General features: G+C 60.4%; 48 protein-coding genes (2 of these 48 cut by a window edge). 27 read left to right on the top strand and 21 right to left on the bottom strand.

What is annotated here, in order from left to right; all coding sequences use genetic code 11:
* From D3878_RS03815 to D3878_RS03825, 3 genes are all read right to left on the bottom strand, one after another.
* Positions 1 to 770 carry the 5' portion of an ABC transporter ATP-binding protein gene (locus D3878_RS03815; RefSeq protein WP_420799485.1) on the bottom strand. The gene continues 67 nt to the left of window position 1, outside the view, so only the first 770 of its 837 coding nucleotides appear in the window; its start codon is at positions 768 to 770; the stop codon falls past the left edge of the window.
* Positions 771 to 988: 218 nt separating this feature from the next.
* Positions 989 to 1,861: an NAD(P)H-dependent flavin oxidoreductase gene (locus tag D3878_RS03820; RefSeq protein WP_233556222.1), complete on the bottom strand. Its 873-nt coding sequence runs from the start codon at positions 1,859 to 1,861 to the stop codon at positions 989 to 991.
* 154 nt (positions 1,862 to 2,015) lie between these two features.
* Complete coding sequence (locus D3878_RS03825; protein ID WP_119784274.1) at positions 2,016 to 3,566, bottom strand: AMP-binding protein; 1,551 nt, start codon at positions 3,564 to 3,566, stop codon at positions 2,016 to 2,018.
* A gap of 308 nt (positions 3,567 to 3,874) precedes the next feature.
* Between D3878_RS03825 and D3878_RS03830 the strand changes: the two genes are divergently transcribed.
* A complete protein-coding gene (locus tag D3878_RS03830; protein ID WP_119784275.1) occupies positions 3,875 to 5,383 on the top strand; it encodes an acetyl-CoA acetyltransferase in 1,509 nt (502 codons plus the stop codon).
* Between the two features lie 68 nt (positions 5,384 to 5,451).
* On the opposite strand, the gene D3878_RS03835 is transcribed toward D3878_RS03830, so the two are convergent.
* A complete protein-coding gene (locus D3878_RS03835) occupies positions 5,452 to 8,085 on the bottom strand; it encodes a winged helix-turn-helix domain-containing protein (RefSeq protein WP_338016799.1) in 2,634 nt (877 codons plus the stop codon).
* 467 nt (positions 8,086 to 8,552) lie between these two features.
* Between D3878_RS03835 and D3878_RS03840 the strand changes: the two genes are divergently transcribed.
* The 18 genes from D3878_RS03840 (at position 8,553) to D3878_RS03920 (ending at position 28,723) form a co-directional block, all read left to right on the top strand.
* Entirely contained in the window at positions 8,553 to 9,695 is a 1,143-nt protein-coding gene (locus D3878_RS03840) for a CaiB/BaiF CoA transferase family protein (RefSeq protein ID WP_119784276.1), read from the top strand.
* 150 nt (positions 9,696 to 9,845) lie between these two features.
* Positions 9,846 to 11,987 (top strand): acetate--CoA ligase family protein, encoded by a 2,142-nt coding sequence (locus D3878_RS03845; RefSeq protein WP_233556223.1) that lies wholly within the window; start codon positions 9,846 to 9,848, stop codon positions 11,985 to 11,987.
* Between the two features lie 65 nt (positions 11,988 to 12,052).
* A complete protein-coding gene (locus D3878_RS03850; protein WP_119787686.1) occupies positions 12,053 to 12,856 on the top strand; it encodes an enoyl-CoA hydratase-related protein in 804 nt (267 codons plus the stop codon).
* 34 nt (positions 12,857 to 12,890) lie between these two features.
* Positions 12,891 to 14,534 carry a 3-(methylthio)propionyl-CoA ligase gene (locus tag D3878_RS03855; RefSeq protein WP_119784277.1) on the top strand — a complete coding sequence of 548 codons (1,644 nt, stop codon included), beginning with the start codon at positions 12,891 to 12,893 and terminating at the stop codon, positions 14,532 to 14,534.
* Entirely contained in the window at positions 14,531 to 15,736 is a 1,206-nt protein-coding gene (locus D3878_RS03860; RefSeq protein WP_119784278.1) for an acetyl-CoA C-acetyltransferase, read from the top strand. The genes D3878_RS03855 and D3878_RS03860 overlap by 4 nt, the downstream gene beginning before the upstream one ends.
* A gap of 30 nt (positions 15,737 to 15,766) precedes the next feature.
* On the top strand, positions 15,767 to 17,947 hold the full coding sequence (locus D3878_RS03865; protein ID WP_119784279.1) for a 3-hydroxyacyl-CoA dehydrogenase NAD-binding domain-containing protein: 2,181 nt from the start codon (positions 15,767 to 15,769) through the stop codon (positions 17,945 to 17,947).
* Positions 17,940 to 19,097 carry an acyl-CoA dehydrogenase family protein gene (locus D3878_RS03870; protein WP_119784280.1) on the top strand — a complete coding sequence of 386 codons (1,158 nt, stop codon included), beginning with the start codon at positions 17,940 to 17,942 and terminating at the stop codon, positions 19,095 to 19,097. Before D3878_RS03865 ends, D3878_RS03870 begins: the two co-directional genes overlap by 8 nt.
* 48 nt (positions 19,098 to 19,145) lie before the next feature.
* Entirely contained in the window at positions 19,146 to 20,204 is a 1,059-nt protein-coding gene (locus D3878_RS03875; protein ID WP_119784281.1) for a phosphotransferase family protein, read from the top strand.
* On the top strand, positions 20,201 to 20,614 hold the full coding sequence (locus D3878_RS03880) for a DUF6285 domain-containing protein (RefSeq protein WP_119784282.1): 414 nt from the start codon (positions 20,201 to 20,203) through the stop codon (positions 20,612 to 20,614). Before D3878_RS03875 ends, D3878_RS03880 begins: the two co-directional genes overlap by 4 nt.
* Positions 20,611 to 21,333 carry a histidine phosphatase family protein gene (locus D3878_RS03885; protein WP_199688074.1) on the top strand — a complete coding sequence of 241 codons (723 nt, stop codon included), beginning with the start codon at positions 20,611 to 20,613 and terminating at the stop codon, positions 21,331 to 21,333. The genes D3878_RS03880 and D3878_RS03885 overlap by 4 nt, the downstream gene beginning before the upstream one ends.
* Before the next feature lie 31 nt (positions 21,334 to 21,364).
* The gene (locus D3878_RS03890) at positions 21,365 to 22,540 is read left to right on the top strand and encodes an acyl-CoA dehydrogenase family protein (protein WP_119784283.1); all 1,176 of its coding nucleotides are present in this window, start codon (positions 21,365 to 21,367) and stop codon (positions 22,538 to 22,540) included.
* A 24-nt stretch (positions 22,541 to 22,564) separates the two neighbouring features.
* Positions 22,565 to 23,344 (top strand): SDR family NAD(P)-dependent oxidoreductase, encoded by a 780-nt coding sequence (locus D3878_RS03895; protein WP_119784284.1) that lies wholly within the window; start codon positions 22,565 to 22,567, stop codon positions 23,342 to 23,344.
* A complete protein-coding gene (locus tag D3878_RS23670) occupies positions 23,341 to 23,508 on the top strand; it encodes a hypothetical protein (protein WP_158592166.1) in 168 nt (55 codons plus the stop codon). The genes D3878_RS03895 and D3878_RS23670 overlap by 4 nt, the downstream gene beginning before the upstream one ends.
* A gap of 319 nt (positions 23,509 to 23,827) precedes the next feature.
* Positions 23,828 to 24,418: a DUF2889 domain-containing protein gene (locus D3878_RS03900; RefSeq protein ID WP_158592167.1), complete on the top strand. Its 591-nt coding sequence runs from the start codon at positions 23,828 to 23,830 to the stop codon at positions 24,416 to 24,418.
* A gap of 140 nt (positions 24,419 to 24,558) precedes the next feature.
* Positions 24,559 to 25,287: a nitroreductase gene (locus D3878_RS03905; RefSeq protein ID WP_199688075.1), complete on the top strand. Its 729-nt coding sequence runs from the start codon at positions 24,559 to 24,561 to the stop codon at positions 25,285 to 25,287.
* A 91-nt stretch (positions 25,288 to 25,378) separates the two neighbouring features.
* Positions 25,379 to 25,729: a hypothetical protein gene (locus D3878_RS03910; protein WP_119784286.1), complete on the top strand. Its 351-nt coding sequence runs from the start codon at positions 25,379 to 25,381 to the stop codon at positions 25,727 to 25,729.
* 316 nt (positions 25,730 to 26,045) lie between these two features.
* The gene (locus D3878_RS03915; protein ID WP_158592168.1) at positions 26,046 to 27,761 is read left to right on the top strand and encodes an extracellular catalytic domain type 1 short-chain-length polyhydroxyalkanoate depolymerase; all 1,716 of its coding nucleotides are present in this window, start codon (positions 26,046 to 26,048) and stop codon (positions 27,759 to 27,761) included.
* A 269-nt stretch (positions 27,762 to 28,030) separates the two neighbouring features.
* A complete protein-coding gene (locus D3878_RS03920; protein WP_119784288.1) occupies positions 28,031 to 28,723 on the top strand; it encodes a VIT1/CCC1 transporter family protein in 693 nt (230 codons plus the stop codon).
* A gap of 12 nt (positions 28,724 to 28,735) precedes the next feature.
* On the opposite strand, the gene D3878_RS03925 is transcribed toward D3878_RS03920, so the two are convergent.
* On the bottom strand, positions 28,736 to 29,182 hold the full coding sequence (locus D3878_RS03925; protein ID WP_119784289.1) for a host attachment protein: 447 nt from the start codon (positions 29,180 to 29,182) through the stop codon (positions 28,736 to 28,738).
* A gap of 183 nt (positions 29,183 to 29,365) precedes the next feature.
* On the opposite strand from D3878_RS03925, the gene D3878_RS03930 reads away from it, so the two are divergent.
* Complete coding sequence (locus D3878_RS03930) at positions 29,366 to 29,668, top strand: encapsulin-associated ferritin-like protein (RefSeq protein WP_119784290.1); 303 nt, start codon at positions 29,366 to 29,368, stop codon at positions 29,666 to 29,668.
* Between the two features lie 7 nt (positions 29,669 to 29,675).
* Here D3878_RS03930 and D3878_RS03935 read toward each other — a convergent pair whose 3' ends face one another.
* On the bottom strand, positions 29,676 to 31,022 hold the full coding sequence (locus D3878_RS03935; RefSeq protein WP_119784291.1) for a sensor histidine kinase: 1,347 nt from the start codon (positions 31,020 to 31,022) through the stop codon (positions 29,676 to 29,678).
* A gap of 38 nt (positions 31,023 to 31,060) precedes the next feature.
* On the bottom strand, positions 31,061 to 31,819 hold the full coding sequence (ompR, locus tag D3878_RS03940; RefSeq protein ID WP_119784292.1) for an osmolarity response regulator transcription factor OmpR: 759 nt from the start codon (positions 31,817 to 31,819) through the stop codon (positions 31,061 to 31,063).
* A gap of 195 nt (positions 31,820 to 32,014) precedes the next feature.
* Between ompR and D3878_RS03945 the strand changes: the two genes are divergently transcribed.
* Positions 32,015 to 32,395 carry a hypothetical protein gene (locus D3878_RS03945; protein ID WP_119784293.1) on the top strand — a complete coding sequence of 127 codons (381 nt, stop codon included), beginning with the start codon at positions 32,015 to 32,017 and terminating at the stop codon, positions 32,393 to 32,395.
* A 123-nt stretch (positions 32,396 to 32,518) separates the two neighbouring features.
* Here the strand turns inward: D3878_RS03945 and D3878_RS03950 are convergent, their stop codons facing one another.
* Both D3878_RS03950 and alaC read right to left on the bottom strand, forming a co-directional pair.
* Positions 32,519 to 33,313: a sulfite exporter TauE/SafE family protein gene (locus D3878_RS03950; RefSeq protein ID WP_119784294.1), complete on the bottom strand. Its 795-nt coding sequence runs from the start codon at positions 33,311 to 33,313 to the stop codon at positions 32,519 to 32,521.
* A 61-nt stretch (positions 33,314 to 33,374) separates the two neighbouring features.
* Entirely contained in the window at positions 33,375 to 34,568 is a 1,194-nt protein-coding gene (gene alaC / locus D3878_RS03955; RefSeq protein WP_119784295.1) for an alanine transaminase, read from the bottom strand.
* Between the two features lie 285 nt (positions 34,569 to 34,853).
* Here alaC and D3878_RS03960 point away from each other — a divergent pair, with 285 nt between their 5' ends.
* Positions 34,854 to 36,065, top strand: coding sequence for a cyanophycinase (locus D3878_RS03960; RefSeq protein WP_119784296.1), 1,212 nt, complete (start codon positions 34,854 to 34,856; stop codon positions 36,063 to 36,065).
* Between the two features lie 37 nt (positions 36,066 to 36,102).
* Here the strand turns inward: D3878_RS03960 and arfB are convergent, their stop codons facing one another.
* From arfB to dapC, 9 genes are all read right to left on the bottom strand, one after another.
* The gene (gene arfB, locus D3878_RS03965) at positions 36,103 to 36,513 is read right to left on the bottom strand and encodes an alternative ribosome rescue aminoacyl-tRNA hydrolase ArfB (RefSeq protein WP_119784297.1); all 411 of its coding nucleotides are present in this window, start codon (positions 36,511 to 36,513) and stop codon (positions 36,103 to 36,105) included.
* Positions 36,514 to 36,522: 9 nt separating this feature from the next.
* A complete protein-coding gene (locus D3878_RS03970; RefSeq protein ID WP_119784298.1) occupies positions 36,523 to 37,359 on the bottom strand; it encodes a Rossmann-like and DUF2520 domain-containing protein in 837 nt (278 codons plus the stop codon).
* A gap of 591 nt (positions 37,360 to 37,950) precedes the next feature.
* On the bottom strand, positions 37,951 to 39,960 hold the full coding sequence (locus tag D3878_RS03980) for an ATP-binding cassette domain-containing protein (protein ID WP_119784299.1): 2,010 nt from the start codon (positions 39,958 to 39,960) through the stop codon (positions 37,951 to 37,953).
* Positions 39,957 to 40,856, bottom strand: a complete 900-nt coding sequence (gene prmB / locus D3878_RS03985) for a 50S ribosomal protein L3 N(5)-glutamine methyltransferase (RefSeq protein WP_119784300.1) — start codon at positions 40,854 to 40,856, stop codon at positions 39,957 to 39,959. Before prmB ends, D3878_RS03980 begins: the two co-directional genes overlap by 4 nt.
* A gap of 104 nt (positions 40,857 to 40,960) precedes the next feature.
* The gene (dapE, locus tag D3878_RS03990; RefSeq protein WP_119784301.1) at positions 40,961 to 42,088 is read right to left on the bottom strand and encodes a succinyl-diaminopimelate desuccinylase; all 1,128 of its coding nucleotides are present in this window, start codon (positions 42,086 to 42,088) and stop codon (positions 40,961 to 40,963) included.
* A gap of 4 nt (positions 42,089 to 42,092) precedes the next feature.
* Complete coding sequence (locus D3878_RS03995; protein WP_119784302.1) at positions 42,093 to 42,449, bottom strand: ArsC family reductase; 357 nt, start codon at positions 42,447 to 42,449, stop codon at positions 42,093 to 42,095.
* 19 nt (positions 42,450 to 42,468) lie between these two features.
* Positions 42,469 to 43,599 (bottom strand): PilT/PilU family type 4a pilus ATPase, encoded by a 1,131-nt coding sequence (locus tag D3878_RS04000; protein ID WP_119784303.1) that lies wholly within the window; start codon positions 43,597 to 43,599, stop codon positions 42,469 to 42,471.
* Positions 43,600 to 43,666: 67 nt separating this feature from the next.
* Positions 43,667 to 44,506: a 2,3,4,5-tetrahydropyridine-2,6-dicarboxylate N-succinyltransferase gene (dapD, locus tag D3878_RS04005; RefSeq protein WP_119787689.1), complete on the bottom strand. Its 840-nt coding sequence runs from the start codon at positions 44,504 to 44,506 to the stop codon at positions 43,667 to 43,669.
* A 32-nt stretch (positions 44,507 to 44,538) separates the two neighbouring features.
* Positions 44,539 to 45,750: a succinyldiaminopimelate transaminase gene (gene dapC / locus D3878_RS04010; protein ID WP_119784304.1), complete on the bottom strand. Its 1,212-nt coding sequence runs from the start codon at positions 45,748 to 45,750 to the stop codon at positions 44,539 to 44,541.
* Between the two features lie 240 nt (positions 45,751 to 45,990).
* Here dapC and smc point away from each other — a divergent pair, with 240 nt between their 5' ends.
* Positions 45,991 to 49,533, top strand: coding sequence for a chromosome segregation protein SMC (gene smc, locus D3878_RS04015; RefSeq protein ID WP_119784305.1), 3,543 nt, complete (start codon positions 45,991 to 45,993; stop codon positions 49,531 to 49,533).
* 10 nt (positions 49,534 to 49,543) lie between these two features.
* Here the strand turns inward: smc and D3878_RS23675 are convergent, their stop codons facing one another.
* Positions 49,544 to 49,756, bottom strand: coding sequence for a hypothetical protein (locus D3878_RS23675; protein WP_119784306.1), 213 nt, complete (start codon positions 49,754 to 49,756; stop codon positions 49,544 to 49,546).
* Positions 49,757 to 50,141: 385 nt separating this feature from the next.
* Between D3878_RS23675 and D3878_RS04025 the strand changes: the two genes are divergently transcribed.
* The 4 genes from D3878_RS04025 to def are packed head-to-tail and all read left to right on the top strand — an operon-like array spanning position 50,142 to position 54,714.
* Positions 50,142 to 51,230, top strand: coding sequence for a cell division protein ZipA C-terminal FtsZ-binding domain-containing protein (locus D3878_RS04025; protein ID WP_119784307.1), 1,089 nt, complete (start codon positions 50,142 to 50,144; stop codon positions 51,228 to 51,230).
* Between the two features lie 6 nt (positions 51,231 to 51,236).
* Positions 51,237 to 53,306 (top strand): NAD-dependent DNA ligase LigA, encoded by a 2,070-nt coding sequence (gene ligA / locus D3878_RS04030; protein WP_119784308.1) that lies wholly within the window; start codon positions 51,237 to 51,239, stop codon positions 53,304 to 53,306.
* Complete coding sequence (gene galU / locus D3878_RS04035) at positions 53,303 to 54,178, top strand: UTP--glucose-1-phosphate uridylyltransferase GalU (protein ID WP_119784309.1); 876 nt, start codon at positions 53,303 to 53,305, stop codon at positions 54,176 to 54,178. The genes ligA and galU overlap by 4 nt, the downstream gene beginning before the upstream one ends.
* The gene (def, locus tag D3878_RS04040) at positions 54,178 to 54,714 is read left to right on the top strand and encodes a peptide deformylase (protein ID WP_119784310.1); all 537 of its coding nucleotides are present in this window, start codon (positions 54,178 to 54,180) and stop codon (positions 54,712 to 54,714) included. Before galU ends, def begins: the two co-directional genes overlap by 1 nt.
* Before the next feature lie 59 nt (positions 54,715 to 54,773).
* Here def and D3878_RS04045 read toward each other — a convergent pair whose 3' ends face one another.
* Positions 54,774 to 55,529 carry a pseudouridine synthase gene (locus D3878_RS04045; RefSeq protein ID WP_199688076.1) on the bottom strand — a complete coding sequence of 252 codons (756 nt, stop codon included), beginning with the start codon at positions 55,527 to 55,529 and terminating at the stop codon, positions 54,774 to 54,776.
* Positions 55,530 to 55,551: 22 nt separating this feature from the next.
* Positions 55,552 to 57,671, bottom strand: partial view of a [protein-PII] uridylyltransferase gene (locus tag D3878_RS04050; RefSeq protein WP_119784312.1) — the 3' portion only. Its footprint extends 433 nt past the window's final position; the window shows 2,120 of its 2,553 coding nt (coding positions 434-2,553); its start codon lies off the right edge, out of view; its stop codon occupies positions 55,552 to 55,554.

Raw genomic sequence — 57,671 nt, forward strand, 5'->3', positions numbered from 1 at the left:
GCGGGGGCGCCGAGATAAGCGGCAATCACATCCGGGTTCGATTGAATCTGGGCCGGGGTTCCTTCAGCGATCTTGGCGCCGAAATTCAATACGACGATATGGTCGGAGATTCCCATTACCAATCCCATGTGATGTTCCACCAACAGGATGGTAATGCCGAGCTTGCTTTGAACCAGTCGAATCGTTTCCGTCAGATCCGCAAGCTCTTCGTGATTCAACCCCGCAGCCGGCTCATCCAGCAGGATCAGCTTGGGATCGGCAGCCAGCGCGCGGGCAAACTCGACCCGCTTCTGGATGCCGAAAGGCAGGTCGGAAACCGGCCGCTCGGCGACATCTCCCAGTCCCAGCAAGGCCAGGAGCTCATTTGCCCGCGCCATCAGGCGCGCTTCCTCCTGTGCCACGCGGCGTAGCCGCAGGGCGCTCGACAGGAATCCGGAACGCGACCGGCAGTGGGCGCCAATCATGATGTTCTGACGCACGGACAGGGTCCGAAACATGGCCAGATTTTGGAATGTACGGCCTATGCCGTACGAGGCAATGCGGTGTACCGGAAGATTGGAAATGGAATTTCCTTCAAAGAGGATGTCTCCGCTTTCGTACCGGTAGAGGCGGCTCAGGCAGTTAAACAAGGTCGTCTTCCCTGCGCCATTGGGGCCAATCAGGCCGCACACACCGCCACGCGGGACATCAAAACTGACAGAATTAAGCGCCGTGATGCCGCCAAAGCGCACCGTAATGTCTCGAACGCTGAGCAAGATTTCTCTGGTCACGACTTGACACTTTCTCATTAGTTGGTTTCATGGGCACCTGTTGCCTTTAAAACGTCACTGCGTCACGCTAACGTCTCGATCACATTGACTTTTAAATCTTTCCAACAGGCTGTACTTCATTTCGACTCCGTCGCTTGGCATCCGCAGCCATCCGGCATGCAAGCATCACTGAGCCAACGTGCAGAAAGGATGGCGGAGCCGCATTTGCATGTCATCGTCTAAAGCGACGATTCGTGACCGCCTTGACCGGGTTGTGCACAGTCCATGAGTTCTTGTTCCAAGCGCTCGACGATAGCCGCTGTCGGCTCGATCGCACGGACGTGTCCGACGCCCTGTCCGGCGCTCCACACGGTCTTCCAGGAGAAAACGTCGGTGCGAGCGTCGCCGGCAATGCTGCCATCGGGGCTGATGACGCGCGCTTGTTCCAGGCGACTGCGGATGAAGTTCGCCGGCATCCCGGACAAGGCATCGGTCTGCACGATGCCATCTGCGTCGGTGGCAAGCATGGCTTCCTTGTGTTCCGGCGGCGCCATGCTCTCGGTAGTACCGAGGAAGGCCGTTCCCATATAGCCCAGATCGGCACCCAGCACCTGCAAGGCGCGCAGATCACGCCCGCACGAGATGCTGCCGGCCACGGCAATCGGGCCGTCGAAAAATTCCCTGACGGCGGCAACGAAGGCGAACGGATTGAGCCACCCGGTATTTCCGCCGGCGCCGGCGGTCAACAGTATCAGGCCATCGGCGCCGGCGGCGACAGCATTGCGCGCATGCCGCAATGACGCGACGTCGGCCAGTACCAGCCCGCCATAGCCATGCACCCGCTCCACCACCTTGTCCGGCCGGCCAACGCTGGCAATGACGATCGGCGTCTGGTACGCGAGCACCTGTTCAAAATCCGCTTCCAGGCGCGTATTGCTTTTATGGAGGATCATGTTGGCGGCAAACGGCGCGCAATCTTTGCTTGCCGTCGCCATCCGGCTGAGCCATTCGCCGAGTATTTCCGGCGTGCGCGCATTCAGCGTGGGAAAGCTGCCGATCACGCCTGCGCGGCAGGCTTCAATGACGAGCTCGGGGCCCGATACCAAAAACATCGGGGCGGCCACGACAGGGAGTCGTAAACGTTGTCGCAGCTGCGCCCTCAGGCCTGCGCGCCCGCTAGAAAAATCCCACATTTTGCATTTCCAGTATTGATCATGATGAAAGAATCCAAATCAGCCGGCGTGGCCAGCTATTTGCCTGCCTGAATCATATGTTGCGTTCCTGCCCTTCCCAGTAGCGCTGCCGAATTGCCCGCTTCAGGATCTTCCCAGTCGCATTGCGCGGCAGCTCATCCCAGAATTCCACCGTCTTGGGCGCGCTCACGCTGCCCAATTTTTTCTTGCACAGCAAGATGACTTCATCCTCCGTCAAACTGGCCCCGGGCTGTAGCTGGATCACCGCTTTAACCGCTTCTCCCCACTTGTCGTGGGGGACGCCGACGACTGCGGCAGCGAGTACGGCGGGATGCGACAGCACCACTTGTTCGACTTCCGCCGAGTAGACATTCAAGCCGCCGCTGACAATCATGTCCTTCTTGCGGTCGACCAATACGACATAACCATCGTCATCCTTGATGCCGATATCGCCGGTGTGCATCCATCCGAAACGGTTCAGTTCTTCGGTCGCCTCAGGGTTATTCAAATACCCGGCAGAGTTACCCCAGCTACGCATGACCATTTCACCTGGTTCGTTGGGTCCAAGCAGACGACCGTTGTCGTCCATGATCTCAACCCGGCGCAGGAGGCTGCCGCGGCCGATCGACTGGAGCCGCAGCTCCCATACAGGACCGTCATCGGGGCGATGCTCTTCGGGCCGCAGAAAGGCGATCGGACCGTTGGCCTCGGACTGCCCGAACATATTCATCATCACGGGTCCGAACAGGCGAATGGCTTCCGCCACCTTGGCCGAGGCCATCGGCGCACCTGCGTATACAAATGCCTTGAGCGACGAATAATCGAAATTGGCGACGTCTGGATGCGCAAGCATCATGTAAATTACCGTCGGCGGCAGGAAAACGATTTCGATGCGTTCCCGTTCGATGGTGCGCATGATCTCGAGAATATCGACGCTGTCGTGCAGGATATGGGTTGCGCCGACGGCCGACAGGGCGAACAGGAATGTTCCGGCGAAATGGCTGACGGGCGCCACCACGAGATGACGAACACTTTCATACACGCGCAACGAATACAGCATGTCCAGGGTATAGACCATGCTTGTCATATGCGTCTGAATCACGCATTTGGGCCGTCCGGTCGTTCCGCTGGTTCCGACAATCGCCCATGCATCTTCCGGACGGCATGCGACTTCCGGCAAGCGCGAACCGGCAGGCGCCATCCAGGACGATAGCCCTGGAAAATGGGCGTCCTCGCCGTCAACACAAATGACCAGCCGGATGGCGGGACACTGCGGCACTACTTGCGCGACTTCGGCCGCATACCTGCTATGGAAAAACAAGGCTTTAACGCCGGCATCCTGCAGGTAGGCGCAATTCTGCTCAATGCCGTTGCGGCTGTTGACCTGCGCGAGCGGCGCTCCGGCCCTGAGCGCGCCATACACCGCCTCCACGCCGCGCCAGTCGTTCGGCATGTAAAAGCCGACTGCGTCGCCTGCATGTATCTCATCCCGATGCAGCGCTACGGCAATCCGGTGTGAAGTTTCATGGGCGTCAATATAGCGTCGCGCCACTTCTCCCTGTTGCAGGAAAACCCTGTGCGGATAGCATGTGGCTGTGCGGTCAAAAAAATCAATAAGGCGCATGGTGGTTCTCCGGGTGCATGAAAGGGTGGCAAGCAATCATGGATAAGCGCGCAAGCAGCAAGGCAAGCCCGCCTGCCCTTAAAAAAACAGCTGCCGAGGAGGGCAACAATGCGGCATTTACCGTCATATGTCTTCGTCGAAAGCGACGATTCGAGAAGCCGGAGGTTTCAACAGAAAAGCATTTTTTGGGAAAATCGCCCCTTTTTTGGTGCTCTTTACAGGAAATTCGTCGATTGCGACGAGCCATCTGGTGGATGAGTCGCCCCATAATCCTGACACTGCAAGGCTTATGTGAACAAGGAGGTAGGGTGCAAAAAAGCATTGAGGAAAGAATTCCGGTCATCGTCGGCATTGGAGAATGCATCGACCGCCCTGCACATGCTGCAGAAGGGCTGGAGCCATTGCGATTGATGGAACGCGCTGCGCGCAACGCAGAGCGGGATGCCGGAGCGGATGTGCTTGGCGCGGTCGATTCAGTCGATGTCGTGTGCGAGGTTTCATGGCCCTATCCGGCAGCCCCGGCCAGGCTGTGCGCACTGCTGGGGATGCATCCTCAGCGTGCCGTGTATGGCCCGATCGGCGGCGAAACGCCGCTGCGCTTCCTGCACGAAGCCGCCATCCGGATTGCAGAAGGATTGAGCGAAGTGGCGCTGGTAGTCGGGGCCGAAGCCGAATACTCGGTCGGCCTGGCGCGCAAGACGGGCGTGTCGCTGCCATGGGAAAGCAGGGACAATACGCCGATTATCCGCGGCAACCAGTTCATGCATCCGCAAGCCGTCTTGCACGGTATCGCAACGCCCTCCACGGCGTACCCGCTATTTGAAAACGCTGCCACGGCAGCCTGGAAACAGTCGCCGCGCACAGCCCAGGATGAAGCAGCCGCATTGTGGGAACGCTACGCGGCGGTGGCTGCCGAAAATCCATTTGCCTGGTTGCCCAAGGCAATTACGGCTGCGGAAATTCGCACCCCCGGGCCGGCCAACCGCATGATTGCGTTTCCCTATCCGAAGAGCATGGTGGCCAATCCGATGGTCAACCAGGGCGCCGCCGTTATCATCACCAGCCTGGCGCGGGCGCGCGCAGCAGGTGTTCCGGAGCACAAGCGGATCTATATTTTCGGCGGCGCGGCAGCCGATGAACCGCGCGATTATCTCGATCGCGCGCAACTGGACCGCTCGCATGCCCAGTCGGTGGTGCTGGAGACAGTGCTGCGCGATGTTGGCGGCGACGCCGGCGTTTTTTCGGCGGCTGAGCTTTACAGCTGTTTCCCGATCGTCCCCAAAATTGCATTGCGCATTCTGCAGGCGCCGGAACTGCTGCCGACGGTTACCGGCGGCTTGAGTTTTTTTGGCGCGCCGCTGAACAACTATATGACCCATGCAGTGGCGGCGATGGTGCGGCACCTGCGAAGCAGGCAGCGTGCGCTCGGATTATTGTATGGCAATGGCGGATTCATGTCCTACCACCACGCGCTTGTATTGACGTCAGACCCGGCCAGGGCCAACGAGCGGCTCAAGCGCGATTACCGGGTCCAGGCGGAAGCCGACGCGCGGCAGCTGCCGGCGCCTGCTGTCATCGCCGATTATGCGGGTACGGCAGTACTCGAAACATTCACCGTGATGTACGATCGTAACAGCGCGCCGGCATACGGGAGCGTCATTGCCCGCACGCCGCAAGACGAGCGCGTGTTGGCGCGCGTGCCTGGCGCTGACGCATTGGGCATCCGGAGATTGCTCGATGCCGAGCTTTCCCCGGTCGGCGCGGGCGGGCATGTCGCGCCCGCATCCGACGGCATGCTGCACTGGCGGTTTGGATAAAAGCATCAGATGCTGGTGCGGGCAGGCACGGGGACGGCCGCGTACGATGGACCATGCGCGCCGCGTGGCTAACGGATCACTCCCAGGCGGCGTGCGATTGCGACCGCCTCGGTTCTGCTATGGGCGTTCAGTTTGGCGTTGATGTTGCGCAGGTGGGTACGTACCGTACTGTCCGAAACGAAGAGTTTCTCCGCCAGCGCACTGTTGGAGTAACCGTCGGCCAACAGCACCATCATCCGGATTTCCTTTGCCGTCAGCGGTTCCACCAGGCCTTTCGGCGTGGCCGACATCGGCAGATCGGTTTCCGCGGCTTCAGTAATGACGGATTGGCCGAAGCCGTCAAGAAGACGCTGCAGATATTCGTCAAAGATGGGATCGCGCCGCTGCGAACTTTCTTCCTGCAGCTGCACGACATGCTGGCGCACCAGATGCGCAGCGCCGGCGCCTTCGTCAACAATCAGGCGGATAAAGCCTTCGGCGCAGGTGATTTTAAGCAGCTCGCTGATCTGCGCCAGGGCTGCGCGCTGGTCCCCGCTTTGCTTGAGCGCCAGCGCTCGCAGAAGCCGTAACTTGAGCACACGCCGGTGGCGCATGGCGCCGGATGCTTGGGCGATTTCCGCTTCCAGCAATGACAGCGCTTTATTTGCATCGCCACAGAAAATTTCCCAGCGTAATTCGCCCAACGCGAAATAATCAAGATCCTGCGCAGGCAGACGCAAGCGCCGCACCTGTTCCCATACTTCACGATTATTGGCGCGGTCCAACTCATCCCTGGCTGCTTGCCGATTGTTTTGCATGAGAAGCAAGCGCGAGCGTTCCAGCTTGGCGCTGGCGACAACCCGCGGCAATTTCCGTTGGTGTCCCAGGTATTCGAGTTCGGTCAGGGTTTGGAAAGCAAGATCAATGTCGCCATGGTAAGACGCAATACGCGACAACATGATGTAACCGATGATCATGTGATCGGCAAGACCGGCATCTTTTGCGAGCGGCACGTAGACATGCAGCAGGTGTTCCGCCTCTTCAAGGTCGTTCATTTCATACAGGGAGCCGGCGTACAGCACGCCGGCCCAGGCGTTGCCGCCGGTATGTGCATAGGATGCCGCGTGGGTGGCGCCGACTGCAATCCGAAAGCGCGCGGTTGCCTGCCGCAGCTGTCCCGCCTCAAGGTCGATAATGCCCTCGACTGATTCCGAATACATCTTGTTGAAGATACTGGCGCCATCTGCCTGGCTGCGGCGTGCCGCATCCAGCAGCTTGTGAGACTCATGATATTGTCCCATGATGGAAAAGATGTACGCCATTTCATTGGCCAGCACGCAATCCGGGAAGGGCTTCGAAACGGGCAGGCGCGAAAGCGCTTCCCGTCCAAGCTCAAAGGCCTCCTCGTTCCGATCCATCATCGCCAGCAGCATCGGCCGCAGCGCCAGCACATGGGTGAGCACATGCGGGTCGGTCGTTCTGGCGCATTCCGACCGTTCGAGCAATTCCATTGCATCCCAGGGGCCGCGGGTAAAACACAATGCCCAAATCCGCACCACCTGGAGCAGCGGCGAAAAGTCCAGCAGTGCTTCCGGGATCGCGTCAAACCAGCGTGTCAGCAGCCGCATCCTGCCTCCCTCCAGCAAACTTTCGGCATGCAGGGAAAGCAGGCTCAGCGCGCGTTCATAGTTTTCTCCCTCCAGAGCATGGTCGATCGCGAGGACCGGTCTGCCTTGTGATTCATACCATTGGGACGCGGTGGAATGCAATCGTGCCAACTCGGCCGGCAATTCACGTTTCAGCTGATTGCGCAGGAAGCCGGCGAACAGACTGTGGTAGCGGTAGGTGTCTTGTTCGCCTTCAATGCGAATCAGGAATATATTGGCAGCTTCCAGTTGCCTCAATATCGCAGCGCTATCGGTTTGCGGCAATAATGCATTGCACAGTGCCGGCTGAAGATAGTGCAGAATGCTCGTCTTTAACAGGAAGTCCCGCATATCGGCGGGTTGCCTGGCCAGCACATCTTCGGCCAGATATTCCGCGACAGCTTCATTTGATCCCGAGAAGCGGGCGATGAATTCCGAACCGCCTTCCCTTTTTTCAAGAGCGACCGAGGCAAGCCATAGGGCTGCGATCCATCCTTCGGTCTTGCGATACAGCTCGGAAAGATCCTCCTCCGGCAGCGACAGCAGCCGCCGTTGCCGCAGAAACTCCGCCGCTTCCTTCATTGAGAAGCGCAGCTGCCGGATGTCGATTTCCAGCAATTGCCCGCGGGCGCGCAGACGCCCCAGGCCCAGGTCAGGCAGTCCGCGCGAGCCGATGATCAACTGGCCCCGACGCGGCAGATTGTCCAGGATTTCCCGGACCAGTCGCAAGACCGTGGGGTCTTTCACCGCCTCGAAATCATCCAGGAAAAGTGCAAACGGCGACGCATGGCTAGCCAGTTTTTCAATGATCCCGAGCGCAATATCTCCCGGCGAATAATTGGCTGCCTGGGCTGCATCGAGATCGATCGGGAATTCCGGCGCCGTCATCTTCGTCACTGCCGCGGAAAGACAGGTGAGAAAGCGCGATGCATCATTGTCTGAGGCATCCAGCGTCAGCCAGGCCGTGTCAATGCCGCCGGCATCCAGTTGCAGGCGGGCTTGCACCATTGCCGTGGTCTTTCCGAAACCTGCCGGTGCCCTGACCAGGATGATCTTGACGGATGGGGACGTGCGCACCAAATCGCAAATTCCGGTCCGCATGACTTGGGACGGCGTGGTTGAAGGCGGACTTAGCTTCGAGGCAAGCAAGGCCCATGCAACATTGGCAGGATCTCTCATGAATTGGGCAAAGCGGTTGTGGACCAGAGAAGGATTGAAAATCTGAAAAAGGTACCACCGGATAAAAAGCTTGGCAAGCAAGAGTGTATGCCAAACCTCCATGGTTTGCTGTCCAGGAAAGCTATCCGCAGTTGCGATCAATGCATGTCGTTTTGGCTAGACATCGCTTGATTGGCGCCGTAATCGTCGGTTTCGACGATGCGCGCGCGCTACTCGCAGTTTACTGTTTGCTCAAAGTGAGTTTTTCTATTCGAATTCCCGGGCAAGGGCATCCGTGGGCGCTAGCGCCGCACGATCCATCGCAAAATGCGGATTCGATAATAAAAAATCTCGATACGAGTGCCAAATTTCGTTGGGAGAATCAAATGGCGGGTCCATTGCAGGGAATGAAAATAATCGAGATGGTGGGCCTTGGACCAGCGCCGTTCTGCGCCATGATGTTTGCCGACATGGGGGCGGAAGTGATCCGGATTGACCGTCCTCGTGCTGCCGACCCGGCCGCTGGCGATGCCAGCCGGTATGACATCCTGGCGCGTGGGCGGCGATCGTTGGCGATTGACCTTAAAACGCCGGGCGCGACCGAAGCTGTCCTGCAGCTGGTCGAGGGGGCGGATGCGCTCATCGAAGGGTTCCGGCCCGGCGTCATGGAGCGTCTCGGATTGGGGCCGAGCGTCTGTCAGGCGCGCAATTCCCGGCTCGTCTATGGGCGCATGACTGGATGGGGTCAGCATGGCCCGCTTGCGCATGCGGCCGGTCACGATATCAATTACATCTCGCTGTCTGGCGCGCTGCATGCAATTGGCCGCCCCGAAGAGGCGCCCGTCATACCGCTGAACTATATTGGCGACTTTGGCGGCGGCGCCATGATGCTGGCTTTTGGTGTGCTATGCGCCTTGCTGGCGGCGCGCAAAACGGGAGAAGGCCAGGTCGTTGATGCCGCCATGACCGATGGCTCCGCGCTGCTGTCGACAATGATGTATGGCTTCAAGGCTGCCGGCGAATGGAACAACCGGCGTGGCGAAAATCTGCTGGATGGCGGAGCGCATTTTTACAATACCTATGCATGTGCCGACGGCAAGTATATTTCGGTCGGCGCAATCGAGCCACAGTTTTATGCGCAGCTGATGCAGCAGTGCGGGGCGGATGATCCGGCATTCGATGCCCAGCGCGATATGCATGGCTGGCCGATGCTGCGCTATCGCCTGGCCGATGTTTTCAAGACCAAGACGCGGGTGGAGTGGTGTGCGTTAATGGAAGGAACCGATGCCTGCTTCGCACCGGTGCTTGACTGGGATGAGGCGCCGCATCATCCGCATAATCAGGCGCGCAACACCTTTGTCAACATCGACGGCATTGTACAGCCGGCACCGGCACCGCGCTTTAGTCGGACGCCTGCCGACATACCGCAACCGCCTGCGGCGATTGGGGCGCATAGCGAGGCAATCCTGCGGGACTGGGGAATCGCAGAGGAAATGATTCGCCAGCTCAAGGCTGATCAAGCGATCTAGTTTTGGCTTTTACGGTGCGCATGCGAATCAGTTGATGCCGGCTGCATTTGAAATCGTCGGTTTCGACGATGTAAGCCGATGAACACAAATTTATACTTTTTCCATTCGTGGAAAGAAAATATTTTTGGCCCTGGCAGTGAAAAACTGAAAATGATGATGACTAATGATCCCGCCCGGCATGCGCTTGAAACCTTTCTGAACCCGCGATCGGTTGCCCTGGTCGGTGCAACCGATCGATCTGGCTGGTCGCGTTCGACCTTCTGCAACCTGCAGGATTGGGGCTTCGGCGGGCGCGTTCACTTGGTCAACAAAAAAGGCGGCCAGGTGCATGGGCGGATCGCCACGGCTTCCTGCGTCGGCGTCGACGCTGCGATCGATGTCGCGCTGTTGATGGTGCCTGCCGCCGTCATCCCCGATGCGCTGGATGATATCGCCGAAGCCGGCATCGCCAACGCGATTATTCTTGCGTCGGGCTTTTCTGAGTCCGGTGCGCAGGGACAGGCGCGCCAGGCTGCGCTGATGGCGCATGCCAAAGCAAGAAAGATCCGTCTGCTTGGCCCCAATACGCTCGGTTTCCTCAATGTACGCAAGCGCGCCCCGGTGTGGACTTCCCGCTTGCCGGCGCCGCTATTGCCCGGTCATGTCGGCATCATTTCGCAAAGCGGCGCGATGGGCGGCTATATTGGGAAACTTGCGCATCAGCAAGGAGTCGGCTTGAGTTACCTGGTCGCAACCGGCAACGAGTGCGACGTCGACGTCGCGCTCGTGCTGGATTACCTGGTGTCCGATCCGCATACCAAAGTGGTCGCAATGTTTATCGAAACCATCAGGGACACTGCCGCATTTCTGGCGGCGGTTGAGCGCGCGCGCGATGCCGGCAAGCCGCTGGTAATTTTGAAGGTCGGCACCAGCGAACTCGCGGTGAAGGCCGCCCAGGCACACACAGGCGCATTGATCGGCGACGACAAGGTGTTCGATTCGGTATGCCGTGATCGCGGCTTGATCCGGGTACCGTCGCTCGAGGATATGGTCATCACGGCCGGCATGCTGGCCAGTACCGGGCGCATCAAGAATCAGCGGCTCGGTGTGATATCGATCTCCGGCGGCGCGGGTGAGATTGTCGCGGATCGGGCGGCGCTGGAAGAGGTCGAGATCGTTACATTCAGCGCCGAGACGTGTGCGCGTCTCGGCGAAATCCGCCCTGAATTTTCTGCTTGCCATAATCCGTTCGACATTACCGGCGCCGCCATTCTGGAGCCGGAACTGTTTGCGCACACCATACCGATTGTTGCGGCGGATCCCGGCGTGGGCATGCTCGCGGTTGTCCTCGACGTGCCGACCACGACCGACGATTACAACCCCATCGTGGTGAAGGCGCTCGAACATATTGGCAATGCGCTGCGTGCGACAGAGGTGCCTGCGCTGGTCGTCAATATGATCACCAAGCCGGTTACCCCGATGACCCGCGAGATTGCCGCAAAGGCAGAACTGCCCTTCATTATCGGCGGATTGAACCAGACCTTGTTTGCGATCGGCCGGGCATTCTGGTGGTCCAGCTGGATCGAGCGGCATGAACGTCAGGCAGCGACCGATGCCGCCGGTCCCGCTGCGGCATCGGTGCGGCCACATTCCGAGCGCGAGGCGCTGGCATATCTGGATAGCCAGGGTGTGTCGGTCATTCCATCGTTCTTGGCCGAGAGCCAGGATGCAGCGGTACGCGCGGCGGCGCAGATCAACTGTGCGGTGGCGCTCAAGATTGCCTCGCCCGACATCGCGCACAAGAGCGACGTCGGCGGCGTGCGCTTGAATGTGTCGGGCGCGGCTGCGGTTGCCGATGGCTTTCGCCGCATCATGGCCGATGTCGGAAATGCCGTGCCGGCAGCAAGGCTCGACGGTGTCCTGGTGTCGCCGATGCGCAGCGGCGGCATCGAGCTGTTTGTCGGCGTGACGCGCGATCCTCAATGGGGCCCGGTCATCGCGGTAGGCCTTGGCGGCATCTGGGTTGAGGCGCTGAAAGACAGCAGCTTGCGCCTTTTGCCCATTACCCCGGAAGTCGCGCTCGACATGCTCAAGGAATTGCGTGGGGCAAAGTTGTTGCAGGGATACCGGGGCGCCAGGCCGGCCGATCTGGTCGCGCTTGGCCGTACCATCGCCGGGATTGCCAATGCTGCACTTGCATTGGGCCCGGAATTGCTCGCCTTTGAAGTCAATCCGCTGCGGGTTGAGGGCGACTGCGTGGAAGCCCTCGATGCGCTGGCGGTATGGCGCGATACGGCGGGGCAAGAGCACTGACGTCGCATCTCAGTCATGGAATGATGCACGCAAACGAATCAGCATTCGGGGATACAGTAATGGGCATGGACGACATACAGGATTTGGTAGCGACTGACGGCCCGCTGAAAGTCGAGTTCATCGGCGCGCATATCTTGCTGGTCACGCTGAACCGGCCCGCAGCGCGCAATGCGATCAATGGCGCGATTGCATGCGCGCTTGAGCGTGTGGTCAGGGCAGTGAATGCCGATCCGGAGCTCAGGGTGGCAATCCTGACCGGGGCCGGCGATGGCGTGTTCTGTGCCGGCGCGGATCTGAAGGAAATCGCCGCCGGCCGGGTCGGCACACTGAAAACGGCGGACGGCGGTTTTGCCGGCTTTGTCAACGCCAGGCGAAACAAGCCCTGGATTGCCGCGGTCAACGGGCTGGCATTGGCGGGCGGCTGCGAACTCATGCTGGCATGCGACCTGGTGATCGCTGCGGAGAGCGCGGAATTTGCGTTGCCCGAGGTATCGCGCGGCCTGATCGCGCTGGCCGGAGGCTGCTATCGCCTGGTGCGCGCGCTGCCGCGCGCCGTGGCGCTGGAAATGATTCTCACCGGCGAACGGCTGGACGCGGGACGGGCTTATCATCATGGCCTGGTCAATCGCCTTGTGCGTGCCGATGCCGTATGCCAGGAAGCGATCCGCGTGGCCGAGAAAATATGCAGGAACGCTCCTGTTGCTGTTCAGGAAAGCCTGAATATTGCACGCCAAAGCCATGATTTGACGGATGAGCAATTGATTGCGCTGGGCGACAGTGCCCGCGCAAGGCTGATCAAGACCGAAGATTTCCGCGAAGGTCCGCGTGCCTTCATCGAGCGTCGCGAACCCCGCTGGACTGGACGTTAAGCGCCAGCCGAAAAAATATCGAAAAAGGAAAATAATGAGCCTGCTCGGAGACATGATCAATACACCGCTGCTGATTTCTTCGCTGCTACGGCAAGCTGCGAGTCATCATCGGCATACCGAAATAGTGTCGCGGCTTGATTCGGGCGAACACCGGACTACCTATCGCGATTGCGAGTCGCGTTCCAAACGGCTTGCCAAGGCACTGGCCAAGCTGGGGATGGTCAGCGGTGACCGGATCGGAACGCTGGCCTGGAATGACCATCGTCACCTTGAACTGTATTACGGCATATCCGGCAGCGGCCTGGTGTGCCATACCGTCAATCCGCGGCTGTTTGCGGATCAGGTTGCCTACATTATCAACCATGGCGGCGACCGGCTGGTATTCTTCGATGCCGGATTCCTGCCCCTGGTGGAAAGTATCGCCGGCCAATGCCCGGGTGTGCAAGCCTGGGTGTTGCTGGACCAGCCCGGCGCGCCAGCCACGCCTTTTCAAAAAAATCTGCTGCACTATGAAGCGCTTCTGGCAGAGCAGGACGATAGCTACGCCTGGCCGTCTTTCGACGAAAACAGCGCCTCCATGCTGTGCTACACCTCGGGCACCACCGGCGATCCGAAAGGCGTCCTCTACAGCCATCGGGCCACAGTGATCCATGCATATGTGTTCGCTTTGCCGGATTCGGCAAACCTTTCGGCCCGTGATGTGATCATGCCGGTGGTCCCCTTGTTTCACGCAAAGGCATGGGAATCACCGTATGCCGCACCCTTGGTCGGCGCAAAGCTGGTGCTGCCAGGATCGAAGCTGGACGGTGCATCCCTGTATGAATTGATGGAAAAGGAAGGCGTCACGATTTCGGTCGGGGTGCCGACCGTGTGGCTGAGTCTGCTGAATCACGTCAAGGATAACGGCTTGCGGTTTTCCAGCCTGAAGCGATTGCTGGTCGGCGGATCCTCGACGCCGCCTGCGATCGTCGCCGCCTATGCCGAACTTGGAGTTGAACTGCTGCAGGGATGGGGCATGACCGAGACCGCAGCGATCACGACTTGCACTAGCCCGCTCGCGTTGCATAAATCGCTGTCGCCGGAGGAAGTACGGCATCGGGTAAACGATAACCAGGGACGGATCGTCGCCGGCGCTGAAATGCGCATTGTCGATGACGAAAACCGGGAATTGCCATGGGATGGGGTCGCCAGCGGACATCTGCAGGTACGTGGACCATGGATCGCCGAGCGTTACTACCGCCATGCCGAGTCGGCACTGGTGGACGGCTGGCTTCCTACCGGTGATATCGCGCATATCGACGCCGACGGCTACATGAAAATTACCGATCGCAGCAAGGATGTCGTGAAGTCGGGCGGCGAATGGATTTCATCGATTGACATTGAAAACGTCGCAGCCGCCCACCCCGCGGTCCAGCTGGTTGCCTGCATTGGCGCCGCGCATCCAAAGTGGGACGAAAGGCCGCTTCTGGTCATCCTGAAGAAGCCGGGCATGGTTCTGAGCCGCGCGGAGATTCTCAAGTTTTTTGAAGGAAAGGTCGCCAAGTGGTGGGTGCCGGACGATGTCATTTTTGTCGATGAAATGCCAATGACGGCAACCGGCAAGCTATACAAACTGAAGCTGCGCGACCAATACAAGGATTATCTGCTCGAACCAGCAGAAGCAAAGGAAACGAAATGAACGATGCATTTATTTATGATCATGTGCGCAGTCCCCGTGGCAAAGGCCGCGCCACCGGCGCATTGCATGAAGTAACGCCAGTCCGGCTGGCGAGCCAGGTATTGTCGGCACTGCGGCAGCGCAACCAGTTCGACCCTGATTCAATCAGTGATGTGGGGCTCGGTGTCGTGATGCCTTTGGGCGAACAGGGCGCAGACCTCGCGCGCACAGCGGTCCTGCAAGCAGGCTATGGCGATGGCGTACCTGGCTTTCAGCTCAACCGCTTTTGCACTTCCGGACTGGACACCGTCAACATGGCTGCTGCAGCAATCATGTCCGGACAAGCTTCTGCCGGTATCGGCGGCGGCGTGGAATCCATGTCGCGCGTTGCCATCGGGTCGGATGGCGGCGCCTGCTATACCGACCCGCAAGTGACGCAACGCTTCGCGTATATTCCGAACGGCACCTGTGCCGACCTGATGGCGGCCCTGGGAGGATTTGGCCGCCAAGATATTGATGCCTATTCGGTGGAAAGCCAGCGCCGCGCAGCGCATGCCCGTGATCATGGCTATTTTGCCAAGTCGCTGACGCCGGTGCGCGACGTGCTCGGTCAGGTTTTGCTTGATCACGACGAAGCGATTCGCGCCGACACCTCGATGGAGGATCTCGCCAAGCTCAATCCAGCCTTTGCCGCGATTGGCGAAACCGGATTCGACGCCGTGGTCCTGCAACGCTATCCCCAGCTGGCATCCATCCCCCACATGCACACCAGTGGCAGTTCAAGCGGCATCGTCGATGGCGCGTGCGCCATGCTGATTGGCGATCGCGCGTTCGGTACCCGAAACGGACTCAAGCCGAGGGCGCGCATTCGCGGCTTCATGTCGATTGCCAGCGAACCGAATATGGGCCTTGGTGGTCCGATGCCGGTCACGAAGAAACTGCTTGAACGTCTGGGCATGTCGATTGCCGATATTGACCTGTTTGAAGTCAATGAAGCATTCGCTGTGGTGCCCATGACCTATATGCGGGAATTCAATATTCCACACGAACGCATCAATGTGAATGGCGGCGCCATTGCCCTTGGTCACCCGCTCGGCGCGACCGGCGCCATTCTGCTCGGCACGGTGCTGGACGAACTGGAGCGGCGCAATCTCAATACCGGTCTGGTCACCTTGTGTGCAGCGATCGGGCAAGCGACCGCGACCGTAATTGAGCGCGTCTGAAAATCATCCTTTGAACAATAAAGTCTATTCATGCGTACATTAAGCCTTGAAATCGGGACAGATGGCATTGCCCTCATCACGATCGACCTTCCTGACCGTCCCTTCAATGTATTTACCCCGGAGTTCATTGAAGATCTGGCCGCTGCCGTCGAGACGGTCATTGCCAGCGATGCGATAAAGGGCGCGGTGATTACCTCCGGCAAAACCAACTTTCTTGCCGGCGCCGATCTGAAGGAAATTGCCCAGGCTTGCGAATTGACGCAAACGACAGCGCAGGCGCCAGACCGCTTCAAAGCCGAACGCGCAACGATGCGACGCATGGAAACGGGCGGCAAGCCGTTTGCCGCAGCGATCAACGGCCTGGCGCTTGGCGGCGGCCTGGAGCTCTGTCTGGCCTGTCATTACCGGGTCATCAGTGACGATCCGAGGACGGTGGTAGGGCTGCCCGAGGTGACGGTCGGCCTGCTCCCCGGCGGCGGCGGCACACAGCGCCTGCCGCGCATGCTGGGCATTGAAAAGGCCTTGCCGCTGCTGTTGAACGGTACTTCGATCATGCCTGCGCAGGCAAAGGACCTGGGCATTGTGGATGCAAGCGTCCCGGCCGCCGATTTGATCGCGACCGCGCGCCGCTGGGTTCTGGAGAATCCGGCCGCGCAACAGCCATGGGATCGGAAAGGCTATCGTTTGCCGGGCGGTGCAGGGGCACTTGCGGCGCATGCCAACGGCAGTTTCTCGGTTGGCATGGCGGCAATTCGCAGCCGCACGCAAGGCAACTATCCAGCGCCGCTGGCAATCCTGTCGGCGGTGTACGAAGGCACCCAATTGCCGATCGACCGCGGATTGCAAGTCGAAGGAAAGTATTTTGAGACCTTGATTCGCAATCCGGTGGCGCGCAATCTGATCCGTACCATGTTCATCAACAAGCGAATGTGCGACAAGCTCGGCGGCCGCCCGCGGGATATACCGAAGAGCGCGGTGCGCAAACTCGGCGTGATCGGTGCCGGCATGATGGGAGCGGGAATCGCCTATGCCGCAGCAGGCGTCGGCATCGATGTGGTGCTGCTTGATGCGACACAGGAGAAAGCGGAAAAAGGAAGGGATTATTCTTCCGCGATTGTTGCCAAGGAAATCGAGAAAAACCGATTCACGCGCGAACAGGGCGCTTCCCTGTTGGGGCGCATTTGCGCGACCACCGACTATGCGCTGCTCGCAGACTGCGACCTGGTGATCGAAGCCGTGTTCGAGAATCGCGCCATCAAGGCCGAAGTCATCGGCAACATCGACATGGTATTAAAGGCAAGCGCTGTCATTGCTTCCAATACTTCCACCTTGCCCATTACCGGCCTGGCGCAAAACGCGCGTCGCGCCGGCCAATTCATCGGCCTGCATTTCTTTTCCCCGGTTGAGCGCATGCCGCTGGTGGAAATCATTGTCGGCAAGGAGACTTCGCCGGAAACCCTGGCCAGATCGATGGACTTTGTCGGTCAACTGCGCAAGACACCGATCGTTGTCCAGGACAGCCCCGGTTTCTATACCAGCCGCGTTTTTTGCACGTATGTCGATGAAGGCATGGCGATGCTGGAGGAGGGCGTCAATCCGGCCCTGATTGAAAATGCTGCGCGCATGTGCGGCATGGCGACCGGACCGCTGGCGGTACTGGACGAAGTCTCGCTCGACCTGCAAAAGAAAGTGATTGATCAGGCCATCGCAGATGGCCTGCCGAACAAATTCCTGCGCGTGCATGCGCAGAATGTTGTGCTGAAAATGAATGAAATCGGCCGCCTGGGACGCAAAAGCGGTGGCGGCTTCTATGACTTTCCGGTCGGCGAAAAAAAGCATTTATGGCCTGGCTTGCATCAAATCTACCCGATCAAGACCGAGCAACCCAGTCTGGATGAAGTCCGCAATCGCCTGATGTACATCCAGGCGCTGGAAACCGCGCGCTGTATCGAGGAAGGCTTGATCACGCTGCCGATGCACGCCGACCTGGGGTCGATTCTTGGACTGGGATTTCCGACCTGGAGCGGCGGCGCGCTGTCGTTTATCGAAACGGTCGGCTTGCAGAAGTTCGTCGAGGAATGCCGTCACCTGGCCGCCCGCATCGGGCCGCGCTTCGCTCCTTCAGAATGGCTGGCGGAACGGGCAAGAGGCGGGCAGAGCTTCTATCCAGCGGCCTCGGGCACCAATCTGGCAGGGATGAACAATGCATAGACTGATCTTTGATCCTGAACACGAAGCCTTTCGTGACTCGGTGCGCCGCTTCATGCAGGCAGAAGTGGCGCCCAATGTAGACCGGTGGCGGGAGCAGGGCTGCTGTGATCGCGACATCTTTCGCAAAGCCGGCGAAATCGGATTGCTGCTGATGTGGGCGGATGAGCGGTACGGAGGTGCGGGCGAACAGGATTTTCGTTACGAACAGATCGTGTACGAGGAAAACATCCGCCATGGCGATATCGGGCTTTTTTTGACGCTGCACTCGCGGATTGTTGCACCCTACCTCGAACGCTTGGGAAGCGATGAACAAAAGCGGCGTTTGCTGGCACCGGCTGCGCGCGGAGAAAAAATACTTGCCATTGCGATGACCGAACCTGGCAGCGGTTCGGATCTGGCAGGCTTGAAATCCCATGCCCAGAAATTCGACGACCACTGGCTGCTGAACGGATCCAAGACTTATGTTTCGAACGGTATCAATGCCGACATTGTCATCGTCGCCGCGCGTACCGTACCGGACTCCAGACATGGCATCGGCCTGTTCATCGTCGAGCGCGGGATGGCGGGCTTCGAACGTGGACGCAAGCTCGCCAAGATGGGCCTGGACGCGCAAGACACGGCCGAATTGTTTTTCAAGGACGTCAAGGTACCGAAGTCAAATGTGCTCGGCGACCCGGTCAAGGGATTTGCCTATCTTGCCGACGGCCTGGTCGAAGAGCGGCTGCTGGCCGCCTGCCAGTCGCTGGCGCATGCGCAGCTGGCATTTGAGCTTACCCTCGAATTCGTCAAGGAAAGACGCGCCTTCGGCAAGCCGATTGGCGCCCTGCAAAACACGCGCTTCAAGATGGCAAGGATGCGCGCGCAGCTCGATGCGCAGCAGATATGGGTTGACGCGCTGGTGATGCAGCATAATGCCGGGCAGGTGAGCGCCGAAGCCGCAGCGGCGGCGAAGCTGCTGACTTCCGAGCTGGAAGGTGCCGTCATGGATGACTGTGTGCAGTTGCATGGTGGCGCCGGCTACATGGAAGAATACCGTATCAGCCGGATGTATCGCGATGCGCGCGTTTCACGCATTTATGCTGGTACTTCCGAAATCATGCTGGAGATAATCGGGCGCTCCCTTGGCCTCGACGAGAGAAGTCAGCGCTAACGGCAATCGCATCCCATTTAAAAATTATTCAACAAGAGAGACAGCACCATGGATTTCAAAAACGCCGGCGCCGCCGGCATGGAGCTGGACAGCCCGTCAATCCAGGAACGATTGACGCGCTACCTGCTTGCCCAGACTGAAGCCGACCATTTGGCGATCACGGGAATGGCGCGCCTGTCAGGCGGCGCCATCCAGGAAAACTGGGCGCTCGATATCACGGTCAAGGGCGGGGCTTACCAGGGCCAGCAATCCTGGGTGCTGCGCACCGATGCGCCATCGGCCGTGGCGGTAAGCCTCACCCGGCCGCAGGAATTCGCCGTGCTGAGCGTTGCGCACAGCGCCGGCGTCACCGTGCCGCGGCCGCTGTGGCTGTGCCGCGAGCCGGACGTGATCGGGCGCGACTTCTTTGTCATGCAACGCATCGCCGGCATCGCCGCCGGCCACCGGCTGGTGCGCGAAGCCGAACTGGTGCCCACTCGCGCCTTGCTGGGCGAGGATTTGGGCGCCAATCTCGCGCAGCTGCATACGGTCAGGCCGCCGCAGCCTTTGCTGGATTTTCTGCCATCGCCGCATGACAACCATGCCCTGGCGACCATTGCCGGATACCGCCGCCACCTCGACGAGCTCGACGCCGCCCGGCCGACGCTGGAAGTGGGCTTGCGCTGGTGCGAATTGCATGCGCCGGCCAGCGTCCCGGCCTGTCTGATTCACCGGGACTACCGCACCGGAAACTACATGGTCGATCACGGCAGGCTGAGCGGCGTGCTCGACTGGGAATTTGCCGGCTGGGGCGAACCACTGGAAGACATCGGCTGGTTTATGGCCAGGTGCTGGCGCTTCAATGCCAACGAGCGCGAAGCCGGCGGCGTCGCCCATGTCGAGGACTTTTTACGCGGCTACCAGCGCATCTCGGGCCGCAGCTTTACGCCGGACGAACTGCGCTACTGGCAGGTGATGGCGCATCTGCGCTGGGCAGTGATTGCGCTGCAACAGGCGCAGCGTCATCTCTCCGGCAAGCAGCCGTCGCTGGAACTGGCCTTGACCGGCCGCCTGGTGGCTGATCTCGAACATGAAATCCTTAACCTGACTGCAGGGGGAGTGCGATGAGTGACCGACCGAATGGGCAGGACTTGCTGCTGACTGCGCGCGAAGAGTTGATGAAACGCCTGTTGCCTGCATTGCCGGCCGAATTGCGCTACTCGGCGCTGATGGTTGCCAATGCCATGGCGATCGCCGCGCGCGAGCTCGATGCCGGACAGTCCGGTGATTTGCGCGAGTTGGCCGGACTGCAACAGCTGTTGCCGGGAGAAGCAACAGCCGAGGCGCCAGTGGACGGCGAACTGTTGCAGCACGCCCTGACGGGTTACCGGAAAGAACTGTGCGCGCAAATCCGCGTCGGCAATTTCGACGCCGGCAAGCCGTCGCATCAGGAGCTGCTGCGGCACCTGGCGGAAAACGTAAGTCACAAGCTGACGCTCTCCAATCCCCGTCTGCTGTCATCCAGGAGCGCAAAATGAAGAAGGAAACGATGCTTGCGGCGACAAGGCGGCGCCGGCTGTACCTGGTACGGCACGGCCACGTCAGCTATTTCGACGCCAACGGCCGCCCGTTGCCCCCGCTGCATGTCGAATTGTCGTCGCAGGGTCTCAGTCAGGTGCGAAGCCTGGCGGCGGCAATGGACGAAATTCGCATCGACCGCATCATCTGCTCCGATCTCGCGCGGGCAAGGCAGACGGCGCAGATCCTGGCCGAACGGATCGGTCCGCAGCTGGCGCCGGAAGCGCGACCGGCATGGCGTGAAATTCGCGCCGGCAGGTTGCGAGAAGTGCCGGCAGAGCGGCTGGAAGCCGAACTCGCATATGCCTACGACCGCGCCGCACAAGACGATGCCGGTTTTGTCGGTGGCGAGAATTTCGCCGATTTCGCGCGGCGCATCCTGGATGCGCTGCAGGAGCTGCTCGCCGATCCGGGCTGGGACAGCGCGCTGGTGGTCAGCCACGACGCCGTCAATCGCGTGCTGCTTTGCTGGGCTGCCGGAACGGACCTCGGCGCCATGTCGGCGTTCGAGCAGGACACGGCATGCCTGAACATCGTCGATGTCGACTGGGACGGCGACCAGGCGCTGCGGCGCCTGATCCGTGCAGTCAATTTCACGGCCTACGATGCCGTGAAAACCACAGCCGACCTGACCGTGATGGAGCGGATATTTCGGGACTACCGGTCCGACGTCAAATAAAACCGAATTATTCTACAAGAGAGGAAATTCTATGGATTTCAGCATCCCCGCAGAACTGCAGGCGCTACAGGCGCGCACCCGCGCTTTCATCGCCGACGAGCTTATTCCGCTGGAGCGCGATGCGCGCTGCACGCCGCATGGGCCCAATGAGGATCTGCGCCGTGAACTTATCAACAAAGCACGCGCCGCTGGCCTGCTGTCGAGCCATGTGTCCGCCGAGTTCGGCGGCTTGGGCCTGAATCACTTCGCCAAGGCGATCGTTTTCGAGGAAGCCGGCTACTCGCCGCTGGGCCCGGTCGCGCTCAATATCGCCGCGCCTGATGAAGGCAACATGCACCTGCTGGAACAGGTTGCGTCGCCAGCCCAGAAAGAACGCTGGCTGCGCCCGCTGGCCGCGGGAAAAATTCGTTCCTGCTTTTGCATGACCGAACCGGCGCCCGGCGCCGGCGCCGATCCCGGCATGCTGATGACCAGCGCCGTCAAGGATGGCGAGGACTACCTGATCAGCGGGGAAAAATGGTTCATTACCGGCGCCGAAGGGGCCAGCTTTGCCATCATCATGGCCAAGCTGGAGAATGGCGACGCCACCATGTTTCTGGCTGACATGGATAGCCCCGGCATCACCATCGAACGTGCAATGGACTCGTTGGACACTTGCTTTCCCGGCGGACATGGCGTGGTGTCATTTGATAATTTGCGCGTGCCGGCCGAGCACATCCTCGGCGAACTTGGCCAAGGCTTCCGCTATGCGCAAGTGCGCCTGTCCCCGGCGCGGCTGACCCACTGCATGCGCTGGCTGGGCGCCGCGCGGCGGGCGCACGATGTGGCGACCGACTATGCGCGCAAGCGGCAAGCCTTCGGCAAGCCGATCGGTGCGCATGAAGGGGTTGGTTTCATGTTGGCCGACAATGAAATGGATTTGCACGCCACCCGCCTTTCTGTCTGGCATTGCGCCTGGGTGCTCGACCAGGGCGCACTTGGCAAGCATGAATCCAGCGTGGCCAAGGTCTTGTCTTCGGAAGCGATCTGGCGCGTGGTCGATCGCAGCGTGCAAATCCTCGGCGGCCAGGGCGTCACGCACGAAACCGTCGTTGCCCGCATCTTTGCTGACGTGCGCGCTTTCCGTATCTACGACGGCCCGTCCGAAGTGCACCGCTGGAGCATCGCGCGCCACATTTTGCGTGGGAACCAGCACAATGCGCATTGACCTTAACTTTGGAGAGCGAGTCCGATGAGCAGCAATAACTCCCCCTTATTCCGGCTTGAAGGCCGCCGCGCGCTCGTCACTGGCGCATCCAGCGGCCTGGGTCGCCACTTCGCGCTGACGCTGGCCAAGGCCGGCGCCGAGCTGGTGGTGGCGGCACGCCGGGCGGAAAAGCTGGCCGAACTGGTCGAGGAAATTCAGCAAACGGGCGCCACGACGCAGGCAATCAGCCTTGATGTGACCGATTCCGCGAGCGTGGCGGCGGCATTCGATGCGATCGCGGCAGGCGGCAAGGCAGTTGATATCATTGTCAACAATGCCGGCGTTACGGTCAGCAAGCCATTGCTGGAACAGAGCGAGGCTGACTGGGATCATGTCGTGGGAACCAATCTGCGCGGCAGCTGGCTGGTCAGCCAGGAAGGCGCGCGTCGTATGATCGCCGCCAAAAGCGGCGGCAGCATCGTGAACATTGCGTCGATACTGGGCGAACGCGTGGCCAATCATGTCGGGCCGTACTGTGTTTCCAAGGCCGGCTTGATTCAGGCAACCAAGTCTGCCGCGCTCGAACTGGCACGCTACGGCATCCGGGTCAATGCCATCCTGCCCGGGTATATCGTCACCGACCTCAACCGCGACTTCCTGGCCGGCGAAGCAGGCGAACGCCTGCGCATGCGGGTTCCTACCCGGCGTTTCGGCCACCCGGAGCATCTGGACGGACCGCTGCTATTGCTGGCGTCGGAAGCCGGCATCCATATCACCGGCGCCGCACTGGCGGTGGACGGCGGCCACTTGATCAGTTCATTGTGATGAACGCAGAAATCAACACCGGGGTACGATATGCCTTGAGCGGATTAAACGCCGGCGCGGCGCAGGCCAAGGCGGTCGGCATCGAGACCATGGAACGCCTGTCCGGCGGCACCGTCAATCGCAAGCAGGGGAGGATCCGGAGCGTTTTGAACGGGCCTTGTTGACCAATTTATTTCCCGCATTCCCTGATGCCAGTAACAGAAATGAACTGCGACAAGTGTTGACCGACTTGAATCGGCGGCTATGCTGGCAGATTCGCGCGGGGCATGCTGACTCGGATAGCACTCAGAGCACGGCAGTGTTTGCACATTTGCGTACCGTGCAAGCTTGAAAGTCATGGAAAGTAATCGGCGCTACCTTGGTGGGGGGTAAGTGCTCTAACAAAGAAAATGTCGCCGCAAGTCCAGCGATATCGTCACTTCAGTAATGTTTTGTAGTTTCGACTGCGCGCATTCTTTTTTGATGTTTTTCTGTACAATAAACTTGTCGAACCAAACTGAAAAGGAGTTTGTCACCTTGCATCTACCAGACCCTGTCATCGAGCGAGAACTCCTGCATACACGATCCATCATATTTAAAGGATATCGCAGAAAAGATAATCTTTGGGATATCGAAGGACATTTAACGGATGTACGGGCAAATGATGTCAATTTTCCTGGAGGTCATCGTCGCGGCGGCGATCCCATTCATGACATGTGGATGCGGCTCACAGTCGATGCCGCATGCGTGATCAGGGAGGTGCAAACATCGATGGATGCGGTCCCGTATGAAGGCACATGTGGCAATATCCAGTCGCGTTATGCATGCATCGTCGGCATGCGTGTTGGCAGCGGCTTCCGGGGGCAGATCCGTCAACTTCTGGGAGGCATAAATGGCTGCACGCACATGACCGAGTTATTGCTTTCCATGGGAACTGCAATCATCCAGACACTGGAAGGCGAAATTCCATTTTTGCAAGATGAAAAGCCTTTCGCTCTCGACGGTTGCCATGCACTTGATACCTCAGGCCGCCTTGTTGCGGAGTTCCATCCGCGCTGGTACCGGCCTGGATCCGCCACTTCCCCTGCCGAATAAAGCACGCTAGAAAGAATACCTCTACTCAAGAGCAAGGCGCTGTACAGGTTCATCAATGCATAGCGGTTGAATCTGATCTATCGATATTCTCTAGCAGAAACTCAATGGCAGTTTTATGATCGAGGATCATATGCGTTTTGATGACATTTTCTGAAGAGGTGAAAATGCGAAATGAAGTAAAAGAAGCTGTGGATTCCGTGGCTTTGTCGCGAAGCTCGATTCGTGCGTTTATTGATAAACCAGTTCCTGAAAATGAAATACTCGAGATCCTCCGCGTAGCATCAAGAGCTCCTAGTGGAACTAATATTCAGCCATGGCGCGCCTATGTTTTGCGTGGAACACCTAGGGACGAACTTGTTGATAAGGTATGCCGTGCTCATGATGCTGTCTTTGAGAATCCGTCCTGTGCTTCCGAGTACGAAGAGGAGTACGACTATTACTCCGAAAAATGGTTTGAACCATATCTGGCGCGACGTCGACAGAACGGTTATGAACTATATGGGTTATTAGGAATTGCAAAAGGCGATAAGGTTGCCATGCACGCCCAGCATCAGAGAAACTTCCGGTTTTTTGACGCCCCTGTTGGGATCATGTTTACGCTTAACAGAAATCTCGGCCGCGGCGCCATCTTAGATTACGGAATGTTCCTGCAAAACTTTATGTTAGCTGCCAAATCCCGCGGAATTGATACTTGTCCACAAGCCGCATGGAACCGGTTTGGAAAAATCATTCTTACTCATGTTGGCGCTGGTCCCGATGAAATGCTTCTCTGCGGAATGGCACTTGGATATGCTGACGCATCGGCGCCAGAAAATCGACTCGTGACGCCGCGTGAAGAGCCTACTAACTTCACAAGTTTCCTCGGCTAAGAAATTCCTGCATTTTCACCTGGTGATATGGCGCTCAATTAGAGCCGGCTTAATAGTGTTAGCGTGGCATTGGCACTTTGAGAGAAGCATCATGGACTTGGCGCAAAAATCAGACATGGAAATTTTGGCAGTCGCTGCACCCATCATGGACAAGCTGATGGATGCATCCACAGCCATCGACTACGAGAGGCACATACGGGATTTTACGGAACGTGCAAAAGGCATTCTATCGAAAGACGCATTTCAGTCGATTTGCGAGCAATACCAACGCAGCAAGGGATACTTTTCCAAGCGCGAATTCGTGGCGGTCTTCAAGCGCCCGGAGTCGGTTGCCGTTGTCTGGCGGCAGTGGTTCACAAAGGTGCCAGGCGAATTCGTGGCAGAACTCGTTTTGGTTCAACACGACGGCAGGTACTTGGTCGACCATGTGATGATCTTCTAGTTCGTGCTAACAATTCGTATACAGGCAGCTCAAGCTTCAGACCCATAAAAAATCTGCTTTGACCGAAATCATGCATCGCATGGGCGGGATCTGGCCAAGTTACCAGTCACTTCAGCTACCGTAAAAATACGGTATTCCCGTCCATCCAAATATCATTGCGCTAATAATTTCTCCTGTCTGAATAACAGGTATTCAGATTATGAATAAGGCCTTGCAACCAATAAAAAGGCCACATTTGCGCTGTTACCACAACGCAACTAATCAAAAGGAGATCTTCAGAATGCGCAGGAATTTTAAAACAATTGCCATCTCGCTTATGCTGAGTACTTTGGCGGCATCCGCACATGCCTTAACCCCTGGTAGCGGCACATGGGTCAAGGAAACCACGCTGTTCGGATTACAGGATGCCTACACTTATGTGCCAAAAAATCCTGCGCCGACCACAATTGGCAAGGGCCGGGCATTGATGCTCACGCTGCATGGTTGCGCGATGACTGCCGCCGGCAACGTGATTAACCGGAAATACAATTGGGAAGATACTGCCGAAAAATACGGCATGGTCGTGATTGCGCCGACCGTGCCTTCCGGCACGACCTCGACTCGTACCTACTCCGGCTGCTGGGACTGGTTCGGCGGCAATCATAGCCGCACGACGCGTGACGAAGCCATCTTGCTGAAGCTGATCGATGCAGTAAAAGCACGGCCGGAACTGAACATCGACCCCACCCAGATTTACGTCACTGGCTTATCCTCCGGCGGCGGCCTGGTCATCGATCTGGGCTGCGTGGCCCCCGATTATTTTGCCGGCATGGGGATCAATGCCGGACCCGCACTCTACACGCCGGCCACCGCCGGGGTGGGTTCAAAGTCGTCACGAACCCCCCAGCAAGTGGCGGACACCTGCAAGCAAATTGCCGGCAGCTATAGCACCGCGCTGCAAACGCAAATCACATCGGTCGTCAATGGTTCGACCGATGGCGTTGTCGATCCCACCCATGACTGGACCAACCGCGACGGCATGAAGATTGCCTATGGCGCCACGACCAGTGCTGGCACCTTTACCGAGGTGAAAAGCACCGGCACTTTATGGCAAGACAGTGCCAGCCGGCTTCGTGTCTCCTATATCGAAGCGACCGGCATGGGCCATGCATGGCCGGCCGGCGCCGGCGGCAGCGGTGGCGGGCTCTATGTTGACTACACTCACGTCAACTACCCAGCCTACGTCACCAAATTTTTCTTTGACAATAACCTGCGGGTGGAGCGCGGCGATCCCAAGCCTGTCGTCACGAGTTGCTCTGCCATGGTTGCCTCGCCCACGGCGACTGCTGTGACGATCAATGGCGCCGCGACCGATAACGGTGCGATCGCAAGCTATAGCGTGACCATTACTGGCCCGTCGCCCATGACCGATGATGCAGCAGGTAGCGGCGCAAGCTTCAGCAAGCAATATTCGGCGCTTGCCAATGGCAGCTATACCGCCAAGGTCGCCGCCACCGATAATGTCGGCGGAGCTTCGGATGCGCCATGCACGGCGTCGTTCCAGATCGGCCCGATTAGCCTGGTTCCGCCATCCAATGTCACTGCGCCGGCAGCATCCACCACTGCGAGCGCAATTGGCTTGATCTGGTCCAATGTCACCGGTGCCACCAGCTATACCGTCACCCGCACCGGCGGCGCGACCGGCACGGTGGTGGCGTCGGTGCCGGCGGCAAGCGGCACGACCACGGGCTTTACTGCAACGGGCCTGGCTGAACAAACGCAATATACCTTCACAGTGCAGTCAGCCAATTCGGGGAGCACCAGCGCAGCATCAACGCCATTGGCGGTGACGACCAAGCCCTCGTGGATTTGCACCGCGACTTCAGCCAGCAATTATGCGCATGTCCAGGGCGGCCGCGCGCATGTCGTCAGCGGTTATGCGCATGCCAATGGTTCCAATACCAGGATGGGCCTGAACAATATGTTCTATACCAGCACCCTGGCGCAAACTGCAGCTGCTTATTACATCGTGGGTAACTGCCCTTCACCGTAATCAGCTCTTTGTTCGGGTGATTTTCTGAAACCGGACGGGCTTGAATGACAAAAGAAGGCGGACCGTATGGTTCGCCTTTTATCATTTTCATTTTCATTTTTATCCCGCTGGCGGAGGTTCCGGACGCGCTCTTGCAACTTCCTTCTGGAAATTCCCGCCGCCTTCCATCTGGATGCTAAAGTGCTGCTGTTGCAGCGCGCCAGCATGACGCCGTTCGCGTGACGCGAAGCGCTTGCGGAGCAGGACGCTGCTACCCATTGGGAAAGAACATGCGGAAACATTTTGAACGGCACTATGCCGAGCGAATCGGCTGGTTGAGGGCCGCCGTGCTCGGCGCAAACGATGGCATCGTCTCGACGGCAAGCCTGGTGGTGGGGGTGGCCGCTGCGAATACGACGCGAGAAGATGTGCTCATCGCCGGAATGGCGGGCCTGGTAGCAGGTGCCATGTCGATGGCGGCAGGGGAGTATGTGTCAGTGAGTTCGCAGGCGGATACGGAAAAGGCCGATCTGGAACGCGAACGTCTTGAACTGGCACAGGACGATAGCTCCGAGCACCTGGAGCTTGCGACGATCTATGTCAAGCGGGGGCTTGAGCCGTCGCTTGCAAGGCAAGTCGCCGATCAGTTAATGGCGCATGATGCCCTTGCGGCGCACGCACGCGATGAACTCGGCCTCTCTGAAATGCACGGTGCCAGGCCGGTGCAGGCGGCGCTGGCTTCGGCCGCGACTTTTTCCGTGGGCGCGGCCTTGCCGCTTGCGCTGGCCTGGTTCGCATCAACAGCGTTCATGTTGCCTGCCGTGGCCGGCGGCTCGCTCCTTTTTCTGGCGCTTCTGGGCGGGCTGGCGGCTCGGGCAGGCGGCGCCAAGCTTGTCATCGGCGCTGCTCGCGTGAGCTTTTGGGGCGCCTTGGCAATGGCGGCCACAGCGCTCGTCGGGAAAATCTTTGGCGCTGTGGTGTGACCCTGACAATTTTTAATGCTGCCAGTTCTGCACGAATTTTTCGATGTCGGTTTTATCGAACCACGCGATATCCTTGTCGATTTCCGCCTGGACCAGCTTTTGCGCTTCCTTGCTGAGATTCTGCCGTAGCAGGCCGAGGAAGTGGGGCGCGGCAATTACACACAATCGGTCGAAGCGCTGCTCGCTGCGGGCCTGTTCGAGATAGTCGCCGATTTCTTTTGAAAACTGGATGTTTTCATGTTCGATCGGCGAAGTCTCGGCTTGGCCATCGTGCGTGCCGCCGAGCGTGCCCTTGGACATATTGCGCCGCTCCGGGTTGCCCGTCAGCAGTTCTTCTCCCTTTGCGTGACCAGCAGGATTGGCAAAATCCTGTACTTCCTGCAAATGATGCTCGGCATCCAGTTCTTGAAAAATCCGTACGCGACTGCTGTCGGCCGCCAGTATCCAGGTCGTTTGCATGACTTTGTCCCAGTGAAAGTGTTATCACAATTTGACTGGTTGACCATGCATTCGTTCGGACAAACCCGGGTGGAAAATCCGGCGCAGCCTTTGCGCAAAGCAGGTCCGGCGCGCAATCAGGATATCGTAAGATAAGCTTTATGCTGAATGCCTGCCAAATTTGTGCGTAAGCAAGGAGTGACCATGGCCAGTGAAGGATTCCACGAAGCGACCGATAAACTCTCTGCTGAGACGATGGACATGCACCGCGCCATTGTCTCCCTGATGGAAGAGCTGGAGGCAGTCGACTGGTATAACCAGCGGGTCGATGCCTGTACCGATACGGAATTGCGGCACATCCTCGAACATAACCGCGATGAAGAAAAGGAACATGCGTCGATGGTGCTGGAATGGATACGCCGCCATGATGCGAGTTTCGACCATGAGTTGCGCGATACCCTGTTCAAAGAGGGAAAGATCGGCGGCCAGCACGAGGATGAAGCGTAGTTGCGATTCAGCCCTGTGCCAGTGGCAGCGTGATGCGCACGGATAATCCATGCGGGCTGCGATTGCTGAGTTGCAGTTTGCCGTGGTGCCGCTTGACCAGGCGCGCCACGATCGCCAGGCCGAGGCCGGCGCCGTTGGCCTGGCCGCGGGCGGCGTCGAGCCTGGTGAACGGGCGTAGCATGCGGTCGATTTCCTGCGGCGGCACGCCCGGGCCGTCATCGGCGACCTCGATGATGGCCTGGCCGCCTTCCCGGCGGCAAGCTAGCGCGATTTTTACTAGTTCCGCTTCGTCGCGCCGGGCATAGCGGCGGGCATTTTCGATCAGGTTGTTGACGGCGCGCCGAAGGTCGATGACATGGCCCATGACCGTGATGCCCTCCTCGATGTGCGCGCTGATCTCGACGTCAGGCAGGCGCGTGCCTTCCTGCGCGGCATCATGCAGCAGCGCTGACAGGTCAGTTGCGCGCAAGCCGGCCGGGTCGTCCGGCCTGGCGTAATCGAGGAACTGGCCGATGATGGCGTCCATCTGCGCCAGGTCGGACTGCATGCCGGCGCGCGCTTCGCTGTCGAGACTGGCCATTTCCACTTCCAGCAGCATGCGCGAGATCGGCGTGCGCAAGTCGTGTGAAATGCCGGCGAGGATCAGGGCGCGGTCGGATTCGATCCGGTTCAGGTCATCGACCATCTGGTTGAAGCTGTGGTTGGCTTCGCGGATTTCACGCGGGCCCTTTTCCGGCAGTTTCTCCGGCTGCTGGCCGCGGGCGACCGCGCGGGTGGCGGCACTCAGGCGCGCCAGCGGCAGGTTGACGTAGCCGGAAATGAACAGGGCGCCGAGCAGCGCCAGCAACAGCGTTACTGCGCCCCATCCCAGCCACTGGACACCGGAGGAACGGTCGACGCGCCCGCGGTCGAGCATCAGCCAGTAATCGTCGCCGCCGATGTCGAAACTGACCCAGAAGCCGTCGACGTCATTGACGCTCCTGGCGAAGCGCGTGGTGGGGCCAAGCTTGGCGCGCACCTGTTGCTGCACCAGCGGTGCCAGGTTGCCGCCGCTGGCGGGGACGATGACGTCATCGTCTTCGAGCGGATAGACGCGCACGCCTTCATTGCTGGCCAGGTCGAACAGCAGTTCGCGCCGCAGGTCGGGCGCGGAGTGGGTCAGGGCGGCGCGCGTGATGGTGACGATCGACACCACCTGTGCGGCGATCTGGCGCGCGCGCGGGGCGCGTTCTACCGAGCGCACGCCCCACACCCAGGTGGCCATGCTGACCGTGATCAGCAGCGCGAGCAGGATGAAGGTGCGCCAGAACAGGCCGCTCTTCAGCCAGGATAGACGTTTGGCAAGCAGGGACATGGATGCGGACGGACTGAAATGCAGGCCAGGCGCGCCGCCTAGCGCGGCTGGCCTTCCGGAATGAATACGTATCCTAGGCCCCAGACCGTCTGAATGTAGAGCGGGTTGGACGGGTCCGGCTCGATCAGCTTGCGCAGGCGCGAGATTTGCACATCCAGGCTGCGGTCGAACACTTCATATTCGCGTCCGCGCGCCAGTTCCATCAGTTTTTCGCGCGACAATGGCTGGCGCGCATGGCGGGCGAATACCTTCAGCACGGAAAACTCGCCAGTCGTCAGCGATACCGACTCGCCATTTTTTTTCAGGGTGCGGGTGCCCAGGTCCAGTACGAAATCGCCGAATTCGAACACTTGCGGCTTTTCCGACGGGGCGCCCGGCGCTTCATCGGCGCCCTTGCGGCGCATTACCGCATTGATGCGCGCCACCAGTTCGCGCGGATTAAAGGGCTTGGGCAGGTAGTCGTCGGCGCCCATTTCCAGGCCGATGATGCGATCCACGTCCTCGCCCTTGGCGGTCAGCATGATGATCGGGGTCTGGTCGCCGGCGCCGCGCAGGCGGCGGCAGATCGACAGGCCATCTTCGCCCGGCAGCATGAGGTCGAGGATCAGCATGTCGTAGCGCTCGCGCAGCCACAGTTTGTTCATGGCCTGGGCGTTTTCGGCGGTAACGACCTGGAAACCTTGCTCGGTCAAATAGCGACGCAGCAGGTCGCGCAGGCGCAGGTCGTCATCGACCACCAGCACCCGGGTTTGGGGGGCGGCGGTGTTGGCAGTGGCAGTGGTATTTGTCGTATTCATGCTGCTATGGTAACGTCCGTATTCTGTTTGGCAATAGATGGGCGGGCAGGCATTACAAACTGTTACACACTTTACCAAACCCCTCCTTATGGGGGAATGGGAAGCGGCATACACTTGCGTCATAGGGAAATGCGGCCTTGTGAGCGCGTATGTCTGTAGTTTGTACCTTGCCGGAGCTTCTGGAAAGAAAATTTTATGAAAATGGCACTCGGGAAATTGAGCTTGATGGCATTGCTGGCGGTGGGCATGACGGCGGCGCTTGCGCGCCCGGCTCACGACTGGCACAGCAGCGAAGCGGCCCGGCTCGAGCGTCAGCTGGAATGGGCGCAGGCTTCGCAGGCGCGTCGTGGCGATGATGGGCAGCAACAATTTGAGCGTCGCGGTGGCGGCGATGGCCGCGAGGGGCGTGATAATGGCCAGTTCCGCAACGCTCCGCAGCAGCAGGGCGGTTACGGGCAGGCGCCGCCGCAAGATGATGGCCGGCGCGGTGGACGCATGTCGCCGGAGGAGCGCCGCGAGTTGCGGCGCCAGATCGATGAAGCCGGGCGCAACATCTATGCGCCCCGGGGGCGTTGACTGAAGACTTGCTTTACTGAACGATCAAAGGGGCGAGAGAATCGCCCCTTTTTCGTTTAGTTTCGGCCGCAGCTGACGCTGCTTAACTTGCTGCGCAAGTTAGCCTTCACTGAAACTCCGTTTTCAGTCCAGGGCTTTGATCAGCATGCTGGTTGCAACCACGACCAGGATGGCGGCAAAGCCGATCCGTACCTGAGGTCCCGCGACATGCCGGGAAAGCAGGCGTCCGCCGACCATGCCAAGCGCAATGGCGCCGGCAAAGGCGGCGGTAATCTCGAATGGCAGCACTGCGCCGTGGCGAAGGGCGCTAACGACGCCGCCAGCGCTGATCAGCGCGGTGACCATCAGCGCCGTGGCAACTACGCCATGCATGGAGATGTTCGTGAAACGCTGCAGCAGCGGCACCATCACAAAAGCACCGCCGACGCCGAGCAGCCCGGCCAGAAAGCCGGTGAGTGCCCCGATCGATCCCAGCAGCGAGGCGGTGGGCCAGTTCCAGTGGAAGCGGCCGGTTTCGGGGTTGATCCAGCCAGCTTTGCGCGGCGCAATCGCATCATCCGATTCCATGCTCTTCATTTGCAGTTGCCGTGCGGCGGAGAGCAGCATGACCATGGCAAACAGGACGAGCAGCCATGTCTGCGGCAGTACTTGCGCCAGACGGATGCCCAAAGGCGTCAACAGCGTGCCGGCTGCGGCCATCAGCAGCGCCGCCTTGTAGCGCACCAGGCCTTGGCGCAAGCCTTCGATGGTGCCGATGCCGGCACCGATCGCGACCGCAACCAGCGCCACCGGCGCGGCCTGCTGCATGCTCCAGCCGAGACTGAAGACCAGCGCCGGCACCGACAGGATGGCGCCGCCGGCGCCAGTCAGGCCGAGCACGGCGCCGATGAATATGCCCAGGATCAACGTGAGGGTCATGGTCCGGCGTGCCTCAGGCTGCGGCTTTGCCGGCACAGGTGCGGACACGTGCGCATGGTGATTAAAGCCCCTTCAGCATCGCCTTGATGCCGCGAATCGCCTGGCGGATGCGCGCTTCGTTCTCGATCAGCGCCATGCGCACATATTCGTCGCCATATTCGCCGAAGCCGATCCCGGGCGACACGCAGACCTTGGCTTTTTCCAGCAGCAGCCTGGAGAACTCCAGCGAACCGAGGTGGCGGTACTGTTCAGGGATGCGCGCCCAGATGTACATCGAGGCCTTGGGCTTGTCGACCATCCAGCCGGCTTCATGCAAGCCCTTGACCAGCACGTCGCGGCGGCGCTGGTATTGCGCACGGATTTCTTCCACACAGCCCTGGTCGCCTTCGAGCGCGGCGATCGCGGCGACCTGCACCGGCGTGAAACTGCCATAGTCGTGGTAGCTCTTGATGCGCGCCAGCGCCGCCACCAGTTCGCGGTTGCCGACCATGAAGCCGATGCGCCAGCCCGCCATGTTGTAGCTCTTGGACATGGTGAAGAATTCCACGGCGACGTCGCGCGCGCCCGGCACCTGCATGATCGACGGCGCCTTCCAGCCGTCATAGACGATATCGGCATAGGCCAGGTCGTGCACCACCAGGATGTCGTGCTCCCTGGCCAGTTTGACGACGCGCTCGAAAAAGTCGAGCTCGACGCATTGCGCGGTCGGGTTGGACGGAAAGCCCAACACCATCATCTTCGGCTTCGGATAGCTTTCGCGGATCGCCCGTTCCAGCTCGGCGAAGAAATCCACGTCCGGGCTCATGCGCACCGAACGGATATCGGCACCGGCGATCACCGCGCCCCAGATATGGATCGGATAACTCGGGTTGGGCACCAGCACGGTGTCGCCGCGATCGAGCGTGGCCAGCATCAGGTGGGCCAGCCCTTCCTTGGAACCGATGGTGACGATCGCTTCGCTGTCGGGATCGATCTCGACATCGTAGCGCTCCTTGTACCAGTGCGAGATCGCCCGGCGCAGGCGCGGAATGCCTTTGGAGGCCGAATAGCCGTGCGTGTCGGGGCGCTTGACGGTATCGATCAGCTTGTCGACGATGTGTTGCGGCGTGGGGCCGTCGGGATTGCCCATCGAGAGGTCGATGATATCTTCGCCGCGCCGGCGCGCCGCCATCTTGAGCTCGGCCGTGATGTTGAAAACGTAGGGGGGAAGGCGATTGATGCGCGCAAAGCTGCGCGGCTTCTGGGATTGAGCCATGCATTGTTCTCCGTAAGCGCCCGGAACCGTCCGAGCGACGTTGGAACGAGTGTTCCCTTGCGGGATGTTCCGCGGACGATTCTAGCGAAGAACTGTGGCGCGGGCAATGGCGATATTCAGGGCGCGCGGCAATCATGCAACGCGGCCAATTTCGGCCTATGGGCAATTGCCGCGTTGATATTCGTTAATTCGGCACTTCGCCGGTCATGAAAGAATGCATGTGGCGAACAGGCAGCGCGGGCAATCCATGCCCTGCCGCCCATCCGTGCCGGGAGTGACCTGACCATGACTTCGAAGCTGTCTTTTATTGCCAATCTGGCGGCCCGCTGGCTTTCGTCCCTAAGCCTGGCGCGTTTCGGGGTGGGAGCTGTGCTGGCGGCAACGCTTGGCGTCGCCAGCGCGGAGAAACCCTACAGCTATTTCGTCACGCCCGAAGGTGGCGGCGGGCCGGCGGAGGAGGCGAAAATTGCGCCGCCATCCACTTCGTCGATCGTGCTGATGGGCGGCGGTCTCGATGTCGACGAGGCATTTCGCTGGATGATTGCCAGGGCCGGCATCAAGCCGGGGACGGGCGGACGCTTTGTCGTGATCCGCGCCACGGGCACCGACGCTTACGATCCATATATTTACTATAGCGATGCGAACCTGACGACATCGAAAACCATCGCGGATCAATGGGTCGGCGGCGCATCGCTCGGACTGACTTCGGTTGAAACCCTGGTGATCCCCAGCGTTGCCGCAGCAAACGATGCCTTTGTCAACGCCGTGGTAGGCAAGGCCAACGCCGTCTTCATTGCGGGCGGGGACCAGAGCGATTACATCAGGTTTTGGAAGGGAACGAGGCTGGATGGGACGCTGCAGGAGTTGATGCGAAACAACGTGCCGATTGGTGGCACCAGCGCCGGGCTGGCCGTCCTCGGGCAGTTCGACTTTGCCGCATTCAAGGGAACGGTCAGCTCGGCCCAGGCATTGTCCGACCCCTACAATAAATACATGACGCTGGATCCCAACCCATTGAGCCTGACGGCGGGATTCCTCGCCTCGCCATCCCTGGCGAACACGATACTGGACTCGCATCTCGACAGCCGGGATCGCATGGGGCGGCTGATCGCACTCCTTGCACGGCTGGTTGCGCCGGTTTCCAGCTTCGGTTGCCCGGGAGGGATACTCGCGGCGGGCACAAGCAATGTTGGCGCCGCGCGCGGCATCGGTGTGGGCGTCGAAACCGCCTTGCTGGTGCAGGGGAACAAAGGCAGCAACGCCGTTACTGCGCGCCGGGTGACGAATCCGTCCACGACGACACAGAGCGCCGTCTATTTCGTCCGGCCGCTCATTCCGCCAAGCGTGTGCGCGCCGGGGCAGCCCTTGACCATGCTGAATGTCGAGATCAAGAAGCTGGCGGACTCCAATACCGTTTTCAACCTGTCGGACTGGTCTGGCGTGCCAGGCTACCACGTCGACGCCTATGCCGGCGCGTTGACCTCTTCCCCGTATTGAAATTCGGCCAGTTCACGGTTCTTGCAATCCTGCGAGGCTACTCGACAATCTTGCCGCGCAGGGATTTCACCCTGCCGTGGATGAGTTTTCCTTCCACGCGCTTTAGCTGTGAGCTGCGCGTCGGCCTGGTCGGCTTGCGTACCGGCGGCAGCGCCGACACGCTCTCGACGAGCTCCTGCAGGCGCTGCAAGGCGTCGGCCTTGTTTTTTTCCAGGCTGCGCGACTGTTGCGCCTTGATCACCACCACGCCGTCCCTGGTGATGCGCTGGTCATTCAGTTTGCGCAGCCGTTCCTTGTAATGCTCTGGCAGCGAAGAGGCGCCGATGTCGAAGCGCAGGTGCACGGCGCAGGAAACCTTGTTGACGTTCTGCCCGCCCGGCCCTTGTGCGCGGATCTGGCTGAATTCGATTTCATTTTCCGGGATGGCGATAGGGTGGGAGAGCGACATGGATCCATTTTACTGCTTCGGCGGCTGGCGCCGGGCGGCGAGTTCGGCCGTCAATTGCATGAATTGCCGGTACAGTTCGCCATGCGCCGGGTTGGCCGCCGTCACCGCGTGCCACTGTGCGTTGGCGGTGGCCATATCCCCGCGCGCAATCGGTCCGGTCAGCGCCGCTTCCGGGCCCATCCGGAAAACATTTTCCATCGTTTCACGTACCAGCGGCGCCATCATCTGCAAGGCGACATCGGGCGCGATGCCGGCGCGGCCATACGATTGCGTGGCGACGTCCAGCAGGGTCACCAGGTAGTTGCTGGCAAAGACGGCGGCGGCATGGTAGTGGATTTTCGCGTCAGCCTGGAGCGGCACCAGTTGCGCACCGATGGCGCTGAAGGCCTGGTCTAGCACCGCCAATGCGCGCTGGTCGCCTTCCATGCCGCACCAGGTGCCGGCGAAATCCTGCACCACTCGCTCCGGCGCGGCAAAACTGCGGATCGGATGGATGGAAGCAGTGGCAGCGCCCTGGTCGATTGCCGGCCGCAGCGCAGAGGAGGGCAGTGCGCCGCTGCAGTGGAACACGATGGCGTCGGCCGACAGCAGGCCGGTCTGCGCCAGCGCCGCGCAACTGGCCACGATCTGGTCGTCGGGGGTGGCAATCAGATAGACATCGGCGGCTTGCAGGCTGGCGTAATCGCTGATTGGCTGGCCGGCGCCGATGAAGGCTGTGGCGCGCCGGGCGCTTGCCGGCGACTGGTTGAGCACGTCTTGCAAGCGGAATGCCTGGTGCTGGGTCCACAACTTGCCGAGGGCTTTGCCGACACGTCCGGCGCCGATGATGGTGAGTGTTTTTTGCAAGGGAAGTCTGGCCTTATTTGTCCTGATTCATGTCCTGATCCATGCTTGCAGCAGTGGGGCTTGGGCGCAATTCAGGGGTGTTGAATCGTTGTGCATCAAGTCAGCGCAAATAAGGAGGATTGTCAGGATTGTATCAATTTTATAGCTTGATTACTGGAAACCAGAACGAACTTCGCGCAGCTTTATCTAATGAAAAAATGGGTACAAGAAACCGGCAAGGCCGGGCAGGAGGGAGCAATCACATGTTTGAATAAGAGGGAATCTTATGAAAACCATGCAGAGTCTTTCATTACATATTGGTGCTATGGCACTACTGTTGGGATTGAGTGCCTGTTCCGGCATGTCGACGTAGGACCGCAATACGGTCATCGGCGCTGGTGCTGTGGGTGGCTCCGTGTTAACGGGGGGCAGCACCGGCGGTACCATCGGCGGTGCTGCAGTTGGCGGCATCATCGGTCACGAAATCAGCAAACCCAAGAAATGAGGGCCAACGATCGCCGAGAATAAGCAGGGAACAAAGCGCTTGGGCAGGCGCTCGCTGTTACGCGCTGTTACGCGCTGTTGCGCGCTGTTGCGTACTGTTGCGTACTGTTACGCGGATGCCTGCTCGAGCGCTTCCTGCTGTTCCAGCCACTCCCCTTCGAGCTGTTCCAGTTCCTTGGCGTAATACGCCTGGTCGGTTAGCAGGACTTTCAACTCCTTTTTCTTGGCGACGTCGTAGATTTCCGGATCCGCCAGTTTTTCATCGACAGCCGCCTTTTGCGCGGTACGCTTGGCGATCTGCTCTTCCAGCTTTTTCAGCTTGGACTCGATCGGCTTTTTCAGGGCGGCGAGACGCTGGCGGTCTTCCGCTTCGGCACGCTTCTGTTCGCGCTTGTCGACGCTGGACGCCGCCGGTGCCGTAGTTGCTACCGGCGAGGCAATCTTTGCCGTGCTGCTGGCGGGCGGTAGTGCTGCCGCTTTTGCCTTGTCCTTGTTGGCGCTGGCAAGCTTGGTCTTGAACAGCCAGTCCTTGTAATCGTCGAGGTCGCCATCGAAGGGCTGCAGCTGGCCGTCGGCGACAATGATGAACTGGTCGGTGGTGGCGCGCAGCAGATGGCGATCATGCGACACCACCATCAGGGTACCCTCGAATTGCGCCAGCGCTTCAGTCAGGGCTTCGCGCGTTTCCAGGTCCAGATGGTTGGTCGGTTCATCCAGCAGCAGCAGGTTGGGCCGTTGCCAGACGATCAGCGCCAGCGCCAGGCGGGCCTTTTCACCGCCGGAAAAGGGCGCGATCTTGGCCGTCACCATGTCGCCCGGGAAGTTGAAGCTGCCGAGAAAATTACGTAATTCCTGTTCGCGCGTGGTCGGCGCGATCTTGACCAGATGCCACAGCGGCGATTCGTCATGGCGCAGCATTTCGACCTGGTGTTGCGCGAAGTAGCCGATGTTCAAGCCCTTGCCGAGATGCGCTTCACCGGTCAGTGGCGCCAGCTCGCCGGCAATGGTCTTGATCAGCGTCGATTTGCCGGCGCCGTTGACGCCCAGGAGACCGATGCGCTGGCCGATCTGCAGCGAGAAATTGATGCCGGAGACGATGGTCTTTTCGGTGACGCTGTAGTCTTTCTCGCTTTCGATGCGGTAGCCGGCGTTGACATCTTCCATCACCAGGAGCGGGTTCGGCGCGGAGAGCGGCTCGCGGAATTCGAATGAGAATTCGGCGGCGGCGCGCAGCGGCGCGGTTTCTTCCATGCGGGCCAGTGCCTTGACGCGGCTTTGCGCCTGCTTGGCCTTGCTGGCCTTGGCCTTGAAGCGTTCGATGAATGATTCAAGGTGGGCACGCTGGCGTGCCTGCTTTTCCATCATGCCTTGCGCCAGGATCATTTGCGCTGCGCGCTGGCGCTCGAAGGCGGAGTAATTGCCAGAGTAGCGCTTCAACTTGCGCTCGTCGATATGCACGATGACATTCACCACACCATCGAGAAAATCACGATCATGGGAGATGATGACGAGGGTGCCGGCATAGCGCTTCAACCAGTCTTCCAGCCAGATGATGGCGTCGAGATCCAGATGGTTGGTCGGCTCGTCCAGCAGCAGCAGGTCGGACGGGCACATCAGCGCCTGCGCAAGATTGAGGCGCATGCGCCAGCCGCCGGAAAAACTGGCGACGGGTTGCTCCATCTGTGGCATCGAAAAGCCCAGGCCCAGCAGCAGCTGCTCGGCGCGCGAGCGCACCGTGTAGGCGTCGGCATCGGCCAGCGAACTGTACAGCTCGCCGATCAGGGTGCCGTTGTCGGCACTTTCCGGCTGGCTTTCCAGGTAGGCCAGTTCGTCCTCGAGGCGGCGCAGGGTGGTGTCGCCGTCGATCGCATACTCGATGGCGGGGCGGTCGAGCGCCGGGGTTTCCTGGGCGACGTAGGCGACGCGCCACTTGGCCGGGTAATCGATTTCACCCTGGTCGGCGTGCAGTTCGCCGCGCAGCATGGCGAACAGGCTGGATTTGCCGGCGCCGTTGGAGCCGATCAGGCCGATCTTGTCGCCCGGGTTGAGGGTAACGTCGGCGGATTCGAACAGCGGCTTGATGCCGCGCATGAGACTGACTTGCTGAAAACGGATCATTTCTTTTTCTTTGCTTGCAATTGTTCCCTGGTCACCAGGAACACCATATCGTCGCCCGCCGAGGTGGACAGCCAGGTCAGTTCGAGGTCGGGAAAGGCGGCTTCGGCATGCGCGCGCTCGTTGCCGATTTCGACCACCAGGATGCCTTGTGGTTTCAGGCGTTCGGCGGCACCGGCGACAATGATGCGCACCAGGTCCATGCCATCGGCGCCGCCAGCCAGGGCGATCTGCGGCTCGCGCATGTATTCGCCCGGCAGCCTGGTCATCGATTCGGCGTTCACGTAGGGCGGATTGCTGACGATGATGTCGTATAGCTTTTCCGGCAACTTGGTGTACAGGTCGGATTCAAGCAGCGTGATGCGCTCCTGCAATTCGTAATCGCCGATATTGCGCTGTGCCACCGCCAGCGCGTCGGGCGAGATATCGACTGCATCGACGTGGGCGTTGTGGAAGGCGTCGGCCAGCATGACGGGCAGGCAGCCGGAGCCGGTGCACAGGTCGAGGATGTCGGTGACTTCATGCGGTACGGCGACCCACGGCGAAAAATAATCGGGGATCAGTTCGGCGATGAAGGAACGCGGCACGATGACGCGCTCGTCGACATAGAAGCGGTAGTCGCCGAGCCAGGCTTCGTGGGTGATGTAGGCGGCCGGCAGGCGTTCGGTGGCGCGCTGCTCGATGACACGGATGGCGTTGGCGACTTCCTCCGGCAGCAGGCGCGCATCGAGGAAGGGATCGAGCTTGTCAAGCGGCAGCTTAAGCGTATGCAACAGCAAGTAGGCGGCTTCGTCGAAGGCATTGCTGCTGCCGTGTCCAAAAAACAGGCCGGCATCGTTGAAGCGGCTGACCGCATAGCGCAGCAGGTCGCGCAGGGTGGAAAAATCGTTCGGTGTCATTGAGATAATTACTTCAAAATAGCGTCAAGCACGCAGGATACTGCGAAAAGCAAAGCAGGGCGCATCGCGATGCGCCGCAAGAATGGCGTGGCAGGCCGGCGACTTTACAGCAAAAGGTTTTCCAGCGTCTTGCGGTAGATATTCTTTAGCGGATCGATATAGCGCAATTCGATATGCTCGTCGATCTTGTGGATGCTGCCGTTGGGCGGGCCGCATTCGATGACTTGCGGGCAGATTTGCGCGATGAAGCGGCCATCCGAAGTGCCGCCGGTGGTCGACAGCTCGGTTTCCAGGCCGGTTTCATCGCGGATGGCGCGCGCCAGGGCGTCGCTCAGTTCGCCGCGCGGCGTCAGGAAGGGCAGGCCGCCGACGGTCCATTGCAGGCTGTATTCCAGGCCGTGCCTGTCGAGGATGGCATGCACGCGTTGTTGCAGGCCTTCTACCGTGCTGGCGGTGGAAAAACGGAAATTGAAATCCACCATCACTTCGCCGGGAATGACATTGGTGGCGCCCGTGCCGGCGTGGATGTTGGACATTTGCCAGGAAGTCGGCGTGTAGTACTCGTTGCCGTCGTCCCATTTTTCGGCGGCCAGCGCGGCCAGCGCCGGCGCGGCCTGGTGGATCGGGTTGCGCGCCAGGTGCGGGTAGGCGATGTGGCCCTGGATGCCCTTGATGAGCAGCTTGCCGGACATGCTGCCGCGCCGGCCGTTCTTGATCATGTCGCCCAGCTGGTCGACCGCGGTCGGTTCGCCGACGATGCAGTAGTCGAGCTGTTCGCCGCGTGCCTTGAGCTGCTCGCAGACCACCACGGTGCCATCGGTGGCCGGACCTTCCTCGTCGCTGGTGATCAGAAAGCCGATCGATCCCTTGTGGTCGGGATGCGCCTGTGTGAACTCCTCGACGGCGATCACCATGGCCGCAATCGAGGTCTTCATGTCGGCGGCGCCGCGGCCGTACAGCTTGCCGTCGCGATGGGTTGGCGTAAACGGATGGGATTGCCACTGTTCCAGCGGGCCGGTCGGCACCACGTCGGTGTGGCCGGCGAAGACCAGCAGCGGTTGCGCGGTGCCGCGGCGCGCCCACAGGTTGGTGACACCGCCGGAAGCGATGGTCTCGCAGCGGAAGCCCAGCGGGGACAGCAGTTCAGCCAGGCGATCCTGGCAGCCCTTGTCTTCCGGAGTAACGGAGGAGAGGGCGATCAATTCTTCGGTCAGGGCGAGCGTTTTGCTCATAAGATCAGGGTTTCTCGAAAATGTGTTGATAGCTGGCGTCGGCAAAGCCGACATGGGTGCGGCCGTCCTTGACCAGCACCGGGCGCTTGACGATGGAAGGCGCTTCCAGCATCAGCGTGGTGGCGCTGGCGGCATCGAAGATGGACTCCTTGCGGGCCTCGTCCAGGCCGCGCCAGGTCGTGCCCTTGCGGTTGACCAGCACATCCCAGGCGACATCCCTGAGCCAGCCGGAGACCAGCGCTTCGCTGATGCCTGCTTTTTTGAAGTCGTGGAAGACGTAGGGAATGCCGCGCGCATCCAGCCAGGTGCGGGCTTTCTTGACCGTGTCGCAATTGGGGATGCCGTAGAGGGTAATGCTCATGGGGGTAATGCTCATGGTTTCAGACGTTCAGCGTGAATTCGGTGAAGTTGGCGCCATCGTCCTTCTGCTCTTCCTTTTGCATGCTCTTGTCGGAGGCTTCGTTGTTCAGCAGCCAGTACAGGTTGGTGGCGGAATCGGCGTAGGCGAGGGCATCGTCCTGGCTGACCAGGCCTTCCTTGATCAGTCCCAGCAGCGCCTGCTCGAAGGTTTGCGAGCCGGGCGACATGCTCTTCTCCATCGCTTCCTTGATCTGGCCGATTTCGCCGTCCTCGATCAGCTCGGCGATGTGCCGGGTGTTCATCAACACTTCGACTGCGGGGAGTCGCTTGCCATTGGTGGCAGGTACCAGCCGTTGCGAAACGATCGCCAGGATGGTCGATGCCAGGTCCTGCAGCATGGCCTGGCGTGTTTCCAGCGGGAAGAAGCCGATGATGCGGTTAAGCGCCCGGTAGCTGTTATTGGCATGCAGCGTGGTCACCACCAGGTGGCCGGACTGCGCATAGGCCAGCGCCGCCGACATGGTTTCCTTGTCGCGGATTTCGCCGATCAGGATGCAGTCCGGCGCCTGGCGCAGGGCATTTTTCAAGGCAATGTTCAGGTTGTTCGAATCGACGCCGATCTCACGCTGGTTGACGATGGACTTCTTGTTCTTGAACAGGAATTCGATCGGGTCTTCCAGCGTCAGGATATGGCCCGCCATGGCATTGTTGCGATGGTCCAGCATCGAGGCAATCGTCGTCGATTTGCCCGAGCCGGTGGCGCCCACCACCAGGATCAGGCCGCGCTTTTGCTTGATGATGTCGGCCAGCACCGGCGGCAGGTGCAGCGTTTCCAGTTCGGGAATCGTGCCGGGAATGTAGCGGAACACCGCCGAAATGGTGCCGCGCTGGCGGAAGGCCGACAGCCGGAAGCTGCCGACACCCGGCACCGGAATGCCCAGGTTCAGTTCATTGTTCTTGTCGAGTTCGTCGAGCTGCGAAGGCGCAAGCACCTCCGCCAGCAGCGACATGATCGCGCCATTGTCGATTTTTTGCTGGTTGATCGGAATCAGGTTGCCGTTGATTTTCAGCTGGATCGGCGAATTCACCGCCATGAACATGTCGGAGGCGGATTTTTCCTGCATCAACTGAAACAAGCGATCCATTGCCATGGTTGTTCTCCCTGGTGGTTTTATTTATTCAACGGCAGACTGCTGATCCGGATAAAAAAGAAGCAAATTACGCGTCGCGCAGCAATTCGTTGATGCCGGTCTTGGCGCGGGTCTTGGCGTCGACGCGCTTGACGATGACGGCGCAATACAGGCTGTACTTGCCATCGGCCGAGGGCAGGCTGCCGGAGACCACCACCGAGCCGGACGGCACGCGGCCATAGCTGACTTCGCCGGTGGCGCGGTCATAGATCTTGGTGGACTGGCCGATGTACACGCCCATCGAGATCACCGAGTTTTCCTCGACGATGACGCCTTCGACGATTTCCGAGCGCGCGCCGATGAAGCAGTTGTCTTCGATGATGGTCGGGTTGGCTTGCATCGGTTCAAGCACGCCGCCGATGCCGACGCCGCCGGACAGGTGGACGTTCTTGCCGATCTGCGCGCAGGAGCCGACGGTGGCCCAGGTATCGACCATCGCGCCTTCATCGACGTAGGCGCCGATGTTGACGTAGGAAGGCATCAGCACGACGTTCTTGCCGATGAAGCTGCCGCGGCGGGCGACCGCCGGCGGTACCACGCGGAAGCCGCCCTTGGCGAAGTCTTCGGCGGTGTAGTTGGCAAACTTGGTCGGTACCTTGTCGTAGAACTGCATCGAGTTTGCACCATTCGCGCCGGCCGGCATCGGCACATTGTCTTCCAGGCGGAACGACAGCAGCACGGCTTTCTTGATCCACTGGTTGACGTTCCAGGCGCCGTCAATTTTTTCGGCGACGCGCAGAGAACCCTGGTCGAGTTCACCCAACACGTGGGCGACGGCGTCGCGCACTTCGGCAGGGGCGGATTTCGGAGAGAAATTGGCGCGGTCTTCCCAGGCTTGATCGATAATTTTTTGCAGTTGCTGAGTCATGTTGGTATCTGTCTTGTTCAATGGTGGAAAAATCAGTGTGCCGCCAGCTTGCGGGTGAATTCGACGATGCGCTGCGCGGCTTCCAGGCATTCCGCAGTTTCGGCGACCAGCGCCATGCGGATGCGGTTTTGTCCCGGGTTGATGCCGTGCGCCTCGCGCGCCAGATAGCTACCAGGCAGGACCGTCACATTATATTCGGCATACAGGCGTTTGGCGAAGTCGACGTCCGAGATCGCCGCCAGCTTGTCCACCTTCGCCCAAAGGTAGAAGCCGGCATCCGGCAGGGCGACGTCGAGAACTTCCGCCAGCAGCGGAGTGACTTCGCGGAACTTCTGGATGTACTTGGCGCGGTTTTCCTGTACGTGCGTCTCGTCGCCCCAGGCGACTGCCGATGCCGACTGGATCGCCGGCCCCATGGCGCTGCCGTGGTAGGTACGGTACAGCAGGAATTTCTTGAGGATGTCGGCGTCGCCGGCGACAAAGCCCGAACGCATGCCGGGCACGTTGGAGCGCTTGGACAGGCTGGAAAACGAAATCAGGCGCGGGTAGCCGGCGCGGCCCAGCTTGTGAGCGGCTTCCATGCCGCCCAGCGGCGGCTCGTCCTTGAAATAGATCTCGGAATAGCATTCGTCGGAGGCGATCACGAAGCCGTAGCGGTCCGACAGGTCGAACAATGCCTGCCAGTCGTCCAGCGACAGCACGGCGCCGGTCGGATTGCCCGGCGAGCACAGGTACAGCAATTGCACGCGCGCCCACACTTCCGCCGGCACGCTCTGGTAATCCGGCGCGAAATTGCGCGCCGGGTTGGAATTGATGTAATAAGGCTCGGCGCCGGAGAGGTAGGCGGCCCCTTCATAGATCTGGTAGAAGGGGTTGGGGCACGCCACCAGGGCGTCACCGCGGCGCGGGTCCACCAGCGTCTGCGCCAGCGCGAACAGGGCTTCGCGCGAACCGGTGACCGGCAGCACTTGCGTGGCGATATCCAGTTTCGGCAAGCCGTAACGGCGCTCCAGCCAGCCGGCGATCGCTGCGCGCAGGGCTTCGCTGCCGGCGGTGGCTGGGTAGGCAGCAAGGCCGTCGAGGCTGTCGGCCAGCGCCTGGCGGATGAATGCCGGAGTGGGGTGCTTGGGCTCGCCGATGCCCAGGCTGATGGGGCGGTAGGCCGGGTTCGGCGTCACGTCCGCAAACAGCTTGCGCAGCTTGTCGAAGGGGTAAGGTTGCAGTTTGTCGAGAAGTGGATTCACAGCGAAGGCGGGAATAGATTGATAACAAAACGCCAATATGCAACGGCGCGCACAGAAGTGCAGCATTATACCGCTCATGTTCGCGGCAAACCGGCCACGGGCTTGCCAAAATGGGAGGGAGGCCGCTTCTTCAATGTTATGATTGCCACGCCATGCGCCGCCCGGAGCGCCTCGCCCGCCAGCGGGCCGGGGTGACGGACGCGGCCATTTTGTTGAAATTCACCGGATAAAGTCGATAACGTGCGTTTAACCTCCATTAAATTATCGGGTTTCAAATCCTTCGTCGATCCTACCCATTTCCAGGTGCCGGGCCAGCTGGTCGGCGTGGTCGGTCCCAACGGTTGCGGCAAATCCAACATCATCGATGCGGTGCGCTGGGTGCTGGGCGAATCCAAGGCCTCCGAACTGCGCGGCGAGTCGATGCAGGACGTGATTTTCAATGGCTCCACCCATCGCAAGCCGGCCGGACGCTCTTCGGTGGAGCTGCTGTTCGACAATGCCGAGGGCAGGGCCGCCGGCCAATGGAACCAGTTCGCCGAAATCGCCGTCAAGCGCACGCTGACGCGCGACGGAACTTCCACCTACTACATCAATAACCAGGCAGTGCGCCGCCGCGATATCCAGGATATCTTCCTCGGCACGGGCCTGGGGCCGCGCGCCTATGCCATCATCGGCCAGGGCATGATCTCGCGCATCATCGAGGCGCGCCCGGAAGAGCTGCGGGTGTTCCTGGAAGAAGCCGCGGGCGTGTCGAAATACAAGGAGCGCCGCCGCGAGACCGAGAACCGCCTGCACGACACGCGAGAAAATCTCACGCGTGTCGAGGATATTTTGCGCGAACTGAACGCCAACCTGGAAAAGCTGGAGGGCCAGGCGCAAGTGGCACGCAAGTTCCACGAGTTGCAGGGCGATCAGGAGGAAAAGCAGAAGCTGCTGTGGCTGTTGCGCAAAAACGAAGCCAAAGGCGAACAGGAAAAGGTTTTTCGCGACATCGAAAAGGCCCAGACCGACCTGGAAGAGCAGACAGCCAAACTGCGCCACGTCGAAACCGAGCTCGAACACATGCGCCAAGCGCATTACGGCGCCGGCGACCGCATGCACCAGGCGCAGGGCCACCTGTACCAGACCAATTCCGAAATCGGCAGCCTGGAAGCGCAGATCAAGTTCGTCATCGAATCGCGCAGTCGCCTGCAATCGCAACTCAATTCCCTGACCGCGCAGCGCGACCAGTGGCAACGCCAGGGCAGTCAGTACCAGGACGAGCTGGCCGAGTCGGAGCTGATGCTGGAAGAGCAGGCGGCGCGCGTCGAGCAGGCGCAACAGACCGCGCAGCAGCAGCATGAAAACCTGCCGGCGCTGGAACAGGCCTGGCGCGAGGCGCAGCTGAAATCGACTGAATCGCGCAGCAAGATCATGCAGAGCCAGCAGCAGATCGAACTGGAGTCGGCGCATCAGCGCAATGCCTCCAATATCCTTGCCAGCCTGGCGGTGCGCCGCGAGCGCCTGTCGCAGGAAAAGAATGGAATGAACATGCCGGATGGCACGCATCTGGCCAACCTGAAGGCGCAGCTGGAAGAACAGCAGATGGCGCTGGAAGAAGCCGGGCATTTGCTCGAAGAGGCCCAGGAACAGCAGCCGCGGCTGGAAGAAGAGCGCCGCACCGCGCAAGCGCAGGTGAACGCCGAAACCGCCGCCAATGCCCAGCTGGAAGCGCGCCTGTCGGCGCTGAAACAGTTGCAGGAAAATGTCCAGACCCAGGGCAAGGTGCAGCCCTGGCTGCAGAAGCATGAACTGGGCGACTTGCCGCGCCTGTGGCAAAAGCTGCATATCGACGCCGGTTGGGAAACCGCGCTGGAGTCGGTCTTGCGCGAGCGTACCTCGGCGCTGGAAATGTCCAGTCTCGACTGGGCCAAGGCATTTTTCAGCGATGCGCCGCCAGCCAAGCTGGCACTGTACAGCGCCAATGGCGTGGCCGCTGGTGCCGTCGGCGCCAGCGCGATCGAAACGCCGCCGGGCTTCAAGCCCATGCTCCACCTGCTGCAATTGAATGACCCCGGTCTGCGCGCATTGATGCAGGACTGGCTGCACAACGTCTTTGTCGCCGAGGATGCGGCGGCAGCCTTCCTTGATCGCGTGAGGCTACCCGATGGCGCCTATTTCATCACGCGCCAGGGCCATGCGATCGGCAAGACCAGCGTACGTTTCTACGCCGCCGATTCGGAGCAGGATGGCATGCTGGCGCGCCAGCAGGAAATCGACAATATCACCAAGCAGTTGCGCGCCCAGCACATGTTGGCCGACGAGGCCAGGTCACGCGCGGTGCGCGCCGAAGCCGCCCTGACGCAGGCGACCCAGCGCCTGCAGGAATACCGCATGCGCGTGCAGGGCCTGACTCAGACCGCGCACAGCCTGCAGATCGAGGTAATGAAGTTGTCCGAGGTGCAGGAACGTTTCAATCAGCGCAGCACCCAGATCGCCGGGGAGCTGGCAGAGATTGCGGCGCAGGAAGACGAGCAGCAGCAGGTCAAGGCCGAATCCGAGGCGAAGTTCGAGCAGCTCGACATGGAACTGGCCGAGTTGCAGGAAACCCATGAGGAAGGCCAGACCGCCTATCTGGCGCGCGAGCAGCAGCTGAACGATGCCCGCGTGCGCCTGCGCGACCTGGAACGGTCGGCGCAGGAAGCCGAATTTGCCGAAAAGTCCCAGCGCAGCAAGATCGAGGAATTAAAGCGCAGCATCGCCACCGCACTGGAGCAGGCCACGCAACTGTTCGCCAGCATGCAGCAGGGCCACCTGGAACTGGAAAGCCTGGACGACCAGGCGGCCCAGGCCGGCTTGCAGGCACTGCTGGACAAACGCACCGGGCAGGAACGCGCGTTAGCCGATGCCCGTCACGAACTGGATCAGTTGGCGCAAAAGCTGCGCCACCACGAGGAGGCGCGGCTGCAGTCCGAACGCAGCCTGCAGCCGCAGCGCGACCGCATCATGGAACTGCAGTTGAAGGAACAGGCCGCGCGCCTGAACCAGGAACAGTATGCCCAGCAGCTGGTCGAAGCGCAGGCCGACGAAGCGGCGCTAACGGAAAAACTCCATGGCGATCTCAAGCCTTCCTACCTGCAGGGTGAAGTCACGCGCCTGACCAATGCCATCGCAGCGCTGGGCGCGGTGAACCTGGCGGCGCTGGACGAGCTGGCGCAGGCGTCCGAGCGCAAGAACTTCCTCGACGCCCAGACCGCCGACCTGACCGAAGCCATGACGACGCTGGAAGATGCCATCAGCAAGATCGACGTTGAAACCCGCGCCTTGCTGCAGGATACCTTCGACAAGGTCAACCGCCATTTCTCGGAACTGTTCCCGATCCTGTTTGGCGGCGGCAATGCCAGGCTGATCATGACCGGCGATGAAATCCTCGATTCAGGCGTGCAAGTGATGGCGCAGCCGCCCGGCAAGAAAAACGCCACCATTCATTTGCTATCGGGCGGTGAAAAAGCATTGACCGCAACCGCGCTGGTGTTTTCGATGTTCCAGCTGAATCCGGCGCCGTTCTGCCTGCTCGATGAGGTGGATGCGCCGCTGGACGATGCCAATACCGAGCGCTTCTGCAATATGGTCAAGCGCATGTCGAACAACACGCAATTCCTGTTTATTTCTCACAACAAGATTGCGATGGAAATGGCGCAGCAACTGATCGGGGTGACGATGCAGGAGCAGGGCGTCTCGCGCATCGTCGCGGTGGATATGGAATCGGCGGCGAGTTTCGCCACCGAGGCGCAAGCGGCTTGAGTCGACGATTTCAGATGCGGGCCGAGCGTGCCATGGCGGCACGTTTCTGGTAATAGGCGACGTTTTGTTGCGCTTCGCGCGCGCGCTTTTCTTCGACGTCGGCGCAGATCATGAAATGGCGTTCGGCCCGTTGCAGCCACCAATGATGGATATTGCGCAGTATCGGATTGACTGACAGCATGGCCAGTTCCTGGAAACGGAGTTCTTTCTGGTGTTTTAACATGAGGCACCTTGTCAGCATTGGCTATCGATAAAATCTTGGATTCCGCATTGGCAATCCCGGCACAAGGCATCGGGAAGAGGCCTTGCCTGGAATCGCCGTCGAATTCCGGAAAATTTACCCAGCGAACTTGATTCGTTCCGGATCACAACAATTGGCAGTTTATTATTTGCAAAATTTTTCTTTTTGATTGCTGTCAATTTCTGGAGTTTTTCCTTGAGCCAATTCTTTTTGATGGAAATCAAATCAAGTGGCTTGTTTTTGCGTCCAATGGGTGCTTGAACGTGGTGAAATCCATGGCAAAGCTGTTTTGATGGCGCAGCTTACGTATAATGTGTCCAATCAACATCAAACTCATCATTGATTACGTTTCCAGGACAAAAGCGGTATGACCGATTTACAGACGAGCCTGATTGCAATCGGCAGCGCAATTGTTGTCGGTGTGATTTCTTACAATAAATGGCAAGAATACAAGGCAAAAAAAAGCGTCGAGCGCGCTTTTTCGACTGCACCTGACGATGTGCTCATGCAAACGGCGGCTGCCACGCATGTCAGCCGCGAGTTGCGCCAGGAGCCGAGTCTTGACGGTGCCAGCCTGGCGGGTGCCGCCCTGGCAGACGGCGCTGACGCAGCGCCCGCACATGCGCTCGATGAAGTGGTGCAGGCGGTAGCGGCGCCGGCCCGTGATTTGCCGGTGGATTCGCTGGTCGATTGTGCTATCCCGCTGGCGCTTGAAACGCCCGCTTACGGCGAGAAAATCATTTTGCCCTTGCAAGGACTGCGTCATGTCGGCAACAAGCCTGTGCATTTCATCGGCCAGCGTGAAGATGGCCAGTGGGAGACGATTGTGCACCGTGGCGTGTATGGCGCGTTGTTGGCTGGCGTGCAACTGGCCAATCGTGGCAGCCCCTTGAACGAACTGGAATATTCGGAACTGGTAACGCGCTTGCGCCAGGTGGCCGACGAAATCAATGCCGAACCGGAAGTGCCGGACATGACGGCGGTAATGACCGCGGCGCGTTCGCTGCACCAGTTCGTCGCGGAATACGATGCCAAGTTGAGCGTCAACGTACAGTCGAATGGCGCGCCCTGGGCCATTAACACCTTGCTGGCGGCGCTGGAGCGGCAGGGCTTTGACCTGCGTCCGGACGGCCGCCTGGTGATGTCCGATGGCGACGGCGGCGTGCTGTTCTCGTTGTCCACCAATGTTACCCTGGCCGAAGACACGACCTCGCGCCTGACCCTGCTGCTGGATGTGCCTTGCGTGTCGCCGCAGCGCGATGGTTTCGGCGCCATGATCGCCTGCGCCAAGGCGCTGGCCGCGCGCCTCGGCGGCACTGTCGTCGACGACGGCAGCCAGCCGCTCGCCGAAGAGTCGCTGGCGGAAATTGCCCGCCAGGTCAATGCCTTCTATGAAGACATGCAAGTTGCGGAGATCCCGGCCGGATCGGTGCGCGCCTTGCGCCTGTTTAATTAACTGAACATGCAGGCAGATTTTATTGAAGATGCGTCGGCACGCGCCGCCTGGCTGCGCGCCGAACTCAACCGGCACGCGCATGCTTACTATGTGCTGGACAATCCGAGCATTCCCGATGCGCAATACGACAAGCTGTTCCTTGAGCTGAGCACGCTGGAGCGGCTGCATCCCGAATTATGCTGCGCCGATTCGCCGACCCAGCGCGTGGGCGGTGCGCCCTTGCCGCAATTTGCCGCCGTCCGGCATTCGGTGCCGATGCTATCCCTTGGCAACGGTTTCGATGACGCCGATATCCTTGCCTTCGATCGTCGCGTGCGCGACGGCTTGCACGCGGAAAGCGATGTGGAGTATGCCACCGAGCTGAAATTCGATGGCCTGGCGATCAACCTGCGCTATGAAAACGGCGTGCTGGCGCAAGCCGCTACCCGCGGCGACGGCGCCACCGGCGAAAACGTCACTGTCAATATCCGCACCATCCGTGCCATTCCCCTGCGCCTGCGCATGGAAAATCCGCCGGCGGTACTTGACGTGCGCGGCGAAGTGCTGATGTTCAAGGCGGATTTCGCCAGGCTCAATGCGCGCCAGCGCGAGGCCGGGCTCAAGGAATTTGCCAATCCGCGCAATGCTGCCGCCGGCAGCCTGCGCCAGCTCGATTCGAAGATTACCTCGCAACGCGCGCTGCGCTTTTATGCCTACGGCGTCGGCTTGCTGGAAGGCGCCGCAATGCCGGATTCGCATGCCGGCCTGCTCGACTGGTTTGACGCAATTGGCATGCCGGTCTGCAAGGAGCGGGCAGTGGTAAAGGGGGCGCAAGGCTTGCTGGGGTTTTATCGCGAAATCGGCGAAATGCGTGCATCCCTGCCTTACGAGATCGATGGCGTGGTGTACAAGGTCAATCGCCTGGCCGAGCAGCAGCGGCTCGGTTTCGTCTCGCGGGCACCGCGCTACGCGCTGGCACACAAGTTCCCGGCGCAGGAAGCCATGACCGTGGTGCAGGATATCGGCGTGCAGGTCGGGCGTACCGGCGCCATCACCCCGGTGGCGCGGCTGGCGCCGGTGTCGGTGGGTGGCGTGACGGTGACCAATGCCACGCTGCACAATGAAGATGAAGTGCGGCGCAAGGATGTGCGCATCGGTGATACCGTCATCGTGCGGCGGGCCGGCGACGTCATCCCGGAAGTGGTGGCGATCGTGCCGGAACTGCGGCCGGTGGATGCCCGTGAATTCCTCATGCCGGCGGCCTGTCCGGTATGCGGCTCGGCGATCGTCAGGAGCGAGGATGAGGCCGTGGCGCGCTGCTCCGGCGGCTGGATCAAGTGCGCCGCGCAAAAGAAGGGCGGCTTGCTGCATTTCGTTTCGCGCCGCGCCATGGATATTGAAGGCCTGGGCGAACAGCTGGTCGAACAACTGGTGGACAAGCATGTCATCACCACCGCCGCCGACTTTTACAAGCTCGGGCTGATGTCACTGGCGGCGCTGGAGCGCATGGCCGACAAGTCGGCGCAAAATGTCCTCAACGCACTGGAACAGTCGAAGTCGACGACGCTGGCCCGTTTCATTTATGCCCTCGGAATACGCCATGTGGGCGAGGCCACCGCCAAGGCACTGGCGCGCCACTTCGGTCGCATGGATGGTGTAATGGATGCAAGCGAGGAAGCATTGCTGGCAGTGGATGATATCGGACCGGTGGTGGCCGCCTCGATCCTGCAATTTTTCGCCGACCCGCTGAATCGCGAACTGGTCGAGCAATTGCGCGCTGCCGGCGTGCATTGGCCGGAGCGCGAGGCGATGCCGCTGGAAGCCGGTGCGGTGGGTGTGGCCAGTGCAACCTCGGCGGCCAGCCCGCTGCAGGGCAAGACCTTTGTCTTGACCGGCAGCTTGCCTAATCTGACGCGGGATGCGGCCGCCGCGATGATCGAGGCGGCGGGCGCCAAGGTGGCAGGCTCCGTGTCCAAAAAAACCGCCTATGTGGTGGCGGGTGAGGACGCCGGCAGCAAGCTGGCCAAGGCGCAGGAATTGGGCGTTACCATACTCGATGAAGCAGGATTGACTGAATTATTGAAAGGTGTGTCATGAGAAAAATCCGTAAAGCGGTATTCCCGGTGGCTGGCCTCGGCAGCCGATTCCTGCCCGCAACCAAGGCGCAACCCAAGGAAATGCTGCCGATCGTCGACAAGCCATTGATCCAGTATGCGGTCGAGGAAGCGGTGGCGGCTGGCATCACCGAGATGATTTTCATCACCGGGCGCAACAAACGCGCCATTGAAGACCATTTCGACAAGGCGTATGAACTCGAAGCCGAACTCGAAGCGGCGGGCAAGCACGCCTTGCTGGAAACCATCCGCAACGTCATTCCGAAACACATCAATTGCATTTTTATTCGCCAGTCGGCGCCGCTCGGCCTCGGCCATGCCGTGCTGTGCGCCCGCCCGGTGGTCAATGACGAGCCGTTTGCAGTCTTGCTGGCCGATGATTTCATGGATGTCGATGCGGGGCAGGTGCCGGTGCTGGCGCAGATGACCGAACGCTACGCGCGTGAAGGCGCCAGCATCCTGGCGGTGCAGGAGGTGCCGCGCGCCGACACCAAACAATACGGCATTGTCAGCGCCACGCCTTACCTCGATAACCTCGAGCGGGTGCACGGCATCGTCGAAAAGCCGCAGCCGGACGTCGCGCCGTCGACCCTGGCGGTGGTGGGGCGTTACGTCCTCAATCCGTCCATCTTCGAGCGCCTGGAAAACCTGGGCAAGGGTGCCGGCGGCGAGATCCAGCTTACCGACGGTATCGCCGCGCTGATGCAGGACGAGGCGGTGCTGGCCTATCGTTACGCCGGCCAGCGCTACGACTGCGGCTCCAAGCTCGGTTACCTGAAGGCGACCCTGGCAATTGGCATGAAGCACGCGGAGACCGGCGCTGCCTTCACCGAATACGTGCATGGCCTGAAATAATGAGCGTACGACCGATCCTGAAGATGGGCGATCCGGGCCTGCTGCGCCAGGCCGAGCCGGTGGCAAGCTTCGGCACCGCCGCGCTGGAGGCGCTGATCGCCGACATGTTCGACACCATGCACGCGGCCAATGGCGCGGGCCTGGCGGCGCCGCAGATCGGCGTCAACCTGCAACTGGTGATTTTCGGCTTCGGCAGCAATACGCGTTACCCGGAGGCGCCTGCCGTGCCCGAAACCGTGCTGATCAACCCGGTGTTGACGCCCTTGTCGGAAGCGATGGAAGAGGACTGGGAAGGCTGCCTGTCGGTGCCGGGCTTGCGCGGCATGGTGCCGCGCTACACGCAACTGCGCTATGAAGGACTGGACCGCAACGGCCATGTCATCCGGCGCGAGGTCGATGGCTTCCATGCGCGCGTGGTGCAGCATGAATGCGACCACCTGGCCGGCATCCTGTATCCGATGCGGATCCGGGATTTCGGCAAGTTCGGCTACACGGAAATTCTGTTTCCCGGCCTCGACGCCGGCAGCGACGACTGAGTCCGGCGCACATGCCCGGACTGGGCCCGGACAGTGGCCGGGCGATCCGATAGGCCCCGTCAGAACTGTTCGTCCGCCCCGAGATAGCGCCACTGGCCGGTCGGCAGGTCACCCAGCTTGACGTTGCCGATGCGCACGCGCTTCAGGCCGATCACTTTCAGGCCGACGGCTTCGCACATGCGGCGGATCTGGCGTTTTTTGCCTTCGCGCAGGATGAAGCTCAGCTGGTCCTCGTTTTGCCAGCGTACTTTCGCCGGCAAGAGTTTTTTGCCATCCAGCGACAGGCCATGGTTGAGCAGCTTGAGGTCCGCTTCCGGCAACTGGCCCGGCTTGCCGTACTTGACCCGCACCAGATATTCCTTTTCGATAGAAGTATCTTCACCGATCAATTGCTTGGCGACGCGGCCATCCTGGGTCAGCACCAGCAAGCCGACCGAGTCGATGTCGAGACGCCCGGCCGGCACCAGGCTGCGCAACTGCTTGGGATGGAACTGCTGCGGCGCCTGGTCCTCTTGCCAGCGCGATTCGGCATTGACCAGCACCACCGCCGGCTTGTAGCCATCCTCGGCCTGGCCGCTGACGTAGCCCATCGGCTTGTTGATCAGGATGGTGACGCGCTTGGATTGTTCGGCGCTGGCCTGGCGCTCGATGGTGATGCGCTGCTGCGGCAGCACCTTGCTGCCAAGTTCCGCGACGATCTTGCCGTCGACGCGCACCCAGCCTTGCGCGATCCATTCATCGGCTTCGCGGCGCGAGCACAGGCCAAGTTCGGACATGCGTTTGGAGAGGCGTAAAGGTTCTGTCGGTTCTGTCATGGGTATTGCGGTTTGAAAAGAGTTACACGCGCAAGGCGTCCAGCAAGTCGGTTTCGAGCTGGATCTGGCTGCGCGCATGGGTCAGGGCCGGGCCATCGACCAGGAACACGTCCTCGACCCGTTCGCCGAGGGTCATGATCTTGGCGGTGTGCAGGTTGAGCTTGTGGCGCGCCAGTACGTTGGCGATCGAATACAGCAGGCCGGTGCGGTCGTTGGCCGATACCGACAGCAGGTAATATTGGCCGCGCTCGTCCGGGCGCAGGTCGACCGTCGGCGTCACCGGGAAGCTGCGTGACTGGCGCGACAGGCGCGCCTTGCACGGCGTCTGCATGGCCTGTTGCGACTGCAGTTCGTGGCTCAGGTCGTGTTCGATCAGGTTGATGATGTCGCGGTAGTTGCTGGCGAAGGCCGGCTCGGTGATCAGGAAGGTATCCAGCGCATAGCCATGCCGGGTGGTATGGATCTTGGCGTCGATGATGCTGAAGTTCTTGCAGTCGAAATAGCCGCAGATGCGCGTAAACAGGTCGGGCCGGTCCTTGACATAGACCGTGACCTGCAAGCCTTCGCCGATCGGCGCCAGGCGGCACTTGACCACCGGTGTGGCGCTTTCGGTCTTGTCGTACAGGGCGCGCGTCTGCCAGGCGACGTCGGAAGCGTCGTGGCGCAGAAAATAGGCGACATCGAGCTGTTGCCACAGCTTTTCATGGGCGTTTTCCGCCAGGCCGTACAGGCGCAGCGACTTCAGCGCGTCTTCCTGGCGGTTCTTCAGTTCGCGGTCGGTCGAATGGGCTTCGCCGCCTAGCACGCGCAAGGTCATGCGGTACAGGTCTTCCAGCAGCTTGCCTTTCCAGGCGTTCCAGACTTTCGGGCTGGTGCCGCGGATGTCGGCCACCGTCAGCAGGTACAGCGCGGTCAGGTGGCGCGCGTCGCCCATTTTTTTCGCGAATGCTGCAATCACATCCGGATCGGACAAGTCCTGCTTTTGCGCCACTTGCGACATCGACAGGTGCTGTTCGACCAGGAATGCCACCAGTTCGGTGTCTTCCGGCGCCAAGCCGTGGTCCTTGCAGAAGCGGCGGGCATCGGCCTTGCCCAGCTTGGAGTGGTCGCCGCCGCGCCCCTTGGCGATGTCGTGGAACAGGGCGGCGATGTACAGCAGCCAGGGTTGGGCGAAATCGGCCATCAGCTGGCTGCAGAACGGATATTCGTGCGCATGCTCGCTCATGGTGAAGCGGCGCACGTTGCGCACCACCATCAGGATGTGCTGGTCCACGGTATAGGCGTGGAACAGGTCGTGCTGCATCTGGCCGATGATGCGGCGGAAATTCGGCAGGTAGCGCCCCAGAATGCTGGTCTGGTTCATGCTGCGCAGGGCGTGGGTGATGCCTTGCGGCGCCTGGATGATCTGCAGGAACAGCGCGCGGTTGTGCGGATCGCGGCGGAACCGGCTGTCGATCCTGAAGCGTGCATGCCACAGTGCGCGCAGGGTGCGCGCGGTCATGCCCTTGAGTTCGGGGCGCTGGGCGCGCAACAGGAACACTTCCAGCATCGCCGATGGCGTGGTGGCGAAGGTGTCGTCGCGGGCGATATCGAGCAGGCCGTTGACTTCGTTGAAGCGCTCGTTGATCGGATGCGGCACGGCCGGCTGCGGAAACAGCCTTGCGCCGATGTTTTGCAGCAGGATGGTGTTGAGCTGGGTAGCCGCCTTGGCCGCCCAGTAGTAATGCTGCATCAGGTGTTCGCTGGCGCGGCGCGCATCGGTCGTGGCAAAGCCGAAGGATTCGGCGATCGGCGTCTGCACGTCGAACACCAGGCGGTCTTCGCGACGGCGGGTGTGCAGGTGCAGGCGGATGCGGATATCCTTGAAGATGCGCTCGGTGCGGGTCAGCTGGCGCGCCTCGGTGGGGGTGATCAGGCCGCGCCCGGCCAGCTTGCGCCAGGAGTCGCCCAGACCGGCCGCCTTGGCCACCCACAGGATTACCTGCAGATCGCGCAGACCGCCCGGGCTTTCCTTGATGTTCGGTTCCAGGCTGTAGGGCGTGTCTTCGTACTTGACATGGCGCTGGCGCAATTCCAGGGTTTTCGCCTGGAAGAAGGCTTGCGGGTCCATGGCTGCGCCGAGGCGTTCGCACAACTGGCGAT

Origin of the sequence: Noviherbaspirillum sedimenti (assembly GCF_003590835.1) — a bacterium.
Classification (GTDB): Bacteria; Pseudomonadota; Gammaproteobacteria; order Burkholderiales; family Burkholderiaceae_D; genus Paucimonas; species Paucimonas sedimenti.

Excerpts from the sequence above, each read along its gene's own strand:
- galU (WP_119784309.1), top strand. The coding sequence starts at position 53,303 with ATGAGAAAAATCCGTAAAGCGGTATTCCCGGTGGCTGGCCTCGGCAGC.
- D3878_RS03885 (WP_199688074.1), top strand. The coding sequence starts at position 20,611 with ATGAAGAAGGAAACGATGCTTGCGGCGACAAGGCGGCGCCGGCTGTAC.
- prmB (WP_119784300.1), bottom strand. The coding sequence starts at position 40,856 with ATGACACCGAACGATTTTTCCACCCTGCGCGACCTGCTGCGCTATGCG.
- D3878_RS03960 (WP_119784296.1), top strand. The coding sequence starts at position 34,854 with ATGACTTCGAAGCTGTCTTTTATTGCCAATCTGGCGGCCCGCTGGCTT.
- D3878_RS23675 (WP_119784306.1), bottom strand. The coding sequence starts at position 49,756 with ATGTTAAAACACCAGAAAGAACTCCGTTTCCAGGAACTGGCCATGCTG.
- D3878_RS03840 (WP_119784276.1), top strand. The coding sequence starts at position 8,553 with ATGGCGGGTCCATTGCAGGGAATGAAAATAATCGAGATGGTGGGCCTT.
- ompR (WP_119784292.1), bottom strand. The coding sequence starts at position 31,819 with ATGAATACGACAAATACCACTGCCACTGCCAACACCGCCGCCCCCCAA.
- D3878_RS04000 (WP_119784303.1), bottom strand. The coding sequence starts at position 43,599 with ATGGCAATGGATCGCTTGTTTCAGTTGATGCAGGAAAAATCCGCCTCC.
- def (WP_119784310.1), top strand. The coding sequence starts at position 54,178 with ATGAGCGTACGACCGATCCTGAAGATGGGCGATCCGGGCCTGCTGCGC.
- D3878_RS03980 (WP_119784299.1), bottom strand. The coding sequence starts at position 39,960 with ATGATCCGTTTTCAGCAAGTCAGTCTCATGCGCGGCATCAAGCCGCTG.
- D3878_RS03855 (WP_119784277.1), top strand. The coding sequence starts at position 12,891 with ATGAGCCTGCTCGGAGACATGATCAATACACCGCTGCTGATTTCTTCG.
- D3878_RS03915 (WP_158592168.1), top strand. The coding sequence starts at position 26,046 with ATGCTGAGTACTTTGGCGGCATCCGCACATGCCTTAACCCCTGGTAGC.
- D3878_RS03820 (WP_233556222.1), bottom strand. The coding sequence starts at position 1,861 with ATGTTTTTGGTATCGGGCCCCGAGCTCGTCATTGAAGCCTGCCGCGCA.
- D3878_RS04045 (WP_199688076.1), bottom strand. The coding sequence starts at position 55,529 with ATGACAGAACCGACAGAACCTTTACGCCTCTCCAAACGCATGTCCGAA.
- arfB (WP_119784297.1), bottom strand. The coding sequence starts at position 36,513 with ATGTCGCTCTCCCACCCTATCGCCATCCCGGAAAATGAAATCGAATTC.
- D3878_RS03995 (WP_119784302.1), bottom strand. The coding sequence starts at position 42,449 with ATGAGCATTACCCTCTACGGCATCCCCAATTGCGACACGGTCAAGAAA.
- D3878_RS03880 (WP_119784282.1), top strand. The coding sequence starts at position 20,201 with ATGAGTGACCGACCGAATGGGCAGGACTTGCTGCTGACTGCGCGCGAA.
- D3878_RS03920 (WP_119784288.1), top strand. The coding sequence starts at position 28,031 with ATGCGGAAACATTTTGAACGGCACTATGCCGAGCGAATCGGCTGGTTG.
- D3878_RS03825 (WP_119784274.1), bottom strand. The coding sequence starts at position 3,566 with ATGCGCCTTATTGATTTTTTTGACCGCACAGCCACATGCTATCCGCAC.
- D3878_RS04025 (WP_119784307.1), top strand. The coding sequence starts at position 50,142 with ATGACCGATTTACAGACGAGCCTGATTGCAATCGGCAGCGCAATTGTT.
- D3878_RS03860 (WP_119784278.1), top strand. The coding sequence starts at position 14,531 with ATGAACGATGCATTTATTTATGATCATGTGCGCAGTCCCCGTGGCAAA.
- D3878_RS03935 (WP_119784291.1), bottom strand. The coding sequence starts at position 31,022 with ATGTCCCTGCTTGCCAAACGTCTATCCTGGCTGAAGAGCGGCCTGTTC.
- D3878_RS03895 (WP_119784284.1), top strand. The coding sequence starts at position 22,565 with ATGAGCAGCAATAACTCCCCCTTATTCCGGCTTGAAGGCCGCCGCGCG.
- D3878_RS03890 (WP_119784283.1), top strand. The coding sequence starts at position 21,365 with ATGGATTTCAGCATCCCCGCAGAACTGCAGGCGCTACAGGCGCGCACC.
- D3878_RS03930 (WP_119784290.1), top strand. The coding sequence starts at position 29,366 with ATGGCCAGTGAAGGATTCCACGAAGCGACCGATAAACTCTCTGCTGAG.
- dapE (WP_119784301.1), bottom strand. The coding sequence starts at position 42,088 with ATGAGCAAAACGCTCGCCCTGACCGAAGAATTGATCGCCCTCTCCTCC.
- ligA (WP_119784308.1), top strand. The coding sequence starts at position 51,237 with ATGCAGGCAGATTTTATTGAAGATGCGTCGGCACGCGCCGCCTGGCTG.
- D3878_RS03945 (WP_119784293.1), top strand. The coding sequence starts at position 32,015 with ATGAAAATGGCACTCGGGAAATTGAGCTTGATGGCATTGCTGGCGGTG.
- D3878_RS03875 (WP_119784281.1), top strand. The coding sequence starts at position 19,146 with ATGGATTTCAAAAACGCCGGCGCCGCCGGCATGGAGCTGGACAGCCCG.
- D3878_RS03905 (WP_199688075.1), top strand. The coding sequence starts at position 24,559 with ATGACATTTTCTGAAGAGGTGAAAATGCGAAATGAAGTAAAAGAAGCT.
- D3878_RS03850 (WP_119787686.1), top strand. The coding sequence starts at position 12,053 with ATGGACGACATACAGGATTTGGTAGCGACTGACGGCCCGCTGAAAGTC.
- D3878_RS03925 (WP_119784289.1), bottom strand. The coding sequence starts at position 29,182 with ATGCAAACGACCTGGATACTGGCGGCCGACAGCAGTCGCGTACGGATT.
- D3878_RS03870 (WP_119784280.1), top strand. The coding sequence starts at position 17,940 with ATGCATAGACTGATCTTTGATCCTGAACACGAAGCCTTTCGTGACTCG.
- D3878_RS03845 (WP_233556223.1), top strand. The coding sequence starts at position 9,846 with ATGATGATGACTAATGATCCCGCCCGGCATGCGCTTGAAACCTTTCTG.
- dapD (WP_119787689.1), bottom strand. The coding sequence starts at position 44,506 with ATGACTCAGCAACTGCAAAAAATTATCGATCAAGCCTGGGAAGACCGC.
- D3878_RS03950 (WP_119784294.1), bottom strand. The coding sequence starts at position 33,313 with ATGACCCTCACGTTGATCCTGGGCATATTCATCGGCGCCGTGCTCGGC.
- D3878_RS03910 (WP_119784286.1), top strand. The coding sequence starts at position 25,379 with ATGGACTTGGCGCAAAAATCAGACATGGAAATTTTGGCAGTCGCTGCA.
- alaC (WP_119784295.1), bottom strand. The coding sequence starts at position 34,568 with ATGGCTCAATCCCAGAAGCCGCGCAGCTTTGCGCGCATCAATCGCCTT.
- D3878_RS03865 (WP_119784279.1), top strand. The coding sequence starts at position 15,767 with ATGCGTACATTAAGCCTTGAAATCGGGACAGATGGCATTGCCCTCATC.